The organism is Sphingomonas pituitosa NBRC 102491 (assembly GCF_001598435.1).
Taxonomy (GTDB): Bacteria; Pseudomonadota; Alphaproteobacteria; order Sphingomonadales; family Sphingomonadaceae; genus Sphingomonas; species Sphingomonas pituitosa.
Map to the genome: position 1 here is coordinate 1 of NZ_BCYY01000001.1, position 57,671 is coordinate 57,671.

General features: G+C 66.3%; 47 protein-coding genes, 1 tRNA gene and 1 pseudogene (1 of these 49 running past the window's edge). 20 read left to right on the forward strand and 29 right to left on the reverse strand.

Annotated features, from left to right (window positions below; all coding sequences use genetic code 11):
- Positions 1-474: 474 nt before the first annotated feature.
- From SPI01S_RS00005 to traA, 4 genes are all read right to left on the reverse strand, one after another.
- Positions 475-1,368, reverse strand: a complete 894-nt coding sequence (locus tag SPI01S_RS00005) for a LysR family transcriptional regulator (RefSeq protein ID WP_066716310.1) — start codon at positions 1,366-1,368, stop codon at positions 475-477.
- Positions 1,369-2,133: 765 nt separating this feature from the next.
- A complete protein-coding gene (locus SPI01S_RS00015) occupies positions 2,134-2,682 on the reverse strand; it encodes a YbhB/YbcL family Raf kinase inhibitor-like protein (RefSeq protein ID WP_066716316.1) in 549 nt (182 codons plus the stop codon).
- Between the two features lie 153 nt (positions 2,683-2,835).
- On the reverse strand, positions 2,836-3,954 hold the full coding sequence (locus SPI01S_RS00020) for an alpha/beta hydrolase (RefSeq protein WP_084253183.1): 1,119 nt from the start codon (positions 3,952-3,954) through the stop codon (positions 2,836-2,838).
- A gap of 798 nt (positions 3,955-4,752) precedes the next feature.
- Entirely contained in the window at positions 4,753-7,650 is a 2,898-nt protein-coding gene (gene traA, locus SPI01S_RS00025; protein WP_066716319.1) for a Ti-type conjugative transfer relaxase TraA, read from the reverse strand.
- A gap of 160 nt (positions 7,651-7,810) precedes the next feature.
- Between traA and SPI01S_RS21635 the strand changes: the two genes are divergently transcribed.
- The gene (locus SPI01S_RS21635) at positions 7,811-8,146 is read left to right on the forward strand and encodes a conjugal transfer protein TraD (protein ID WP_306305010.1); all 336 of its coding nucleotides are present in this window, start codon (positions 7,811-7,813) and stop codon (positions 8,144-8,146) included.
- Positions 8,147-8,162: 16 nt separating this feature from the next.
- A complete protein-coding gene (locus SPI01S_RS00030) occupies positions 8,163-8,378 on the forward strand; it encodes a conjugal transfer protein TraD (RefSeq protein ID WP_245653401.1) in 216 nt (71 codons plus the stop codon).
- Here the strand turns inward: SPI01S_RS00030 and SPI01S_RS00035 are convergent.
- The 6 genes and pseudogenes from SPI01S_RS00035 to SPI01S_RS00060 all read right to left on the reverse strand — a co-directional run bounded on the left by SPI01S_RS00035 (position 8,373) and on the right by SPI01S_RS00060 (position 14,424).
- Positions 8,373-8,840: a YbaK/EbsC family protein gene (locus tag SPI01S_RS00035; protein ID WP_066716325.1), complete on the reverse strand. Its 468-nt coding sequence runs from the start codon at positions 8,838-8,840 to the stop codon at positions 8,373-8,375. The two genes, SPI01S_RS00030 and SPI01S_RS00035, sit on opposite strands and share 6 nt — an antisense overlap.
- A complete protein-coding gene (locus SPI01S_RS00040) occupies positions 8,840-9,115 on the reverse strand; it encodes an HU family DNA-binding protein (RefSeq protein WP_044334776.1) in 276 nt (91 codons plus the stop codon). The genes SPI01S_RS00035 and SPI01S_RS00040 overlap by 1 nt, the downstream gene beginning before the upstream one ends.
- A 73-nt stretch (positions 9,116-9,188) precedes the next feature.
- Positions 9,189-10,111, reverse strand: a pseudogene (locus SPI01S_RS00045) (HEPN domain-containing protein).
- Positions 10,112-10,182: 71 nt separating this feature from the next.
- Positions 10,183-10,392, reverse strand: a complete 210-nt coding sequence (locus tag SPI01S_RS00050) for a sigma factor-like helix-turn-helix DNA-binding protein (RefSeq protein WP_084253185.1) — start codon at positions 10,390-10,392, stop codon at positions 10,183-10,185.
- Entirely contained in the window at positions 10,389-11,297 is a 909-nt protein-coding gene (locus tag SPI01S_RS00055; RefSeq protein ID WP_066716331.1) for an ArdC family protein, read from the reverse strand. Before SPI01S_RS00055 ends, SPI01S_RS00050 begins: the two co-directional genes overlap by 4 nt.
- Before the next feature lie 805 nt (positions 11,298-12,102).
- A complete protein-coding gene (locus SPI01S_RS00060) occupies positions 12,103-14,424 on the reverse strand; it encodes a TonB-dependent siderophore receptor (RefSeq protein ID WP_066716334.1) in 2,322 nt (773 codons plus the stop codon).
- Positions 14,425-14,510: 86 nt separating this feature from the next.
- Here SPI01S_RS00060 and SPI01S_RS00065 point away from each other — a divergent pair, with 86 nt between their 5' ends.
- The 3 genes from SPI01S_RS00065 to SPI01S_RS00075 are packed head-to-tail and all read left to right on the forward strand — an operon-like array spanning position 14,511 to position 16,706.
- Complete coding sequence (locus tag SPI01S_RS00065; protein WP_218017566.1) at positions 14,511-14,813, forward strand: iron transporter; 303 nt, start codon at positions 14,511-14,513, stop codon at positions 14,811-14,813.
- Positions 14,810-16,390 carry a PepSY-associated TM helix domain-containing protein gene (locus tag SPI01S_RS00070; RefSeq protein WP_218017567.1) on the forward strand — a complete coding sequence of 527 codons (1,581 nt, stop codon included), beginning with the start codon at positions 14,810-14,812 and terminating at the stop codon, positions 16,388-16,390. The genes SPI01S_RS00065 and SPI01S_RS00070 overlap by 4 nt, the downstream gene beginning before the upstream one ends.
- Complete coding sequence (locus SPI01S_RS00075; protein WP_066716343.1) at positions 16,380-16,706, forward strand: DUF3325 family protein; 327 nt, start codon at positions 16,380-16,382, stop codon at positions 16,704-16,706. The genes SPI01S_RS00070 and SPI01S_RS00075 overlap by 11 nt, the downstream gene beginning before the upstream one ends.
- Positions 16,707-16,839: 133 nt before the next feature.
- Here SPI01S_RS00075 and SPI01S_RS00080 read toward each other — a convergent pair whose 3' ends face one another.
- The 8 genes from SPI01S_RS00080 to SPI01S_RS00115 all read right to left on the reverse strand — a co-directional run bounded on the left by SPI01S_RS00080 (position 16,840) and on the right by SPI01S_RS00115 (position 26,023).
- Complete coding sequence (locus SPI01S_RS00080; protein ID WP_084253187.1) at positions 16,840-17,244, reverse strand: YbaN family protein; 405 nt, start codon at positions 17,242-17,244, stop codon at positions 16,840-16,842.
- The gene (locus SPI01S_RS00085) at positions 17,237-17,836 is read right to left on the reverse strand and encodes a biliverdin-producing heme oxygenase (protein WP_066716348.1); all 600 of its coding nucleotides are present in this window, start codon (positions 17,834-17,836) and stop codon (positions 17,237-17,239) included. The genes SPI01S_RS00080 and SPI01S_RS00085 overlap by 8 nt, the downstream gene beginning before the upstream one ends.
- A 25-nt stretch (positions 17,837-17,861) precedes the next feature.
- A complete protein-coding gene (locus SPI01S_RS00090; RefSeq protein ID WP_084253188.1) occupies positions 17,862-18,692 on the reverse strand; it encodes an energy transducer TonB family protein in 831 nt (276 codons plus the stop codon).
- The gene (locus tag SPI01S_RS00095) at positions 18,682-20,193 is read right to left on the reverse strand and encodes a surface lipoprotein assembly modifier (protein ID WP_245653402.1); all 1,512 of its coding nucleotides are present in this window, start codon (positions 20,191-20,193) and stop codon (positions 18,682-18,684) included. Before SPI01S_RS00095 ends, SPI01S_RS00090 begins: the two co-directional genes overlap by 11 nt.
- A gap of 107 nt (positions 20,194-20,300) precedes the next feature.
- A complete protein-coding gene (locus SPI01S_RS00100) occupies positions 20,301-21,065 on the reverse strand; it encodes a Slam-dependent surface lipoprotein (RefSeq protein WP_066716356.1) in 765 nt (254 codons plus the stop codon).
- Between the two features lie 118 nt (positions 21,066-21,183).
- Complete coding sequence (locus SPI01S_RS00105; protein ID WP_066716359.1) at positions 21,184-24,231, reverse strand: TonB-dependent receptor; 3,048 nt, start codon at positions 24,229-24,231, stop codon at positions 21,184-21,186.
- 166 nt (positions 24,232-24,397) lie between these two features.
- Entirely contained in the window at positions 24,398-25,399 is a 1,002-nt protein-coding gene (locus tag SPI01S_RS00110) for a FecR family protein (protein ID WP_066716362.1), read from the reverse strand.
- A gap of 111 nt (positions 25,400-25,510) precedes the next feature.
- Entirely contained in the window at positions 25,511-26,023 is a 513-nt protein-coding gene (locus tag SPI01S_RS00115; RefSeq protein WP_066716365.1) for a sigma-70 family RNA polymerase sigma factor, read from the reverse strand.
- A gap of 351 nt (positions 26,024-26,374) precedes the next feature.
- Here SPI01S_RS00115 and SPI01S_RS00120 point away from each other — a divergent pair, with 351 nt between their 5' ends.
- The 7 genes from SPI01S_RS00120 to SPI01S_RS00150 all read left to right on the forward strand — a co-directional run bounded on the left by SPI01S_RS00120 (position 26,375) and on the right by SPI01S_RS00150 (position 37,111).
- Positions 26,375-28,315 (forward strand): TonB-dependent receptor, encoded by a 1,941-nt coding sequence (locus tag SPI01S_RS00120; protein WP_245653403.1) that lies wholly within the window; start codon positions 26,375-26,377, stop codon positions 28,313-28,315.
- Between the two features lie 2 nt (positions 28,316-28,317).
- Positions 28,318-28,851, forward strand: coding sequence for a MotA/TolQ/ExbB proton channel family protein (locus SPI01S_RS00125; protein ID WP_066716368.1), 534 nt, complete (start codon positions 28,318-28,320; stop codon positions 28,849-28,851).
- Positions 28,848-29,222, forward strand: coding sequence for a DUF2149 domain-containing protein (locus SPI01S_RS00130; RefSeq protein ID WP_066716371.1), 375 nt, complete (start codon positions 28,848-28,850; stop codon positions 29,220-29,222). Before SPI01S_RS00125 ends, SPI01S_RS00130 begins: the two co-directional genes overlap by 4 nt.
- A complete protein-coding gene (locus SPI01S_RS00135) occupies positions 29,219-32,974 on the forward strand; it encodes a cobaltochelatase subunit CobN (RefSeq protein WP_084253189.1) in 3,756 nt (1,251 codons plus the stop codon). Before SPI01S_RS00130 ends, SPI01S_RS00135 begins: the two co-directional genes overlap by 4 nt.
- Before the next feature lie 424 nt (positions 32,975-33,398).
- Positions 33,399-34,619, forward strand: a complete 1,221-nt coding sequence (locus SPI01S_RS00140) for an NADP-dependent isocitrate dehydrogenase (protein ID WP_066716374.1) — start codon at positions 33,399-33,401, stop codon at positions 34,617-34,619.
- A gap of 183 nt (positions 34,620-34,802) precedes the next feature.
- Positions 34,803-36,596: a cation:proton antiporter domain-containing protein gene (locus SPI01S_RS00145; RefSeq protein ID WP_066716376.1), complete on the forward strand. Its 1,794-nt coding sequence runs from the start codon at positions 34,803-34,805 to the stop codon at positions 36,594-36,596.
- Entirely contained in the window at positions 36,596-37,111 is a 516-nt protein-coding gene (locus tag SPI01S_RS00150; protein WP_066716378.1) for a hypothetical protein, read from the forward strand. Before SPI01S_RS00145 ends, SPI01S_RS00150 begins: the two co-directional genes overlap by 1 nt.
- Before the next feature lie 9 nt (positions 37,112-37,120).
- Here the strand turns inward: SPI01S_RS00150 and alaS are convergent, their stop codons facing one another.
- Both alaS and SPI01S_RS00160 read right to left on the reverse strand, forming a co-directional pair.
- A complete protein-coding gene (gene alaS / locus SPI01S_RS00155) occupies positions 37,121-39,772 on the reverse strand; it encodes an alanine--tRNA ligase (RefSeq protein WP_066716380.1) in 2,652 nt (883 codons plus the stop codon).
- Positions 39,773-39,847: 75 nt separating this feature from the next.
- Positions 39,848-41,104 (reverse strand): M24 family metallopeptidase, encoded by a 1,257-nt coding sequence (locus tag SPI01S_RS00160; protein ID WP_245653404.1) that lies wholly within the window; start codon positions 41,102-41,104, stop codon positions 39,848-39,850.
- 98 nt (positions 41,105-41,202) lie between these two features.
- On the opposite strand from SPI01S_RS00160, the gene SPI01S_RS00165 reads away from it, so the two are divergent.
- A complete protein-coding gene (locus tag SPI01S_RS00165) occupies positions 41,203-42,828 on the forward strand; it encodes a tetratricopeptide repeat protein (RefSeq protein WP_245653405.1) in 1,626 nt (541 codons plus the stop codon).
- 66 nt (positions 42,829-42,894) lie between these two features.
- The gene (locus tag SPI01S_RS00170) at positions 42,895-44,217 is read left to right on the forward strand and encodes a dicarboxylate/amino acid:cation symporter (RefSeq protein WP_066716392.1); all 1,323 of its coding nucleotides are present in this window, start codon (positions 42,895-42,897) and stop codon (positions 44,215-44,217) included.
- 15 nt (positions 44,218-44,232) lie between these two features.
- On the opposite strand, the gene SPI01S_RS00175 is transcribed toward SPI01S_RS00170, so the two are convergent.
- The 4 genes from SPI01S_RS00175 to recA form a co-directional block, all read right to left on the reverse strand.
- Positions 44,233-44,859: a glutathione S-transferase family protein gene (locus tag SPI01S_RS00175; protein ID WP_066716395.1), complete on the reverse strand. Its 627-nt coding sequence runs from the start codon at positions 44,857-44,859 to the stop codon at positions 44,233-44,235.
- 95 nt (positions 44,860-44,954) lie between these two features.
- Positions 44,955-47,042: a catalase gene (locus tag SPI01S_RS00180; RefSeq protein ID WP_066716397.1), complete on the reverse strand. Its 2,088-nt coding sequence runs from the start codon at positions 47,040-47,042 to the stop codon at positions 44,955-44,957.
- A gap of 42 nt (positions 47,043-47,084) precedes the next feature.
- The gene (locus tag SPI01S_RS00185) at positions 47,085-47,378 is read right to left on the reverse strand and encodes a hypothetical protein (RefSeq protein WP_245653406.1); all 294 of its coding nucleotides are present in this window, start codon (positions 47,376-47,378) and stop codon (positions 47,085-47,087) included.
- Between the two features lie 130 nt (positions 47,379-47,508).
- Positions 47,509-48,579, reverse strand: a complete 1,071-nt coding sequence (gene recA, locus SPI01S_RS00190) for a recombinase RecA (protein WP_066716402.1) — start codon at positions 48,577-48,579, stop codon at positions 47,509-47,511.
- Between the two features lie 139 nt (positions 48,580-48,718).
- Between recA and SPI01S_RS00195 the strand changes: the two genes are divergently transcribed.
- Complete coding sequence (locus tag SPI01S_RS00195; protein ID WP_066716404.1) at positions 48,719-49,438, forward strand: MOSC domain-containing protein; 720 nt, start codon at positions 48,719-48,721, stop codon at positions 49,436-49,438.
- 142 nt (positions 49,439-49,580) lie between these two features.
- Here SPI01S_RS00195 and SPI01S_RS00200 read toward each other — a convergent pair whose 3' ends face one another.
- The 4 genes from SPI01S_RS00200 to SPI01S_RS00215 form a co-directional block, all read right to left on the reverse strand.
- Positions 49,581-51,626, reverse strand: coding sequence for an alpha/beta hydrolase family protein (locus SPI01S_RS00200; protein WP_066716407.1), 2,046 nt, complete (start codon positions 51,624-51,626; stop codon positions 49,581-49,583).
- Between the two features lie 52 nt (positions 51,627-51,678).
- Positions 51,679-52,107, reverse strand: coding sequence for a DUF2497 domain-containing protein (locus SPI01S_RS00205; protein WP_066717550.1), 429 nt, complete (start codon positions 52,105-52,107; stop codon positions 51,679-51,681).
- 64 nt (positions 52,108-52,171) lie between these two features.
- Positions 52,172-53,725 (reverse strand): TolC family outer membrane protein, encoded by a 1,554-nt coding sequence (locus tag SPI01S_RS00210; RefSeq protein WP_066716409.1) that lies wholly within the window; start codon positions 53,723-53,725, stop codon positions 52,172-52,174.
- Between the two features lie 17 nt (positions 53,726-53,742).
- Entirely contained in the window at positions 53,743-54,426 is a 684-nt protein-coding gene (locus SPI01S_RS00215; RefSeq protein WP_245653407.1) for a protein-L-isoaspartate O-methyltransferase family protein, read from the reverse strand.
- A 164-nt stretch (positions 54,427-54,590) separates the two neighbouring features.
- Between SPI01S_RS00215 and SPI01S_RS00220 the strand changes: the two genes are divergently transcribed.
- A tRNA-Cys gene (locus SPI01S_RS00220) sits at positions 54,591-54,664 on the forward strand.
- Positions 54,665-54,760: 96 nt separating this feature from the next.
- Here the strand turns inward: SPI01S_RS00220 and SPI01S_RS00225 are convergent.
- Positions 54,761-55,162, reverse strand: coding sequence for a glycine zipper 2TM domain-containing protein (locus tag SPI01S_RS00225; RefSeq protein ID WP_066716411.1), 402 nt, complete (start codon positions 55,160-55,162; stop codon positions 54,761-54,763).
- 202 nt (positions 55,163-55,364) lie between these two features.
- Between SPI01S_RS00225 and SPI01S_RS00230 the strand changes: the two genes are divergently transcribed.
- The 4 genes from SPI01S_RS00230 to SPI01S_RS00245 form a co-directional block, all read left to right on the forward strand.
- Positions 55,365-55,583, forward strand: coding sequence for a hypothetical protein (locus SPI01S_RS00230; RefSeq protein ID WP_066716415.1), 219 nt, complete (start codon positions 55,365-55,367; stop codon positions 55,581-55,583).
- A gap of 3 nt (positions 55,584-55,586) precedes the next feature.
- The gene (locus tag SPI01S_RS00235) at positions 55,587-55,877 is read left to right on the forward strand and encodes a hypothetical protein (RefSeq protein WP_066716417.1); all 291 of its coding nucleotides are present in this window, start codon (positions 55,587-55,589) and stop codon (positions 55,875-55,877) included.
- A gap of 57 nt (positions 55,878-55,934) precedes the next feature.
- The gene (gene cysS / locus SPI01S_RS00240; RefSeq protein WP_245653408.1) at positions 55,935-57,365 is read left to right on the forward strand and encodes a cysteine--tRNA ligase; all 1,431 of its coding nucleotides are present in this window, start codon (positions 55,935-55,937) and stop codon (positions 57,363-57,365) included.
- An 89-nt stretch (positions 57,366-57,454) separates the two neighbouring features.
- Positions 57,455-57,671: the 5' portion of a TM2 domain-containing protein gene (locus SPI01S_RS00245; protein ID WP_066716421.1), read on the forward strand. 215 nt of this gene lie beyond the right edge of the window; only the first 217 of its 432 coding nucleotides appear in the window; its start codon is at positions 57,455-57,457; its stop codon lies beyond the right edge, outside the window.

Below are 57,671 nucleotides of genomic sequence, written 5' to 3' on the forward strand. Positions count from 1 at the left end.
CCCTCAAAAGTTCGATGGAAGCGCATCGGCGAGGCTGGGAATAAGCGCGCACCCTATGACTGCAAGCGCCAATCACTAAGAACGGCCATTCTACACATCGGTCTGAAGCGGTAGAATTTTCCCAAGACGGGTCGATCCCGCCTTAGGCAGCAGTCGACCAAAATACGCCATTTTGATCCAGCGCTTCGTACGGCGGCTCACTCCGAAAGCTGCCGCTTACGCTACGCTACGCTCAACTGGTCGAAGTTCCCGGCATGGCTGTACAACCTCGCGGCCGCCCGTCCCCAGCAGGTCGACCGGCTCATCGGAGCCAGGTTCACGTGGAGCCTCGGGACGGCCGCCATCTCCTCTAAGCCCGCAACCGGCGTGGGGCGGAAAGCGCCAGATAGGGAAGTTGCACTGATATCCTAACCCGATCGCATCGTGTGTGAGCGCTGTGGCGTTCCCCCGGGCGGGACTGTCGCCGGTATAGAACTAAGCGCGATGGCGTAACGCTTCCAAGAGGGCGACGAAAGCCGGCGAGGCCAGACGACGGCTCGGATAATACATGTAGTAACCACCCCAGAGCGGACTGAAGCCCTGGAGCACGCGCACTAACCGCCCCTTCTGAATATGCGGCAAAGCGACATCCTCAGGCACATAGGCAAGACCGAATCCCGCGACCGCCGCTTCGACGGCCTGATACGAGTTGTTGAAGACAAGCTGCCCCGTAACGCGGGTCTTGATCTCGCGACCTTGGTCCTCAAACTCCCACGCCCAAAGGCCCCCGTTAGTGGGAAGGCGCTCGTTGATGCAGGTGTGCCGGATGAGATCCTGCGGGTGCTGCGGCTCTGCCTGGTCCTTGAAGTAGGATTTCGCACCCACCACAGTGAAACGGAAATCTGGGCCAATCCGGGCCGAGATCATGTCCTTCGCGAGTTGCTCTCCCATGCGGACCCCTGCCTCGTAACGCTCTGTGACGATGTCAGTCAGGCCATTCTCGCGCAGTAGTTCAACTTTGATATCGGGGTAGTTTGGCAGAAATTTTTGCAGTTTCGGCCAAAGGACGGAGTTGATCGCGTGGTCTGGGGCCGAGATACGGATGTTACCTGCGGGCTTGTCACGCAGGTCGCTGAGTGCGTCGATCTGAGCATCAATCTCGTCAAAATGGGGGCCGATCCCGTTCAATAGCCGCTCGCCGGCCTCGGTCGGCGACACGGCCCGTGTGGTGCGCGTGAGGAGCCGAACGCCAAGCCTGGTTTCGAGCCCTCGAATGGTGTGACTCAAGGCGGACTGGGAAATCCCGAATCTGGCCGCGGCTTTGGTGAAACTCCGTTCCCGGGCGACCGCCAGGAAGGCAAGCAGGTCATTGACGTTCTCTCGCGGCACTCGTGCGCCCTCTTCATTTCGATGTGCGAATTATAGCGGCGAATCAGGTTGTGGGGCAGCGACTAGATTTAAGCTCGTGCGAGATGGAACCTCACGAACCAGCACCATTGGATGCATTTGGAGGTACGTCTTTCCTTGACGTGATCTGCTCCTCACAAATCGTGCCATTGGCAAGTTAGCTCGTCAGCTGTAGACGAGTGATGCGGCGAAGCCGATTTAGCGATGATCAAGTCATTGCGGTGCGCTACGAGTGCCTGAACGAGCACCTGTTCCCATCGCTGGCCGCAGCAGGACGGATATCGAGACATGGCGGACGGACTACAACACCGTGCGCGTAGCGGCCTTCGCGGACTGACACCTGCCGAGTTTACGAGCCGCCCCCGCCAGGGGACAGGACACCGAACCAGTTTATCGGCGGCCTGAAAACGGGGAGCAGGTCACAGCGCCGCAGATATTGCGGCGGCCGGGCGCCTCGCCGCCAGTGGTCTCTCGACCATCATGCTGGAAGCCCAAGCCGCCTCGGAGGGCGTCGCTGGCCCCGGGGAACTCGCGGGCTTCCCACTGGATCTCGGCTGCGGCTGGCTCCCCTCCGCAGATCGCAACCATAATCATTGTCCGTTGTTTGCCGCCGCCTGCAGTAACGCGCCGGCCGGCGAGATCGCGAGCAAGACCGCAGACTAACTGCGACCGTCATCTTGCCGATCAAGCACATTAGGCTGAGGAAACGAGCGACCCACCCCGTTTTCTCAGCCAATTGCGCTGAATTTACCGGGTGGAGACCGGCACAATTTCTGCGGAAGCCAGGCTATTCGAACGCACCATATACCCTACCTGGGCGGCGCTCATCTCCGTGTTGATTTCCAGCTTTTCGACCGACAGCGCCCAGATCTTGAAGTGGTAATGGTGCGTCTTGTCGCCGGCTGGCGGGCACGCTCCGCCATATCCGGGCCTGGCAAAATCGGTACGGCCTTGCACGGCGCCGGCGGGCAGCTTGCTGCCATCGCGCTGCCCTGCATTCCGATCCAGATGGTTCACGGACGTCGGGATATTCAACACGCTCCAATGCCACCATCCGCTCCCGGTCGGCGCATCCGGATCGTACATGGTCACAGCGAAACTTTTCGTGCCTTGAGGCGCACCGGACCAAGATAGTGCCGGCGATTGATCGCCGCCGGTGCATCCAGATCCATTCTGCAGATATTGGTCGGCCATCTGCTTGTTGTGCTCCACATCGGAACTTGACAAGCGCAGATCAGCGGCATTTGCCGCCGTCGCCAAGAGCGACAAGGAAGCTGCCAGAACTATGTTTTTCATTTTATCACCATCATCTTGGTTGCGCCGCTGAGCGGACTGTTATGTCGATTATTTGAGCCGGCCACGGTCAACCCAATTTAGCCTTACTGACTGTGAATTGCGGGCGGCGTGGCTGAGAGCGCCGCTTTTAAGCACCGCTCTCCCAGGCGCCACTCAAGCAACGAGGTGCTTCTGAAAGAACGTCGTGAGCCGGTCGAACGGGATCAGGTTCACGCGGTCGTAGAGATCGACGTGGCCTGCACCCTTGACCCAGATCAGTTCCTTCGGTTCCGCAGCGCGGGCGTAGGCGTCCTCGCTGAACTCCTTCGAATGCGCCTGGTCACCGGTGATGAACAGCAGCGGCCGCGGCGAGATCGTCTCGATGTCGTTGAACGGATAGAAGTTCATCTGCTTGACTTCCGCCGTGATCGGGCGGTTCGTCGTCGTGTAGAGCGTCGCACCAGCCGGCACGAACTGGCCGCGGGGCGTGCGGTAGAAGTCGAAGAACTCGCGCTCAATGGGATGCGCATTGGGCCGCAGCGTCTCGAGCATGCCATCGCTGTACTTCTTTGGGCCACCTTTGAACTCGACGTAGCGCTGTTCCGCAGCGGCAGCGAGAGCCTGCTTGCGCTGTTCGAGCGTCTGCGACTTGTTGAGGCCGTTACGGTTGACTGCGCCCATGTCATACATGCTGACGGTGGCGATCGCCTTCAAACGCGGATCGAGCTTTGCTGCGCTGATCGCATAGCCGCCGCTGCCGCAAATCCCGACAATGCCGATCCGGTTCCTGTCGACGAAAGGACGGGTGCCAAGGAAGTCCACCGACGCCATGTATGCTTCTGTGTAAAAATCGGAGGCGACGGCGTTGCGAGGGCCTTCGCTCTCGCCCCAGAATGTCAGATCGGGAGCCAGTGTCACAAACCCCTGCTCGGCGAGCTTCTGGGCGTAAAGGCTGGAACTTTGCTCCTTGACTGCCCCGTTCGGATGACCGGCAATGATAGCAGGGTATCTGGTGGACGGGTTTGCGTTCTTGGGGGTGTACAGGTTGGCGACGATGTCCATCCCGTACTGGTTCTTGAAGGTGACCTTCTGGAAATTCAGCTTTTCGCTCTTGTAGAAATTGTCGGCGCCCTCAACAATGCCTTGAGCGTTCGCTTCGAATGGCATGTTGATGATGGACATCGCGCCCAGCGCGGCCACGCCGGCGCCGGTAATTTTCAGGAGATCACGCCGTCCGACGTCATGATCGGATGCTGGGTCGGGCGCGTTCAGGTTTCCATTTTGCTGGTTCATGGCGAACCTCCTTCGATGTTCGATTGCACCCGTCGTATGTAATCGAATGAGGTTCTAGGGATTAGATCGGCCGTTTCGCTTGTAGTCATGAATCTGACTCATGGATGGCAAGCGCTCGATCAGATTAAAGGCAACCTATTCAACGAAGTGAAGCCCGCATGGATCGAACTGCGACGTTCTTAAGCGGCAAGTCCGTCGGGTCGAGGGCTCCACATGGAGCCTCGAGGCGCATCCAATCGACGGTCTTGGCCGGGTTACGTCCGACCCGCAAGGCTGATGCGGAGACAGGAGCGATGGTCGAGGCGGCCTCCGTTTGGACGCGCAAGCCTTCCCGCAGCCGCTCGGGCGCGCCCGTACCCGAGGTACTCTTTTTCGGACCTTGGGATTTGAACACGATCGCCCCCATGAAGACGTGTGCTTCCTTCGTGAGGTTGTTGACGCCTGGCACTGCGGGGGCCGGAAGATAGCGAAGGAGGACCAGCGGTCGCTCGAGCGAGCTGCGCGTCGGTCGGGGGGGGGGCGGCGGGTGTGATCACTCGTGAGCAGGAACAGCGGGAAGCAGGGAGGGCCAAGGCGTTCGTTGCCATTCGCTGGAACGTCATTCGATTGGGCCCCTAGGAGAGCTGGAGCGTCTGTTTCCGCCGAAAGCCGCCATCGAAGTGCCAAACTTGGAACGACCGCTTCGTCCCAAACCCGGGCTTTCATTTGCCGCCCGAGCGGACCAAACGAACGGCAGTTTCGGGGCCTCGCGGAGACCGGCCTGATGGCTAAAGTTGGGGCGCGTAGCTGCGGCCCGGCTCACATCCCGATGTTGAGCCCACGGCTTCGTCCGCGGCCGATGAGGTCTGCCAAGCTTTGACCCACGCTCCTTCCAGGCATCTCGGGCAAGCCGAGCTGGGCTTTTCTGTTGCGCAAAATGGACTCGACCTGCGGATCGCGCTCAAGGCTCTTCGCCATGCCGATCATCCGGTCGCCGACCCTGTTCGCGTCGGTGGTCTCCTGATTTCGCAACAGCAGCCGGCGCTGTCGGTCCAGTGCCTGCCAGCGCTGCACGAAGGCGTCGGCGCGAAGCTGTGGATCGACACGAATATCTTCTTCGAACTGCATGGCGCGGATCGACCTGGCCACCTGGCCTTCTGACGCTTCCTGGATCAGACTTGGATCGTTGGAGAACGCCAGCTCAAGATCGCGCGCGGCATACGGAGCAAGCACATTCAGCGCTGCACGGCTCGCCTGGAGCTCCTCGCGCTGCGCGGGGGTGTGGCGGTCACCAACACGATTCGCGAAGCGCATCGCGCGGATAATCGTCGCATGGCGCTGCACGGCCCGCGTCGGCACGACCACGGGTTCAGGCTGCGGCACCTGCTTAGGTGCCAATGGCTGTGCCGGTGGCGGCACTTCGGGGGATACCCGCAACTTCAGCCCGGCGAACATGTCGCGCTTGGGTGCCGGCTGCCGGGCCGGAACCGGCGGCGGCAGCACGATCTGCCGACGTGCTGCGAATTCGGGCGCATAGTCGGACGCCATATCCTTGCCCCGCTCGCGCGACAGCGCCGCCGCCAGCGTCGCATGGCCCGAAAAGTCGTCGCGGCCGTAATGAAGGTCGACACGCTCGCGGTGTCGGGACAGTGCGACATAGGCGGCGTGCCGATCCAATCCCGGTGTTGCCAGCACATGCACCTCATCGACGGTGACACCCTGCGCCTTATGCACGGTAGCGGCATAGCCATGATCGACGGCGGCATAGTCCTTGAGGTCGAAGGCGACCGAACCGCCATTGTCGAGCAGCACCGCCATACGGGTGGCGGTGACACTTTCGATCCGTCCCAGCGATCCGTTCTTGACGCCCAGGCTGCGCTCGTTGCGCCCAAACATGACCCTATCGCCAGCGGCAAATTGCCGCTCCCCCTTCTCGACCTGCCAGGTGACATCTTCACCCAGCTCGCCGTGCGCACGTAGCCGGTCGCGCGCCGCCCGGTTTAGCGCCGCCACTTCGTCATTGGTATGGGTGAGGATGATCCGGCTGGCGCTGGGTGCTTCCTGCCGCTGCCGATTCCAGCGCTCGATCAGCGCGGCCCGCGCCGCTTCACGCGTTTCGGCAAGGTGAAGCGCATCCTGCTGCCGGTAGGCCTCCAGAGCCTCTGCGGTCCGCCCGGTGGCGAGTTGCCGCGTCGCCAGCCGCTGCCAGTCCTCGCGCTGTCGGCGAATGTCGGTGATCTCGATAGCGCCATGCCGCTCGGCAACCGAACGAAACGCTGCGCCGGCCTCAATCGCCTGCAATTGTTCGGGATCGCCGACCAGCACCACCTTCGCGTGACGCTTCTCGGCTTCGGCGATCACCCGCTCCATCTGTCGCGTGCCGATCATGCCGGCTTCGTCGATCACGAGGATCGATTTGTCAGTCAGCAGTTCTCGCCCCTGCCCCCATTGATGCTCGATGCTGGCGATGGTGCGGGACGCGATGCCCGATCCGCTCTCCAGATTCTCGGCGGCAATGCCGGACAGCGCCAGGCCCTGCACCTGATAGCCGGCGCTCTCCCAAGCTTCTCGTGCAACGCCGAGCATCGCCGATTTGCCGGTGCCGGCATAGCCGACGACAACGCCCAGATCCTTGCCGCTGGTGACCTGATCGAAGGCACTGCGCTGCTCGCTCGAAAGGACCAGCCCGCGCATCTCGGCGCGGGCCAGCGCCACCTTGCGATGCTGCTCGTCCATGCCGTGGCGGCGACTGGCGTCGAGCTTCACGGTCGAGCGCTCCAGCCGCGATTCGGTCTCGATCATGTCACGGCTGGTGAAGCGATCATCGCCGCGCCCGTCCTTGCCGAGCTTCACCAGCTCGGGCACCGCGCGCACCGCTGCCATTACCTGGTCGAACTGCTCCTTCCCTTCGCTGTGGCGATGCACGAACATCGCCAGATCTCGGGTGGTGAAGGTCGCCTGGGTGCGGGTGATAGAGTCGAGCGCAATCGCCGGATTGGCGAGCAGCTTCTCGCCATTGGCGCGCGCAATCTCGTGATGTTCTTCCAAGCGCTCGGATGACAGCCCCTGTTCGGCCATCCGTGCCGCTGCCGGGCCGATTTTGTGCTGCGGTTCGAGGTCGATCCCCTGCGCCTCCAGCGACCGGTGATCGACCCGCGCATCAATATCCAATTCCGCCAGCCGCGCATTGACGTGACCGGCCCAGCGCTCGCGCCATGTCTCGAGAAGGTCGGTGCGGTTCCAGTCGCGGTTCTTCTTGCCGAACCCGTCGGCATCCACCTCGCGCAACGCCAGCATGACATGCGCGTGGGGCTTGGCCTCGCCATCGGCGCCGATATCCCAATGTACATTGAGATCGGCGACCATTCCGCGCGCGACAAACTCCCGTTCAACGAACTCGCGCGCGAGCCGGATACCCTCGGCCTGGTTCAGCTCGCGCGGGATCGCGAACTCGATCTCGCGGGCAAGCTGCGCGTCCTTGCGCAGCTCGACGGCTTCGACCGCATTCCACAGCTTTTCCCGATCGGCGAGATGCTCGGGCGCACCGTCCGGCAGCAGCACTTCGGAATGCACGACGCCGGCCTTGTTGGAGAAGTCGTGGTGCCGGTCGAGCCGCTGGTCGTGCAGCCGCGACGCGGAGCGATAGGCGGCAGCGGCAAGCGCCGACGATCCGCTGGCGCGGCTGATGATCTTGGCCGAGAAGTGGTAGATCGCCATAGCGACACTTCACTTACACCAAAGCAAGCGACGTCGGCACGACGTATAAGCGCGCCCTCAAAAGATTTCATCTTTTTCGCGACGTGATCATCCCAAGATGTTTCACGACATTTGCGCTGATCGATGCAGTACCTAAATCACCGGATCTCAACCATCAACTGTGGGGGTTTCGATGCGAAAACCACGGGATTTTGATTCGGAGCTGAAGGCGCTCGACAGCAAGGCCCGACAGCTAAAGCAAGCCAAGCTCTATCGGTTCGGCGAACTGGTCGTTGCGACTGGTGCCGATGCGCTACCGATCGAGCAATTGGCAGGCGTGCTGCTCGCTGCCGTCGGCACGTCGGACATGACGGTGCGGGAGGGCTGGCGCCAGCGTGGCGCGGCCTTCTTTCAACGGGAGGGCAAAGCTCGCGGCCGCGCTCGTTCGGGTGCGGCATCGGCTGCGGCAGATGACGGCGGCGCGGCACCGGCTCGAAGCGCAGCAGGCGCGAATTGACAGGCGGAACTGGGTCGTGAAGCGTCGCGAGCGGACGAGGAAGCTGATCGAACTCGGCGGGCTGGTCACGAAAGCCGGGCTCGTCGAACTTACCGACGACGATCGCGCCGTATTGTTCGGGCTGATGGTCGAAGCCGCGGCTACCTTGCAGGGCGAACATCGCGACCAGGCGCTGACACTCTGGCGACGGCGCGGGCGGCGTGCATTCGCCGACAGCGATGCAGAATCATGACGGCGGCGAACAGATATCCGCCCAGGTCGCGCCGACCAGTTCCGCGAGCCGCTCGGGCGTGATCCGCACGGACGCGGTGCGCGATCCGGCAGCGGGATAGACGGTCTCGAACTGGCGTAGCGAAATGTCGCAATAGATCGGCAGCGGCGTCGGCAATCCGAACGGGCAGACGCCGCCAACCGGATGGCCGGTCAGCTGCTCGACTTCCTCGGCCGGCAGCATGCGCGGACGACTGCCCAGCGCGTCCTTCACCTTGCGATTGTCGAGCCGGCAATCGCCCGCCGCCACGACCAGCACCACCACATCGCCGATGCGCACCGACAGCGTCTTGGCGATCTGCCCCGGCAGCACGCCAAGCGTGGCGGCAGCTTCGAGCACCGTGGCGGTGCTCGAAGCCTGTTCGATGATCACAATGTCGGGTGCCCGCGCCTCCAGAAAGGCGCGGACGGCCTCGATACCCATCAGCCGTTGAGCTTGTCCTTCACGGCCTTTGCGGGCGTGAAGGCCAGCTTCTTCGACGCTGCAATCTGGATCGCTTCGCCGGTAGAAGGGTTGCGGCCCTCACGCGCGGCGCTTTCCTTTACCTTGAACTTGCCGAAGCCGTTCAGCGATACTTCCTCGCCGGCCGCTGCCGCCTCGGTGATGGCGGCGAAAATGCCGTCGACCAGCTTGCGCGCGTCAGCCTTGGTGAGGCCGTGCGCTTCGGAAACGCGGTCGGCGAGATCGGCATTGTTCATGGACGTATTCTCCGTGTGAAAAGGGGCGTGCCCTCTAGGTGCGGGCCATCAACCTGTCCAGCGACTGGCGCAATCATGCGGCAGCGGCATGCTCCAGTGCGGCAATGCGTTCTTCGCAGATGACCTGCACCGCCTGTCCCAGCACCTCGACGCGCTCGCCGAGCCAAGCCAGTTCTTCGGCGCTGACTCGGTAATGCTTCGAATAGCGCGCCTTCACATAGGCTTCCTTCAGCTTCTCGAACCGCGAACGTTCGCCCCGCTGATCACGCGGCCATGCGTCGATCAGGCGTGGATCGATGCGTTCAGCCTGCGTGCGCAGAAAGCCAAGATTGTGGGTGTGCGGCGTGTAGAAGGTGCAGACCAGTAAAACGCAATGGTAGAGGCGTTCTGCGGCTTGGTGCATGTTGAATGCCGCTTCCCGGAGTCCATCCTCTGCCGCCAGGAAATCGGCCGCTCGCTTGAACTTCTCGGCGCTTGGAAACCACTCGACAAAATACTCCCGCGCCATCGCCAGTGCCTGCGGAGGCGTCTTCGGCTTGGGTTGGTGCAATTCGGTGGGTTCGCTCTCGTACAGCGCGATGCCATCACGGGCGACGTCCATGAAGAAATAGCGGCCATGCGCCAGCCCGTCGTTCACCTCCTGCAGGGTGTGCACGATGAAATTGACCGGGGTGCGCAGCGTCTTGGTGATCCCCAGTTCGCGGTTGAGCCGGTCCTCGGCGGTCGCCCAGAACTCCACCCGATCGGTGAGCTTGTCCTTGTTGACGATCACGAGCAGGTCGAAGTCCGACTGATAGCCCTTGGCGGTATGCGGCTCGTCGACCCAGCCGCCGCGCGCATAGCTGCCGTACAGGATGACCTTGAGGATGCGCGCCTGCTTCTTCCAGTCCGACGTGGCAATGGCGATCGCATCGCCAAACTCCTCGAACAGGATCTGGACGACGCGCTCCAGCTCGCGCTGCTTGGCTGGGGCAAATGATCGAGGCTGGTCCTCATGGATCGATCCTAACGCGCTGATGCTGCGGCGTACACCTCGCCCGGTTTCGCCGGGCGAGGTGTCGCGTCCCTCACGGCTGTTTGCCCCGCGCTGCACGGTCGAGCGCGATGATTACGCGGGCGACGGTCTGTTCCACCTCCGCCACCGTGTAGCCATGCCGCCGGGCCGTTTCGATGTAATCGCAATCGTCGAATCGCACCGATCGGAAGATCGCCCGATCGCCCTCGGGGAGAGCGCGAAAGGCGCGGCGCATCCGCCGCAGACGAAGCCAGCGCATCATTGCTCCGCCTCCCCGTCCGAGACGAACCCAAGCAGGTAATCGGCCGCCTTGCTGGCCGCGCTCGCCGCCCGGAAGATCGCCTTTTCATCCTCGCGCAGCACCGCCAGCCAACTCCCGACATAATCAGCATGCCGCACAGTCGGCCGGATCGCCAGCGACGCGCAGGTGAAGGCGCTTGCCATTTCCGCGACCAGCTCTTCCCGACTATAGACCGCGCTGCCGAATGCGCCCGACTGATCGCGGTCGAGGCGGGAGCGATGCCCGGTCCAGTGCCCCAGTTCGTGCAGCACGGTGCGATACCAGTTGATCGGGTTGTAGAAGGCCAGCTGCGGCGGCACCGCGACATAGTCGCCGCCGGGGCTGTAATAGGCTTCTCCACCCCCGATCCGGATATCAACGCCGCACGCTTCCATCAGCGCATGCGCGGCGGGAATGCGGTCCGCCTGCCCGAGCGGCTCGCCCTGCTCCTCCACCGCCAGCCGCTCGGGCAGGCCCTCGCACTGGTCGACATTGAACACAGTGAAGCGCTTGAGGAAGGCCAGCTGTCGCGCCTCGCGATCCTCGTCGCGCGCCCGCTCGGCCTCGTCCTTCGGGGTGAAGCGATCCGCATAACAGATCGTCGTACCCCGCTCGCCGCGCCGCACGCTTCCACCGGCAGCCTGGGCCTGCCGAAAGGTCAGCCAGCGCTGCGAGGCATACCGCCCCTCGATCACCGCCGCCCAGAGGATCAGCACATTGATACCCGAGTAGCGCCGCCCGGTCACCGCATTGGCCGGCATCGCGCACCCACATGCCGCAGCATCCCAAGGCTGCACCCAGGGCAGCCGTCCCTGCTCCAGCTCGGCAATCACCCGGCCCGTCACCTCGGCATAGAGGCTCGCCCGGTTCTCGTGTCCAACACCCATGGTCCTCTCTCCTTCCAAAACACCGCAACCGGCGCCGGAAGGGGGGAGCGGCAGGAGCGAACCGACAGTCCTGCCGAGGGAGGCAGGCCGCACCCAAAGGGCCGAAACAACGTGGAGGAGCCGGGCACCGCCCGGCTTGCGGCATGCCGCGGCAGGACTACAAGGAAGCGACGCTCCCCCTGCCCTGTCCGCGTGCCGGCGCACCAACGCCGCCGCGCAAACCCGCGGCGACCATCCTGTCAGCGCGACCGCGCTGCCGGGCGCCACCGGCGCCCGGACCAAGAACCGCACCCTTGCAACCGGGTGGGCCGCGCGGGCGGCGTGCGCGCGCCAGCACGTGCGCCAGCCGCCGCCCGCGCCTCCCGCCCGGGCAAGTGTGCCACGCGGGCACCAACAACTCGCGCGCCCTGGTGTCGCCGCAGGCGTGCGCCAGCGCGCGCACCGCACCCGCGTTCCGCTGCCGGCACCTGCCGGCGGCCGACCCGCAGGATCGGCGCTCGCGTCCGCGATCAAAACCCGAAGGGCCGAGACGGCATACCGATTCGGCGCCGCACCAGCGGCGTGCGAGCGCAGTCACGCCGAAGGTGGGAGACGACCTTAACTACCCGACGTTCTGGCCGTGTTCCGCGAATGCAGCTTCCAGCCAGAAGCGGTGCGGCAGGCCCCGCCTTCGCCTCGCTAAGGTCTTCACGTCGTTCCTCATCGCACAACCAATGCGTCGAGAGCGATGATATTCGACGCACGCGCTCAATCCCGATCAGGCCGGCCCCGCCCCCGCCTGCGCAGGTCGGGGAACCGACCACGCTCACCAGCGCAGCCGAACCGATCCGGTGACCGTACGCGACGCCCCGAAATAACAGGAGTTCGTGAAGGGGCAGGCGCTGATGTAGCGCTTGTCCAGCAGGTTGGCGGCGTTGACCGCCAGGCTCCATCCCCGCAGGCGCGATGCGGCAAAGCCCAGGTCGTAGCCGAGCAGCGCGTCGACCAGCGTGAAATCCTCGGTCGTGAACCGCTGGAAGGTGGTGACGCCGTTGCGCACCAGATAGGTCGTCGTGCCGTCGGAGCCGCCGACAAAGCGCACGCCGCCGCCGATCGTGAGCCCGCCCAGCGGCCCCGATCGTCCGCCCTTGCCTAAATCATAGGAAAGGAAGCTCGACGCCTGCCATTCCGGCGTGCCGAGCTGGCGCGTGCCGGTGGTGGTGGGCGTGCCGCTGTTGGTGGCGGTGGCCGCGACGGCCGGCGCGCCCTGGGTGATGATCGCATCGGTATAGCTGGCGGCGAGGATCAGATCGAGCCCACGCGCTAGTTCGCCCCGGCCCTCCACTTCCACACCGCGCACCCGCACCTCGCCGATCTGGATCTGCGCATTGGCGGGAATGCCGGCGGTGCCCGCACGCGGGTCGGTCACCGGCACCTTCTGCCGCCGCAGGTCGTAGACCGACAGCGTCAGCAGCGCGTTGGTGCCGCGCGGCTGCCACTTCACGCCGCCTTCGATCATCTTGCCGGTCACCGGATCGAACGGCACGCCGAGATAGGTCGCCCCGGTCTGCGGCTCGAACGATTCCGAATAGCTGACATAGGGCGAGAGGCCCTCGGCCAGCTCATACAGCGCACCCAGCCGCATCGTGAACGCCGTCTGCGAAAGACGCGTCAGGTTGTTGGCCGCCAGCTTCTTGTTGATCGTCGCCTGCTCGTACCAGTCCCAACGGCCGCTGGCGATCAGTTGCAGACGGGCGATCGCCACCTGGTCCTGCAGATAGACACCCACCTGGTCGCGCTTGCTGTAGCTATTGACGTAGCCGGGCGAGAGCTGGGTAAGGTCCAGCGTCGGCAGGGTGCCGCCATATACCGGATTGTACGGGTTGAGGTTGGGAATGCTGGTCAGCGGATTGCTGGTCTGGCCGGTGTTGAACTGCTGGAAATTCTCGCCGGAAATGAACTGATAGTCGATGCCGGCCAGCACATTGTGCCGCAACGGGCCGGTGGCGAACTTCGCGTTCAGCTGGTTGTCCATCGTCAGCGTGTCGAAATCCTCGTCGGCGCCGCCGCCGCCACGGATCAGGGTGGTGAAATCGGTGTTGCGGCTGGCGCCCGTCCCGGTGGTGGCGAAGCCCGCCACATAGAGCTGGCGATAGCTGAGCGTGTTGTTCTGGTAGCGCAGGTTCGAACGGAACGTCAGGTGCGCGTCGAAATCGTGCCGGAACAGCGCGGTGATGGCCTTCTGCTTGTGATTGTAACGCTCGTAGTTCGGATCGCCGGTATTGACGTGGAGCGGCAATGCGCCTGCTGGGCTCGGCAGCGCCGCGCCGTGCGCCGGTACCCCGGAATAGCCGCCGCCGCTGGGCGCATGCTGATAGGCGGCGATCAGCGTCAGGCTCGTCGCGGCATCGGGCGCGAAGGTCAGCGAGGGGCTGACATGGTAGCGCTCGCTCTCCGTGTAGCGCGTGAACCCGTCGGCTTTCTGCCAGCCGCCGACCAGGCGGAACAGCAGCTTGCCATCCTTGGTCAGGGGCTGGTTCACATCGGCCACGGCGCGCAGCGAGCCATAATTGCCCGCCTGCAGCTCGACGCGCCCGAATGCCGAGGCCTCTGGTGTCTTGCTGGTCAGGTTCACCAGCCCGCCCGGCGTGGAATTGCCATAGAGCACAGATGCCGGCCCCTTGACGATATCGATCCGGTCGATGCGGTTGAAGTCGGTTTGCGGCATCGAATAGGGGCCGGCGAGCAGGCGCATCCCATCGAGGAATACGCCCGGCGTGAAGCCGCGCAGCAGCAGTTGGTCGTACCGGCTGACGGTGCCGCCACGCTGGTTGGCGGCGACGCCTGCGACATAGCCGAGCGCCTGGTTGATCGACAGCGCGTTGCGCAGGGTCAGTTCTTCTTCGGTGATCACCGTGATCGTCTGCGGCGTCTCGATCAGCGGCGTATCGGTCTTGGTGCCGGAAGCCGTGCCCTTCGCTGCCACCCCGGTGACGACGATCGCTTCGCCCGCACGCTGCTGCGGATCCTCGTTGGACTCGTCTTCGGCCGCGTGCGCCAGCGCAACGGCCGGCGCGGCGAGCGCAGCAGCGGTAAGTGCGAGCAGAGAGAGACAGCCGCGAAGGCGGCGGGCAGACGTACGCATCATGTTCCCCGTTTTGCTATTGCTACCTATTCGCATTTGCGGTTAGGGGTGTTTGGCCGCGATGGCAAGCGATAGGGAAGCAAGCGTGGATGCGTGACGAAGATGGCAGGACACGCCCGCCCCCGGGGAGCATGGCGCTGGCCGGCCGGGGCGTCACGGCGACGATCGGCGGCTATGCAGCGGCGGCGGCAGGGTGCGCGCTCGCTGCGCGAATCCTTCCCCTGCCCCGCGTCGAGGCGACCTTGTGGGCGATGCTGGCGTCCTTCCCCGTCTATGCAGCGCTGGCGCTATGGGCGTTTCATACACGCAGCCTGGGTCGGGCGATGGCATTGGTCTGGGGCCTTGCGGCAGCCTGCACCGCCGCGCTCTTCCTGCTGGGCGTGCGGCCATGAGGATGCCATCGCTGCGCCAGTCCATGGCCCGGATCCATGGCTGGATGGGCCTGCTCGCCGGCTGGATCCTGTTCGCGATGTTCCTCACCGGCACTGCCAGCTATTTCCGGCCGGAAATCACGCGCTGGATGCAGCCGGAGGTGCGCGCCACGCCGGCGACACCGTCGGTCGCGGCAGGCAGCGCGTTCGCCTATCTCCAGCGCACCGCCCCGCATGCCGCGCAATGGACCTTGTACCTGCCGGACCAGCGGACGATCGCCACCCGCGTCTTCGTCCGGGACGGCGATGTCGCCAAAGGCACGGCCCGCGCCAAGCGCCCCCCGCGCGGCGAAGTGCGGCTGGATCCGGTAGAGGGTGCGCCGCTCCATGCGCGCGCCACCCGCGGCGGCGAACATTTCTACCGCTTCCATTTCCAGTTGCAACTGCCGCATCCCTGGGGGCGCTGGCTCGCGGGCGCCTGCGCGATGTGCATGCTCGGCGCGATCCTGTCGGGCGTGATCACCCACAAGCGGATCTTCGTCGATTTCTTCACGCTGCGCTGGGGCAAGGGGCAGCGCAGCTGGCTGGATGCGCACAACGTGTCGGCGGTCGTCGCGCTGCCGTTTCACGCCATGGTCACCTATACCGGGCTTGTCACGCTGATGGTTATGTACATGCCCTGGCCGATCGTCGCCAACTACGCAAAGCCGGCCCTGTTCGCGAGCGAGGCGGCCGGCGCGCCGCCCGAGGCGCCCCGCAGCGGCACCCCCGCGCCCCTCACCCCGCTCGCGCCGCTGGTAGCAAGCGCGACCCGGGCCTGGGGCGGCGCGCCACCGGCGCAGATCATCGTGACCAATCCGAACGACGCGAATGCCCGCATCACCCTGTTCCGCACCGCCACCGATCGGCTGCGTGCGCGCGGCGGTGCGATCACCTTCTCCGGCGTCGACGGCCGATGGATCGCGTCCTCCCCGCCCCCCGGCCCGGCAGCGCGAACGGCAGCGGTGCTGCTGGGGCTGCATCTCGGCTGGTTCGCCGATACCGGGCTGCGCTGGATCTATTTCCTGCTGGGCGCGAGCGGCGCGGCAATGGTAGGCACGGGGCTGGTTTTATGGAGCAAAAAGCGCGTCCAAGCGCACAGCGGCGCATGGGAGCAGCGTCTGGTCGAGCGGCTCAACGTGGCGGTGATCGCGTGCCTGCCGGCGGGCATGGCCGCCTATCTCCTCGCCAACCGCCTGATTCCTGCCGAGCTGCCGGGCCGAGCAGAGCTAGAAATGTCCGCGATGTTCTACACCTGGTTTGGGCTCGCGCTGCTCGCGTGCCTGCGGCCAATCCGGCGCGCATGGCGCGAAACCTTCGCCATCGCCGGCGCAGCCTGCGCTGCGCTGCCGGTGGTGAACGCCCTGACGACGGACCGCGGCCTGCCCGCATCGCTGGCGACGGGAGACCGCTTGTTCGCGTCGTTCGACTTCGCATATCTCGCGCTTGCCGCGCTTCTTTTCTTTGCCGCGCACAAGGCGGGAACGCCGGAGCCTGCGGCGCCTGCAACGCGCACGCGACGCATCCGCGCGCAGGAGCCACGCGTTCATGCCGCTTGACCTCGTCGCGATAGCGTATGGCGGCCTTGCCGCGCTTGCCTTCTCCACCCGAAAACACGCCCTGGATGAACCATGGTGCGCCCGTTCGTGGCGCGTGCGGTGGCGCAGGGCGGCTATCCTGCTGCTGGTGCTTGTCTGGACGCGTGCTTCCACGCGCTACGGTTTCGCGATGGGGACGGTCGCCATGCTAGGTATCACGTGCGTCATGGGCATTCTGCTCGTGCTAGCCTTGTCAAAGGGCGCGCGGCCGGCACTCGCTTTGGGTGCAGCCTGCATCGCGGCCGGCATGGCGTTTTCGATCGCGCCCACCCCCTGAGCCGAACAGACCCGCCACCTTGGATTGCGGGGCCCCGGCGAGCCGCGCTCCCCTTCCTCTGCTGAATGGTGACGGAGGACCTCTGGCGCTACGCTTCCAGTCCCGGTTTCACTGCCTCGACTACGGATTGATCCTAGCGCCCACGTGGTGCCGGCCGCGTGATGATGAACGCCGCACACCCCGCCAACACCAGACCGACGACAAGGTCGAGCAGAAGCGTCGGCCGCGCCCCCCACCAGAACAGCGCATAGCCCAGCACCATGCCTGCGCAGGCCATGCCCTTGGCCCGCGAACCGATCGCACCGTCCTCGCGCCACGCCCGCAGCGTCGGCCCGAAGCGCGGATGGTCTAGCAGCCACGCCTCCAGCCTTGGCGACGAGCGCGCAAAGCAGCCTGCCGCCAGGATCAGGAAGATGGTGGTGGGCATCAGCGGAAGCAGCGCGCCGATGAAACCGAGCGCCACGAACACGATGCCGAGCACCGCCCAGGCACCCCGCGAAAGATGCGCGACAGCGCGGCGATGACGCGGCTTAGCCAAGGGTGGCGCCGACAAGCTCGTGGACGCGGGAGAAAGCGGCGCGGGCGCCAGCGATCACCCGCGCGTCTTCGTCTTCCGACAGGTCGAGCGTGTCGAGCGCGGCGGTGAATTCCCGCCAGTGCCGCGCGCGGCCGTCCGGATGGCCGGCTAGGTGGCGGGCGCCGTGGCTGGCGTCCAGCCCCAGTGCCGCTGCCGCCTTGTAGAGGAAGGCCGCGCCGAGGTTTGACCCTTCGGCGACGTAGAGCCAGCCGAACGCGGTCGGCAGGTCGATCGGTCCGGCGCCAAAGGCCGGGGCGCCGCCGTCCTCGGGGATCAACAGCGCCAGGTCGCCAAGGTCGCGCGCGATGGCATCGAGCCGGCGACGGCCCGCGAGATCCGGCAGCACGGCCTCCAGCACCGGATGCCGGTAGAGCGCATCGATGTCGCGGTGGAAGCGATACTGCACTCCCAGGAATCGCCCGTAGCGATCGCGATCCCGAAACGGCTCGGCGGCCATGATCCGCTGGTCCAGCGTTTCATGGACCGCATTCGTCGCCGCCTTCAGCCGCCTGGCGCGGCTCTGCTCGATGGTTGCGGGTCCGTTGGTGGTCATGCGAGGCTCCTTCTTTTCGGGGATGTCAGCGCCGGAGCGAGAACAGGATGGGGATGGTGACGATCACCGGATCTCCGGGGATGTCGGCGCTGGGCGGCGGCACCGGCGATCCGCGCCGCACCATCGCCACGGCCTCGCCATCGAGCAGCGGATAGCCGCTGCCGCGTGCGAGTCGGGCGCCGAGCACCCGGCCCTGGCGGTCGACCGTGATCGTCACCTGCGCGATCCCTTCCTCGCGGGCGCTCTGTGAGGGCCGCGGATAGCGCAGGTACCGCTTGAGATGCCCGAGCAATTCGCTTTGCCAATTGGCCAGCGCGGCCTGCGCGGTCGCCGCGCTGTTGGTGCGCGCGGCGACGCTCGAGGCCTGGTTCGCGATCGCCGGCGGGGCGGTGGTCTGCTCGACCCGCCGCGCCGCGGTCGATGCTTCCTCTGCCTGGACAGCCGCGGCCGCCGCCGGCTGGTTCTGCTCCGGCAACGGCGCGATCTGCGGCGCCGACGGCGGTACCGGCCGGCTCGTGCTCGCGGCATCCTGCTCCTGCTGGAGCGGGCCGGGAGGCACCTCGGCCGGCGGCGCCGGCGGCGCAGCAGGTGTCGGGGCCAGCTCGAACGTCACGGCCATCCGCGACGAGGGCGCGATCCGCACCAGCGGCGATCGCGGCACCCAGACCAGGATCGCGAGCGCGGCGCCAAAGATGAGGATTGTGCCGGACATGCCGAGCCGGCGGCCGGCGGCAGGCGGTTCGTAGCGGGACCGCTCCCACCCCACCCCGACCGTCACCAGCGGTGGGTGCGGGTGCAGCAGGCCGGGCAACAGCGGCGCGGCGCCACGCCGGGACAGACATGGGTCAGAAGGCATATTCAAGCCTCAGTGCGGCGGTGGTGCGCTTGTAGGAGTAGAGCCAGTCGACATTGCTCTCGACCCGGTTGTGCTGGACGAGGATGTTCGGGGTCAGCCCGGCGAAGCGCAGTACCGGCAGCTTGACGATCGCGACGATGTTCTGCTCGCGATCGTGGCGCTTCGCCTCGAGAAGTTCGCTGTACGCGCGGTAGTCGCGCCAGCGGAGCGACGTGAAGACAAGCAGACCGACGGCCTTGCCGAAGGACTTGTTCATGCCGAAACGGAAGCCGAGTTGCCGATAGGCATTGGCAGCATTGCTCGCCGTCTTGTCGACGAAATCGGGTCCGCCGAACAGTGACAGGCCACGCGACACGCCATGCCAGCCGGTTAGATAGACTTCGGTCTGGGCACCGTCGAAATTGCGATATGCCGGCAGCCGATAGTCGAGAATCTTGCGGCTCAGCTCGATGCGGAGCGCCGTATGGTCGTTCGCGTTGACCAACGCCTCGCCCCGCACGCCCCAGGCGGTATACAGCGTCGCCGATCCCAGGCTTCCGATGTCAAAGCTGGGGGCCAGGGCGAAGCTACCGCGCGCCGATTGGTGATCATAGCCGATCTGGGTGGAGAGCGTCGCCTGACTATAGCTGCTGTTCCCTGGATAGATATCGCCATAGAGCAGGGCGCGGCCGGCGATCCCGCCATTGCCGCCGATCGGCACGCGCCGGCTGAGCGTGCCTTCGAAATTGATACCGGCAGCTTGGATCGCGTCGGGCACCTTGCGATCGATCAGGCACGTGCCATCGTCGCCCTTTAGGAGGCAGGCATAGCTCGCCGAACTCTGGTTGAGATTGCTGCTGTAGCCCGGGCCGATCGCGAGAGATCCCTGCCATGCGCTCCGCCGCCGCAGCACCTTTACAAAGGTATCGACCGTATGGCGGATGCCGGCGGCCTTGTCGCCCTGCGATTCCAGCATGGCCTGGGCTTGCCGGAACTCGGCGAATGCTGCCCCATCCTTGCGGTTTTCGAACAGGACACGGGCCAGTTCGAGCAGACCGGGCAGAAAATCGGGCTGAAGTGCCAGCAACGCGCGGTAGTAGCGCTCCGCAGAGGCGAGATCCCGGGCCTGCCGCGCCAGCGCGCCCTCGGCATAGAAGACCAGCATGCGATCGCGCTCGGGCAGAGCCAGATAGGCCTTCAGAAACCGGCGCGCGTCGGCCCATTGCCGCCGTGCCACCGCGATGTAGAGCGCCTCCCCCATTTCGCTGGCATTGCGAGCGACCGTGTAGGTTCGCCCGTCGATGCTGATCGTTGTCGGTCCGGTGCCGAGATCCTCGACACCTTCGAGCAGCTGTAGCTCGACAGCGTCGGAGCGTCGATCAATGCCCTGGTCGAGGCGCAGGCGCGTGTCGTCACCACCGACGGTCTGGGCGCGGGCAGATCCTCCCGCCGCGATGGCCGCACTAGTCACGAGCAGCGCACCGGCAAGGCGCTGTCGAAGAAGCGAAGGTACGCGCTGCACGGCCGAAAGGCTTTCCGTTGGCGGTCGAAGGAACGCTCGTTGCGAGCGAGGGGAAACGAGGGGATCCGAAGATCCCCTCGCCCGAATGGCGGAACCGACGGGGAAGGTCAGTTCTTGGTGCCACCGAAGGCCGTGTCATACTGGCGGCTACCGAACGCGACGACGCCAGCAAGCGCCGCGGCGTTGCTGCCGTAGAAGCGTCCGCTGACCTGGCCGCCCGAGGCAACCTGCACCCCGGACTGGGTTGCGGTCGCGTCGCCGCCACCGATGATGTTGGCGCCATCGATGTCGGCGGTACCGATGTTCACGCCGAAGCCGGTGCTGGCATTGGCGATGCTGCCGGTGAGCGTCGCCGCGCCGAAATTCGCGGTGAAGGTGCCGGTCAGCAGGCCCTTGTTCGCATAATCGCTAATGCCCTTAACCGAGTAGGTCGCCGTACCACTGGTGGGTACGGTCGTACCGGCGCTGTCACCGGCATAATAGACGGTGTGCGTGCCGTCGCCGACGCTCGACGTCTGCGCCCATTCGCCGAAATAGAGGTTGGCGGTGCCGACCTTGGCGAAGTGGAACACGCCCAGGCTGCTGTGGTTCGATGGTGCGTCCGATGGCGCGTTGACGGTCGAGACCGCGTTGGCGTCGACGCCTACCGAGGACTGGAGGCCCTGGAAGTCGACGAGGCGGCCGAGGCCCGTCGACGGGACGGCGATGCCCGGACGGCCCGAGGCGTGCGGACCGCCATTGACCGTGCTGGTGCCGACCACGACCTTGCTCGTGTCGGTCGATACCCCGACGATCTGCGCATTGGCAGCGCTGCACCAGGCAAGCGATGCGACGGCGGCGGCCGCAAGCGCCTTGCGATGTACGATCTTCATGATAGTGCTCCTGCAGTTGGAGCGCCTGAACCTTCAGGCGCCTTCTTCCAGGGCGCGTCGCCATCCCACAGGTCTTGCAGGGTTTGTCGGGATGGGCGGCGGCCCTGAATCTCCGTCATCAGAACCGGCCCGTGAGGCTGAGCCGAAGTGTCCGGCCTGGGGCCGGCATGAGGGACCGCGACAGCGGGTCGAGATAATAGCGGTCGTTGAGGTTGGTCCCGACCAGCTCGGCCGAGTAGCGATCATTGAGCCGGAACTTCACATAGGCGTCGACGGTCAGGATCTCGCCCCAGCTATAGGGGACGTTGAGACCATAGCCGCTGATGCGATCGGCGACCGGGCCGCTGATGAACGCGTCGAGCTGCGGATTATCGTAGCCGCTGTACCAGGTCAGGCGGCTGCCGACCTCCAGCCGCTTCCGGAGGAAGCGTCCGCCCAGGCTCCAGTTGATCTGGTCCTCGGGCGTCGCCTGGGTGAGCAGGTAGCTCGAGACAAAGCCGTATTTGACGCAATTGGGGACGCGGCCCTGCACCGGATCCTGCTCGATGGCGAAGCTTTCGTCGCACACCTTGTTCTTCGTCATGTGCGCCGCGCCCAGTTCGGTGAAGAACCGGCCATTGTCATAGCGGGCCTGCAGCTCGAGACCCTGGATCTCCTGCCGATCGAGATTGAAGAACAGGAGCTGCGTCGAGCGCTCGATCACGTCCCTGGTGAGGTTGTTATACCAGGTGAGCTTGATATCGGCGCGCTGGTCGGCGTCGTTCAGGCCGAAGACCCTCTTCAGATCCTGCACGAACCCCGCCTCGATCGCATACATATGCTCGGGCTTCAGCGCCTGGGTCGGGTTGAGCGACGCCGAGAAGCCGATCGTGCTCTCGAAGATGCTGGGGAATCGATAGGCCTCGGCGTAGCGGAGATAGGCCCTGCTCGCGCCGCTGAAATAGACGGTGGCCGAGGCGTTCGGCGCCCAGCCGTGGGCGCGCTTGTCGGTGGACTGCGTCACGGCGGCGTCTGTCATGACCGGCGTCATCGCGCACGAACCCGCGACATAATTGGACATCGCAGTCAGCGAGCCGTTGATGCAAGGATTGTCGGCGCGCCGGAAATCGCCCTGCGCATCGGGCGACCAGACGGCATTGTGGGTGACGGTGAACGGCACCGGATTGGCGATATAGGCCGCCAGTCGACGCTGGATGATGTTCTGATTGGTGAACTGGGTTCGCAGCCAGGCCTCGTACGCCGCCGCCCCCGTCTCGGTAGTCTGATAGCTCGCATTGTAGCCCGAGATGACCGACTGCCCGATGGAACCGCCGCGGATCTGCAGCAGGTCGTCGAGGAAATCGTCATGGGCCCAATAACCCGAATAGGTAACGCCGGCATTGAGCTTCAGGAAGCTGGTCGGGCGCCAGTCGCCGCGCAGATGGAGGCGATATTCCTCGCGCCGCCCCGCCCGGGGATATTGCCGCCAGCCATTGGCGATCGCGTCGCTATACTGGTCCTCCGAGCTGAGCTTCTCGTGCTGCCAGCTCCCCTCGAGCATCACGTCGAGGCGGCGGCTGAGCTTCACCTGATTGCTGGCGGTAAAGCCGATGCGATCATTGTGGCTGTTGCCCAGCGCCGTGTTGATGAGGATGGGATCGACCGTGGACGCGGCGTTGGGGAAGCCGCCGGCGCTATAGGTGTCGCTGACGGTGTGCGTGCCCCACAGGCTAGCCTTCAGGTCGATCCATTTGCTGTCCGGCTGCCACTTGTACTCGGCATTATAGGCCTGGGCGTGGACCTTGCTCAGCGGCCATTGGATGTTGCCGAAGGTGGCGGTCGAGGTAGAGATGATCCGCGAGGGGATGATCTCGCCATAGGTCGACTTGCTGTCGCGGAAGCCCAGCTGGAGATATTGGTCGGCGGCGATGTGCCAGGTGCCCTTGGCCAGCCAGGACTCCATTTCGCTGGAGGTGTTGGGCACCTCTTCACCGGGCTTGTAGTTCAGCCCCAGCAGCCGGACATAGGTGTCCGGCGCCAGCTCGAGCCCGGATTGCTGATAATAGCCCGCGCCGTTTTCGCCCGAATAATAGTTGCCGCGCTGACGATAGGCATAGGCGGCGATCAGGTCGAAATCGCCGAGGCGCCCGGCCGCCGCGAGCCGCACCGCCTTGTCGCCCATTGAGAAGGCGTCATTGTCGGCCGCCTTGTGGATCGGCACGCGGACGGTGGGATCGTTATAGGGAAAGTTGGGCAGGCCCGGCGTGCCCGGACTGCCGGGGAAACCTGCAATGGTCCGATAGTCCTGCCCGGTGCGCAGGGTCGGCAGCTGCGGCGACACCGCATTGTTGCCGCCCTCAAGGTGCAACTCGACGCCGAATTTCCGCCCCGGCTCGAGGATGTCGGCCACGTCGAGCGTGTTGATCACCACCGCGCCGCCGGTCGAGGCGTTGACGCCGCGCGCCGAGACCGGCCCCTTCAGCACCTCGACGCCGGCGATCAGGCTGGGATCGATATAGTTGCGGTTGCTGGCGCCGTTATAGCCGCGCCACACCGTCAGCGCCTGCTCGGTGCCGTCGATGATGACCGGCACGCGGCCGGGGCCCTGAATGCCGCGAATGCTCGGATCGAGCGCACCGCTGTTGCGGGAGTCGCCGCTGAACACGTTGACCATGCCCTTGAGAATGTCGGCCGGGTTGACGCCCTTGTAGCGCTCGACCTCGTCCTTGCCGGCGAAGGCCGAAGAGAGGTCGCGGTCGAAAACCGCGTCGTGCCGCCGGGCATCGCGCTCCGCGCCCGTATCCTGCGCGCCGGCGGCGCCTTCGATCTTTAGCGCTTCGGTGATGATCGGGGACTGCTGTCCATCGCCGCCGTCGGCGGCCTGAATGCGCTCTAGCGTGACGAGATTGCCCGACAGATGCCAGCTGCACCCACTGCCCGCGAGCAGCCGCTGCAGCGCTTCGGCGATCGAAAGCCGGCCGCGCACGCCGGGCGAGCTTAGGCCGCGCACGATGGCGGCATCGACACTGATCTGGAGACCCGACTGCTGCCCGAAACTTGCTAGCGCGTCGGCCAACGACGTCGCCGGGATGTCGAAGCTGCGCGACGGTGTCTCGACCTGCGCCTGCCCCATGGCGGAAGCCGGCGACAGAATCGTCGCCGCGCCTGCCAGAAGGACGCTCCCCATAATCGACCGGCGCCTTGACCGCGCCCACGAACCCCCGGAAACCACCAAGCTGACCCCTATCCTTCTGCCCATGAGGAATGCAAATGCGAGTCATTTGCATTCCTCTCTTTAGTCAACGGATCGGCTTCAGGTTTTTTCGGAGTTTTTTTCGAGGAGGCTTGGGGGCTCAGTCCGAGGTGACGATGGTGATCCAGGGCGTAACCTGCGTCACGCGCACCATATGGGCGGCAGCAAGCGCGGCGAGGGCCTCCTGGGGGTGGCGGAGATCATAGACCCCGGTGACGCGCCGCGACTCCAGCCCTTCGCCGCGCGCGACGATGATCCCACGGTACCAGGGCCGCAGCGCATCGACGACGTCACGGATCGGACGGTCAGTCGCAACATATTGGCCATCGATCCAGCTCGCGATCCGCTCGGGCGGGGTATCGGCGCGCAGCGCCTTGCCGGCGTCGCACGCCATGTCAACCGATTGGCCGACCGACAGGATCGCGTCGGGTGCCGCAGTAGCGCAGGCGACACGCACCCTCCCCCGCCGTACCGCCACGTCCACGCCATCCTCCCGGGCCTGCACCTCGAAGGCAGTCCCCAGAACGGTGACGGTGGCGCCCGATGCGCCAATCCGGAAAGGCCGGGACCGGTCATGCACGACGTCGAAAAAAGCCGTGCCGCGCAGCAGTCGCACATGGCGCTGCCCGTCCGAATAGTCGACCGCCAGCGCACCGCCCGGCGCCAGCTTGACCAGCGTGCCATCGGCGAGGTGGAGTGTCCGCACCTCGCCGGTCGACGCAACATGGTCGGCGCGCAAATTGGTGAGGAGGCTTGGTCCGGCCCAGAGCAGGATGCACGCGGCGGCGGCCACCGCGCCGCCCGCAAACAGGCCTCGGACGAGACGGTGCCGCTGGCGCCGGCGATCGAGAGCGTGCTCGATCGGTACGACCATGGGAGACGGCGCGAACGCGCGCGAGAGGACATCCGACACGTGCGCGGTATCGCCCCAGGCCTTTACGTTGGCGGGACTGGCTGCGAGCCACGCTGCGAAGGCGATCCGCAACGCGGGCGATTCCGGTTCCTCGTTGAAGCGGATGAGCCAGTCTGTCGCCTCGCGGTCAGCGCGGGCCTGCTCGATGGCGTCGCCCTCCCGTACTTCGCCCTCCTTGCGGCTGTCCATTAGCTCGTCCTCATTGCCCGCGGCCAATCGCCCCGTCGCACGATCGAAGGGTTCTTAGCTGCTCGACGATCCGGATGTCGGTTTTTTCGAGTGGGTGACAGGCGCCACCACCTATTGCCTGTCGCGGAGCGCTGCGCGGCAGCGGGTAACGCCCTCGGCGACCAAGCCATGGGCGCTGGTCACCGATATCCCGAGTTGCTTCGCGATGTCCTTGAGCTTGATGCCCTCGATCCGGTGCATCCGGACCGCGGCCCGCATGCGTTCGGGCATCCGCGCCAGCGCATTCTCCACGGCGCGCAACTCGGATCCGGAGATGACGGCGGCTTCCTGCGATGGCGTTTCGCTCGGCACCTGCAGCGGGTCCGCGTCGCCTTCAGTTTGGAAAAGCCGACTCTCCAGACCGCTGCGGCGTGCGCTGTCGAGCGCTAGGTTGCGCACGATCCGCGAGAGATAGCCGAGCGGTTCGTCCATCTGGCGCTCGGCAAGAGCGGTACGAAATCGCAGCCATGCTTCCTGAAGCACATCCTCGGCCTGCGCGCGATCGCGCGTGACACGATTCGCCTGCCGCAGAAGTTCGGACCGGTGGGACAGAAAGAGTTGCAGGGTCTCGGACTGCTGGGACAAGCCTTACCACCATGTGTCGCTATTGATGCCCCTGGTTGGCTGCCTGGGAGGTAAGCGCCCGCGACTCCTGCGAGCGATTCGCAAATACTGCCGGATAGTCGCAGAGGCAAGCCATTGCACACCGGTGGAGATCCCGGCGGCTGTCGAGGTTTGAGTCGGTCATGGAAGCGCCCCCCAATAGTTGCATATTGTTATGTTATAACGTATCTCAAAACCCGAATCACATATAATCGGGGGAACGCTTTGATCTCGAATTTGCTGAGCTCCCGGCTCGCCGCCGGGGCAATTTTGCTGTTGCCTTTCGCTGCTGACGCACAGACGACTGAAGTTCCGAATGCCGGGGCCGACCTGGTGGTTACGGCCAGCCGCACGGCCGAACGCCGCGCGGATGTGGCTTCCTCGGTGGAGGTGGTCACTGCCGACAGGCTGGCCAACACGGTCGGCCTCAGCTTCCTCGATCAGATCAAGAAGACCGCCAGCGTCGACGTGATCCAATATCCCAACGGCCTTGGCGGCATCGGCCTGCGCGGGCTGCGGCCAAACTTCGAGTTCACGATCAATCCGCAGGTGCTGGTGCTGGTCGATGGCCGCCCGTCGGGGTCGACCAGCTTCACCACCATTTCGCCCGAAAGCATCGCCCGCGTGGAAGTGCTGAAAGGCCCCGCCTCGGCGCTGTACGGCGCATCGGCGGTCGGCGGCGTCGTAAGCATCATCACCCAGCGTTCGTCTGGACCGCTGCACGGACAGTTCACCGTGGGCGGCGGCTCCTTTTCTACCATCCGATCCGGCGTGACCCTCGGCGGCGACCTGGCCCACGGCGTCGATTTCGACCTCGACCTCGGCTATGTAAACCAGGGCAGCAACTTCCGCATCGGCGGCGGCGCCGAACAGGCCAATAGCACGGCCAGCCGCGGCTCCGGGCGCTTTCGCGTCGGCAGCACCCTGTCTTCGATCGTCCGGATCGATGCGAGCGTCGATTTCGCCAGCCTCGACAATGACTCGCCCGGCCCGCAGTCGTATACTCCCAAGACGCCGTCGGCGAACCAGACCGATCGCGTGACCGGCGACCTGCGCCTGAAGCTGACCCCCGCAGACCACGACATCCTGCTCACCGGCTATGCCTCGCGGGAGAACTACGACTATTACACCGTTCCGCTTGCGGCGGCCCGCTATGTGTCGAGCACCACTCTTACCACCTATCGTGGTGGCCAGGTGCAGGATAGCTGGCAGATCGACCCGGCGGTGCGGCTAACCTATGGCGGCGAATGGCAGCGCATCGAAGCCACCCGCACCTCCTTCGCGGCGAGCGGAACCGGCAAGGCGCCCTCTTCGCCGAACGAGAGCCGGGATACCAAGGCCGCCTTTGCCGAAGCCGGGCTGACGCTGCTGGACGGCCGGGTGCTGCTGACGGGAGGCGGGCGGTATGACCGAATTACGGTCAAGACCTACCCGACGCCGTTCAAGACCAACTTCACGCCGGGCACCGCGACATTCGACGTGTTCAACCCGCGCGGCGGCGCGGTCTTCGTCCTCACGCCGGCACTGCGGCTGCACGGTACGATCGGCACGGCGTTCGTGCCGCCCCAAGCCATTCAGCTGGCCGGCGAGAGCGAGGAGTTTGCCGGCAAGCAGCGGCGCGTGACTCGCGGCGCGAGCGGACTTCAGCCCGAACGCAACACCACCTGGGACGCCGGCATCCGGTATGCGAGCGGGCCGGTCTTCGCGGACATCACCTATTTCCATGCTCGCACACGCAACCGGATCACGACGAAGGTCGTGTCGGAGACCGCAACGCTGCGCGAAACCAGCTACTTCAACGCCGATCGATCGCGGATGGAAGGAATCGAGGGCCAGATCGGCCTGGATGCAGGCACCGTGCTGGGCCTCGCGCCGCACCGCGTGATGCTGGACAGCAGCGTGACGCACATGCTGCACGCCGAGGACATCAACGCCGGAGTAAGCACCGCGATCGCGAACGTCGCCGAGTGGAAGGCAACCGGCTCGCTCACTCTGTCCGACGGACGCGCGCTGTCCGCTACCGCAACGGTGCGCTTCAATGGCGACCGGGTGGATAGCGACAACAGCCAGGGGCGGATCTTCACCAACGGGCTGGGCGGCCGGTTCACCCTGCCCCATTTCACCACGGCGGACTTCAGCACGCGCTGGCAGGCGACGCCGAAGAACGGCTTCCGCCTGGAAGTGGCCAATGCCTTCGACGTCAAATATTACGAGAAGGCGGATTACTGGATGCCGGGGCGCACGGTGTATTTCCGCTACGTCCGGACGCTTTGACGATGTGGGCGAAGGAAGCGCTGGGCGCGATCGCCGAGCTGCTGTTTCAGCCGGTGGTGTTCGGCCTAATCGGCATCAGCGGATGGACCGCGATCGCAACCGGCCTGTTCCTGCGCAGCCTGATCGATCGCCTGCGCGGACGCCGCCCGGCGCGCGACCGCTATAGGGCGGCGATCGACCAGGCGCTGACCGGCGACCCGGATGCGGATGAACTGACGATCGAAGAAATCGTCGCACGGGCCGAGGGGGACTCGGCCCGTGCCTTAAACGCCATCCGCTTCGTCATCCGCATCGGTCCGTCGCTGGGCCTGATGGGCACGTTGATCCCGATGGCGACGGCCTTGTCCGGCCTTGCCCGCGGCGACCTCCAGCTGCTCGCCGCCAACATGGTCATCGCCTTTTCCAGCACCGTCGTCGGCCTGGCGGTGGGCGTCGTCGCCTATCTGCTGGCGATGGTGCGGGAAGGCTGGGCACGCGCCGATCTCGACGCCGTCCGCTTCCACGCCGAACGGGTCCTCCGCGCGGAGGAAGCATGAGGCCGTCCCGCCGACCCTTGCGCTTCGCACGCCGGCAGGAGGCGGCAAGCTGGCAGGAAGATCCCCTGTCGGGTGTCGCCAACCTGTTCGACATCAGCCTCGCCTTCATCGTCGCAATGGTGGTGGCGCTGTTTTCGCTCGCCGGCGGTACGTCGTTCCTCGATCCGGCGGCGAACTGGACGATGACCCGCACCGACGCGCAGGGCCACATGGAAATCGTCCAGAAGCAGGGCAAGCAGATCCAGGTGCAGAAGGTCAGCGATCGTCGGCTGAGCGGCAATGGCGACCGGCTGGGTGTCGCCTATCGGCTGCCCGGCGGCAAGATCGTCTACGTGCCGGAAGGGGATAGCGGCCACGGGGCCGCGAAGTGAGCCCGTGGCCCCGGCCGGTACGGCTGCTCCTGGTTCTCACCCTGGCCATCGCCGGCTTCAACGGCACGGCATGGGCACAGGCGCCCAAGCCACGCATCGCCTTCGTTTCCATCCATATCGCCGAGATGCCCACCATCGCCAAGGCCGCTGCGGCGCGACTGCGCGGCGAGGTGCAGGTGGATTTCTTCGGGCTGGGCGGCGGGCTGCTGCCGTCGATCCAGGGGGTCGATCTCGGCAGCTATGACCTGATCCTGCTCGATGCTGCCGGGCCGCGCCTGCTCAACTTCACCGCCCAGATCGAGGCCGCCAAGGCGCGGACGAAAGTGCTGGTGGTCGGCCCCGGCACACCGATCGCCGGCAATATCGATCCCAAGGCCCATCCCGACATTGCCCGCTATTGGAGCAATGCGACGGAGGGCAATTATGCCGGGCTTCTGGCCTATGCGGCGAACCACCTGCTCGCCCATCCGGTCGCGGTGCCGCCCCCGGTGGAATTCCCCCCGCTGGCATTGTGGCACCCCGATGCACCAGCCCCCTTCGCCACCCCCTCCTCCTATCTGGCATGGGAAACGGCGCGCCTACCGGACGCGGCGATCCGCCCCCGGATCGGCATCCTGTTCTACCGCAGCCTGGTGCTGGCCGACAACGCATCGCTGGTCGCAGCGCTCATCCATGAAGTGGAGCGACAGGGCGGGATGCCGGTGCCGGTGTGGCGCGAGGGCGGCGGCGACCGGGCGTCTTCGCTGCTCGGCGATGCCTCCCTCGACGCGCTGATCCTGTGCGCGACCCGGTTCGACTATGCCTCCGCCGAAGCGGGCGTTGCCGAGGCGCAGCGCCTGGGCGTGCCGCCGCTGATGTGCGCGACCGATTATCGCCGCGATGCCGATGCCTGGACCAAAAGCCTGGGGGGCTTCGCGCCCGAAACCACCGGCGAACTCGCGATGAGCGAGCGCGACGGCATCGTCGAGCCGATGGTGGTGGCAGCACGCGCTACGACGGCCGACGGCACCGCAAGCTATCGCCCCATCCCCGGCCAGATCCGCTGGCGGGTTGCCCGCGCGCTCCGCTGGGCCCGACTCCACCGCCTGCCCAATGCGGACAAGCGGATCGTCATAAGCTACCATAACGAAGCGCCAGGTACGGCGGATGTCGGGAGCGATCCTGATTCCTATCTGGACGCGCAGGGCAGCATGGTCGCACTGCTCGAACGGCTGCGGGAGGAAGGCTATGACACCGGCACCGCCCCGCTGCCCGACCGCGCGACGCTCGCCCGCCGCCTCGCCCAGACGGCAACCAATGTCGCGCCGGGCGATCCTGCCACTTTGCGTCAGCGCATCGCGGACGGGGCCATCACCGTGCCGCTGCCCGCCTATCTCTCCTGGTATGCGCGCCTGCCTGCGCCGCTCCGCGCCGATGTCGAGCGCGTCTGGGGGCCGCCGCCGGGTGCGGTGATGGCGGTCCACGGAAAGCTGGTGATCCCGGCGCTGCGCTTCGGCAAGATCGTGCTGGCGGCGCATCCGCTGTGGGGACCGCAGACCGGCGGCAAGGCGCTGGCGCAGATCGGCGCCCTGCCCCCGCACCACCAGTATCTCGCTTTCTATTTCTGGATGCAGGCGATCGAGCGCGCCGACGCCTTCGTGCCGATGTTCACGCAATTGTCGCTGATGCCGGGCAAGCAGGAAGGGCCGGCGGCGGAGGACGCGGTCGGACTGCTGATCGGCGACGTGCCGCATATCCAGCCCCAGCCGCTCCAGGCCAATGGCGGCATCGGCAACAAGCGGCGCACCGAAGCGGTGACGATCGGCTTCATGCCCGAATTCGTCCGCGCCGGACTTTCCCCCGATCTCGCGGCGCTGCGCGCGCTGCTGCATGTCCCGGCTCCGGACGAAGCCGCGATCCGAACGGCGGCGACACGGGCAGGCCTCGCCGGTGCGCTGGGCCTCGATCCGATGCGCGCACCGTTCGCCGCGCTGCGGTCAGCGCTTGCCGCCTATCTACCGGAGACCGAGGCTGCCCCCATTCCGCTGGGCGGGCACATCCTGGGTCAGGCTCCGCCGAGCGACGTGCGGGTAAAGATGGTGCGGGCGATGATCGCGATCGATGGCCCGTTACTCGATATAGACGTGATCGAACGCATCCTGCGCGGCGAGCAGGCGCCGCTGGAAGCGGCGATCCGCGCGCGGGTGGTCGATTTCGGCGCCCGCATCGCCGCAGCACCGCGCGAGATCGACGCGATCATGGGCGCGCTGGTCGGCCGCTACGTCCCGCCCGGCCCGATGCGCGACGCAATCCGCAATCCCGATGCCCTGCCCGCCGGCCGCAATCCCTATACGCTCGACATTCGCGGCGTGCCGACGCCCCAGGCCTGGACGAATGGCCAGCGCCTCGCCGACGCCATGCTGGCCGACTATCGCGCAAAACACGGGCAGCCGCCGCGCAAGGTGGCGTTCGTCCTGTGGTCGAACGAGACCGCCCAGAATGGCGGCACCAACGAAGCGCAGATCCTGCACCTGCTGGGGACGGCACCGATCCGCGACGCACGCGGCACGGTGGTGGACGTGGCGCTGATCGACCGGGCGACGCTCGGCCGCCCGCGCGTGGATGTTCTCGTCACCACATCGGGCACCTATCGCGACCATTTCGGCGAGAAGCTGGCGCTGATCGCCAAGGCCGTGGCGCTGGCGTCCGCAGCCGACGAGCCCGACAATCCCGTCCGCGCCGAAACCATGGCGCGGGCCGCTGCACTGAAAGCCCAGGGCGTGGGCGCGGCGGAAGCCGAAAAGCGAGCACTGCGCCGGATCTTCTCGACGGCGCCCGGCGCCTATTCCCCCTCCACCCAATTCGCCAATCGCGAGGGCTGGAGCAAGGCTCGGCTGAACCAGCTATATCGTGACCGCCTCAGCCATGCCTATGGCGACGATGGCGAAGGCGAGCCCGATGGCGATGCCTTCGTCGCCAACCTCAAACGGGTGGACGCCACCGTGTTCAGCCGCTCGTCCATCGCCTATGGCCTGCTCGATACAACGATGCCGGCCGCCTATCTTGGCGGCCTGTCGATGGCGGTCCGCGCGGAAAGCGGACGCTCCGTCGATGCCTATATCGCCAATGAGCAGGACCCCGGCCATCCCCGCATTGAGACGCTCGATCGCTTCTATGCGCGTGAACGCGACAGCCGCTACCTCAACCCGGAATGGATCCGGGGGATGCAGGCCAGCGGTTATAACGGCGCGCGCTACATGGCCGATCTGGGGGAATCGCTGTCGCTGTGGGAACAGACGCGGCCGGAACTCGTAACCGACCGGGACTGGGAGGCGGTACGCGATGTCTATCTGCGGGATCGCTTCAAGCTGGGCATGGACCGGTTCTTCGCGCGCAACAATCCGGCGGCGCGAATCGCCCTGATCCGGACGATGCTGGACGCAATCGATCGCGGCGACTGGCACGCGGACGCCCCGACCCGCGAGGAACTGGAACGCCTGGACCGTCCAGCGGTGCTGCAACGGGGATCAAAGGGTTCCCAAACCTCAAACGCGCGGAGCCTGCGGAACGGCTCGCCAGGCAGGGGACCGGGCCGAGGCATGACTGCCATGGAGCGCCGTTCCGCCGGAAACCGGATCTCCGGTTATGAGCTGACGACCGCAAATTCGATGCGCACACTATCCGCCACCGATTCACACCAAACCTCCGCTTGGCATCTCGTCGGCATCCTGCTGCTGGCCATCGCAGGATGCGCACTGCGCCCAAGATGGTAGACCTTCTGCCCTCGGAGTAGCCTGCGATAGGGGCCGACCTGGGCAGCCGGGGCAAGTAGGTCAAGCGTGCAGGCCTGTGTCCCGCCCAACCTTTGGGCTCCCTCCCTGCCCATCGGATGGAAAAACATGGTTTGAAAGATGATGGTACTTTTGATGGTATCAAGCACCTCCATAAGAATATTATACTTTTTCTACAGATATATAGATACGTTCCTCGGCATCCGTAGGGGTCACCACGGCTTGCCGGCTCACAGAGCCGCAGCGCGGGTGCTTTAGCGACATCGACGGACCTTTCCACAGCGACGCCCATTGCGCGCACGCCGGCGTTGCTGGGTGCAGACTTTGCCCTTCGCAACCGCTTGATCCCCCCTGCCCTTGCCCCTAGACGCTGCCGGGAACCAACCTGTCTCAGGAAAGCGAGCTTATGGCGAAGATCAAGGTAGCAACGCCCGTCGTGGAGATCGACGGCGACGAAATGACGCGGATCATCTGGGAATGGATCCGCGAGCGCCTGATCCTTCCGTACCTCGACATCGATCTGAAGTATTACGATCTCTCGGTGCAGAAGCGCGACGAGACCAACGACCAGATCACGATCGATTCGGCCAATGCGATCAAGCAGTACGGCGTCGGCGTGAAGTGCGCCACGATCACTCCGGACGAGCAGCGCGTCGAGGAATTCAGCCTCAAGAAGATGTGGAAGTCGCCCAACGGCACGATCCGCAACATCCTGGGCGGCGTGATCTTCCGCGAGCCGATCGTGATCTCGAACGTGCCGCGCCTGATCCCGGGCTGGACCAAGCCGATCGTTGTCGGCCGCCACGCCTTCGGTGACCAGTACAAGGCGACCGATTTCAAGGTGCCCGGCAAGGGCAAGCTGACCATGAAGTGGGAAGGCGAGAACGGCGACACGATCGAGCACGAGGTGTTCGACTTCCCGGCCTCGGGCGTCGCGATGGGCATGTACAATCTCGACGAGTCGATCCGCGACTTCGCACGCGCCTCGATGAACTATGCGCTCGGCCGCAACTGGCCGCTGTACCTGTCGACCAAGAACACGATCCTCAAGGCCTATGACGGCCGCTTCAAGGACATCTTCGCCGAGGTGTTCGAGACCGAGTTCAAGGACCATTACAAGAACGCCGGCATCGTCTACGAGCACCGCCTGATCGACGACATGGTCGCCTCGGCGCTCAAGTGGCACGGCGAGTTCGTCTGGGCCTGCAAGAACTATGACGGCGACGTCCAGTCGGACCAGGTGGCGCAGGGCTTCGGCTCGCTGGGCCTGATGACCTCCGTGCTGATGACCCCGGACGGCAAGACGATCGAGGCGGAAGCGGCGCACGGCACCGTCACCCGCCACTATCGCCAGCACCAGCAGGGCAAGGCGACCTCGACCAACCCGATCGCGTCGATCTTCGCCTGGACCGGCGGCCTGAAGTATCGCGGCAAGTTCGACGGCACCCCCGAGGTGACCCGCTTCGCCGAGACGCTGGAGCGCGTCTGCGTCGAGACCGTCGAGAGCGGCAAGATGACCAAGGATCTGGCGCTGCTGATCGGGCCGGACCAGGCCTGGATGACCACCGAGCAGTTCTTCGAGGCGATCCGCGTCAACCTCGAAACCGCGATGGGCAGCTGGCAGTAAGCCGCCCTCCCCTCAGGAAAGCTACGGAAAAGCCCGCCTCTGGCGGGCTTTTCTACTTGCAAAGCCGGGCCTCGCATCGTCTCTAGGGGACATGACCGAGCGAGCTAAACCCGCCACCGGCCATCGGCCCTTCTTTTCCTTCCAGCCTCTCTGCCCGCATCTCGCCCACCGTCAGGAAACCGCATGCTGAGCCTGTCGAATCACGGCTTCAGCGATACGCTGGTGATCCTGGGCGCGGCGGGCCTCGTCATCCCCGCCTTTGCGCGCTTTCGCATCAGCCCGGTGATCGGGTTCATCCTTGCCGGCCTGGTGGTCGGGCCCTTCGGCCTCGGCAGCCTCGTGGGCCAAGCGCCCTGGCTCTACTACCTCACCATTTCCGACGCGCATTCGATCGAGCCGTTCGCCGAGTTCGGCATCATCCTGCTGCTGTTCTCCATCGGGCTCGAGCTTTCGTTCAAGCGGCTCTGGGCGATGCGCGCGCTGGTGTTCGGCACGGGCGCCGCCGAATTGTTCGGCTCGGGGCTGATCCTCGCGGCGCTCCTGTATCTCACCGGGCTCAGCACCGGCGGCGCGATCGGGCTCGGCCTGGCGCTCGCCCTCTCTTCGACGGCGCTGGTGATCCCGATCGCGGGCACCACCAGCCCGGTCGGCCGCGCCGCCTTCGCGATGCTGCTGTTCGAAGATCTCGCGCTGGTGCCGATCATCTTCGGCCTCGGCGCGATGGCACCCAATCCGGATGGCACCGGCGTCACCAAATTGCTCATGACGCTCGGCATCGGTGCGGCCACCGTGGCTGCGCTGTTCCTCGGGGGCCGCATCGTATTGCCGCGCATGTTCGCGCAGGCTGCACGCACCAAGAGCCCCGAGCTGTTCCTCGCCGCCAGCCTGCTCGTCGTGATCGTCGCCAGCCTCGCCACTACCGCCGCCGGCCTCTCGCCGATCGTCGGCGCGCTGATCGCGGGCCTGCTGATCGCCGAGACCGAATATCACGGCGAGGTCGAAGCCATCACCGCGCCGTTCAAGGGGCTGGCACTCGGCGTGTTCCTGCTCACCGTCGGCATGCAGCTCGACCTCGGCTTCGTCGCCGCGAACTGGGCGGCGTTGCTCGGTGCCAGCCTGATGGTCATGATCGTGAAGGTCGCGGTGACGACCGTGCTGCTGCGCTGGTCCGGTGCCCGCATGGGCACTGCGGCGGAAACCGGCGTGCTGATGGCAAGTCCTTCCGAAACCACGCTGATCGTGCTCGGCGTCGCCGGCGCCGCGGGGCTGATCGCGCCGGGTACGGCGGCCTTCTGGAGTGCGGTCACCGCGATCGGCCTCACCGCCACGCCGCTGCTGGCCAAGGCCGGTCGCGGGGCCGCGCGCAAGATCGAAGGCAAGAACGGTGCGCAGATCGCCGACGAGGATCTCGCGCAGGTGGAGGGCGGCACGGTGGTGATCGGCTTCGGCCGCGTCGGCCGCACCGTCGCCGAGATGCTGCGGCGGCACGACAAGCCCTATGTCGCGGTCGATGCCGATATCGATACCGTGGTGCGCGCGCGCCGCGCCGGCTTCCACGTGTTGTTCGGTGACGTCACCCGCAGCGAGTTGGTCGACCAGCTCCAGCTCGGCCGCGCCCGCGCGCTGGTGCTGACGATGGACGATCCGGTGCTCACCGTGCGGCTGACCAAGCGGGTGCGCGGCTGGGTGCCCGGCCTGCCGATCATCGCCCGCGCCCGCGACGCCGGCCATGCCGCCGAGCTCTATCGCGCTGGCGCGACCGACGCGGTACCCGAGACGCTGGAAAGCTCGCTGCAACTGTCCGAGGCGCTGCTGGTCGATCTCGGCCTCGGCGTCGGTCCGGTGATTGCATCCATCCACGAAAAGCGCGACGAGATGCGTCGCTCGATCAAGGAAGCCGCCGGGCTGCAGCGCGAACCGCGCCTCACCCGCTCCCGCCTGAACGCGAGCCCCGAATCAACCGAGGCCCTATCCTGATGCTGCTTACCCTCGCCCTTGCCCTTCTCGCCCCCGTCCAGGCCGACGCCGCCCCCGATCCGCTGGCACCGGCCAAGGCGGGACGGATCCGCTGCATCGATCCCGATCGTGCTGCCCGGACGTGTGGCACCATTGTTCACTATACCTTGCGCGGTGATGGCGCTTTCGACGCGCAGGTGACCGGCATCGTCAACCGCGAGCCGTTGATCGTGCTGGAATATGCGACGTTCGGGCAAGTGCGCGACGGTGCGGTGTGCAGTCGTATCCGCCCCGCGGACTTCAATGCCGGCAAGCTGACCAGCAACGGCACTGCCTTGAGCCCTGCGCTGGAGACCAACACGCGCGCCAAGCTGCTAGAGGCGCTCCAGCCGCTTGCCGGCCATGAGCGCTGCTACCGTGATTCGGGCGCAGGCGAGCTGACGGTCAACGTGACGATCGACGGCCTGCTCCGCCCGGAGATGAGCCAGTCGGCCATCTGGGTGCTGCCCGAGGACGGCTACGCCCCCGGGCGCTGACCCGCTGGATCAGGCGGCGACGGGCGCTTCCGCCAGCGCCGCCTTCACGGCCGCGAGTGCCTCGGCACCCTTGGTTCCGTCCGGACCGCCGCCCTGCGCCATGTCCGGGCGGCCGCCGCCGCCCTGGCCACCGAGCACGGCCACCGCGACCTTCACCAGATCCACCGCGCTGACGCCGAGTCCCTCGCTCACGCCGACCGCGACCGATGCGCGGCCTTCGTTCACCGCGACCAGGGCAACCACGCCGCTGCCGATCCGCGCCTTGGCCTCGTCGACCGCGCCGCGCAGGGCCTTCGCCTCGAGCCCGTCGAGCACCTGGCCGACGAAGGCGATGCCGTTGACCTGCTCCGGACCCGCCGGGGCAGCCCCTGCCCCGCCGCCGAGCGCCAGCGCCTTCTTGGCCTCGGCCAGCTCACGCTCAAGCTTGCGACGTTCCTCCACCAGCGCCGCGACGCGCGCGGGCACGTCGTCCGGCGCGGTCTTGAGCGCGGCCGCCGCCTCGCGCAGGCGCTCGTCGCGGGCATTGAGCCACAGCCGCGCACCCTCGCCGGTCAGCGCCTCGATCCGGCGGACGCCCGAGGAGACCGCGCTTTCGGAGACGATCTTGAAGATCGCGATATCCCCGGTCGCGTTGACATGGGTGCCGCCGCACAGCTCGACCGAGTAGGACGCGTCCTCGCCCAACCCCATCGAGAGCACGCGGACTTCGTCACCGTATTTCTCGCCGAACAGCGCCATCGCGCCGGCGGCGATCGCGTCATCGGGGGTCATCAGCCGCGTCTCGACCGTGCCGTTGTGGCGGATCTGCGCGTTCACGTCCGCCTCGACCCGTGCGATCTGCTCGGGCGTCAGCGCCGAGGGGTGCGAGAAGTCGAAGCGCAGCCGCTCGGGCGCGACCAGGCTGCCCTTCTGGCTGACATGCCCGCCCAGCCGCTTGCGCAGCGCCGCGTGCAGCAGGTGGGTCGCGGAGTGGTTGGCGCGGACCTGGTCGCGATGCTCGACATCGACCGAAAGGTGGACGGCGTCGCCGACCGCGACTTCGCCGCTCTCGATCTTGGCGTGATGCGCGTGCAACCGGCCGAGCGGCTTGGACGTATCGTCGACCAGCGCCCGCAGCTTGTCGCTGGAGATCACGCCGACGTCGCCCATCTGACCGCCGCTCTCGCCGTAGAACGGCGTCTGGTTGGTGAGGATGGTCACCGTGTCGCCGGCGACCGCCTTCTCCACCCGCGCGCCGTCCTTGACCAGCGCCACCACCTGGCCTTCGCCCTCGGTGCTGACATAGCCGGTGAATTCGGTGCTGCCGAGCTCGTCGGCGAGATCATACCACAGCTCTTCCGACGCCTTCTCGCCCGAGCCCTTCCAGGCGGCGCGGGCGGCGCGCTTCTGCTCGGCCATCGCCGCGTCGAAGCCGGCGCGATCGATGCCGATCTCGTTGGCGCGGAGCGCGTCCTCGGTCAGGTCATAGGGGAAGCCGAAGGTGTCGTAGAGCTTGAACGCAGTGGCGCCCGGCAGCGTGTCGCCGGCCTTCAGCCCCACCGTCGCCTCGTCGAGCAGGCGCAGGCCGTTGGCCAGCGTCTGGCGGAAGCGGGTTTCCTCCTGGAGCAGCGTCGCCTCGATCAGCGGCTGCGCGCGGACGAGTTCCGGGTACGCGGCGCCCATCTCGGCGACCAGCGACGGCACCAGCCGGTGCATCAGCGGATCCTTGGCGCCCAGCAGATGCGCATGGCGCATCGCGCGGCGCATGATGCGGCGGAGCACATAGCCGCGGCCCTCGTTCGCCGGCAGCACGCCGTCCGCGACGAGGAAGCCCGACGAGCGCAGGTGATCGGCGATCACGCGGTGGCTGGCGACCTGGTCGCCGCTGGCCGTGGTGCCGGTCAGCGCCGCCGACTGGTCGATCAAGGCCTTGAACGTGTCGATATCGTAGTTGTTATGGACGCCCTGGAGCACGGCGGCGATGCGCTCCAGCCCCATGCCGGTATCGATGCTCGGCCGCGGCAGATCGCCGACGATCTGGTCGTTTTCCTGCACGAACTGCATGAAGACGAGATTCCAGATCTCGACGAAGCGGTCGCCATCCTCCTCGGGCGAGCCCGGGGGGCCGCCATAGATGTGCTCGCCGTGATCGTAGAAGATTTCCGAGCAGGGGCCGCAGGGACCGTCCGCGCCCATCGCCCAGAAATTGTCCTTGGTCGGGATGCGGATGATCTTGTGATCGGGCAGGCCCGCGATCTTCTTCCAAAGGTCGAACGCCTGGTCGTCGGTGTGGTACACCGTCACGGTCAGCTTCTCGGCCGGAATGCCCCATACCCTGGTGAGGAGCGTCCAGGCGTGGGTGATCGCCTGCTCCTTGAAATAGTCGCCGAACGAGAAATTGCCGAGCATCTCGAAGAAGGTGTGGTGCCGGGCGGTATAGCCGACATTGTCGAGATCGTTATGCTTGCCGCCCGCGCGCACGCACTTCTGGCTGCTCGTCGCGGTGCTGTAGGCGCGCGATTCCAGGCCGGTGAACACGTTCTTGAACGGCACCATGCCCGCATTCACGAACATCAGCGTGGGATCGTTGTGCGGCACCAGCGGCGCGCTGGGGACGCGGGCGTGGCCCTGGCCCTCGAAATAGTCGAGAAACGAGCGGCGGATATCATTGGTCGACGTCATGACGCCGACTTAGGGGCGTGCGGGCGTTCGCTCAAGCGAAACACGTCGATCCGCGTGATCGTTCCGCATTCGCCATCACCCCATCGGCTGGTCGATCGATACCGGCGGGGTCGAGAACCATTTGGGCCCCGCTCCAGTCATGTGGAAGCAATCCTCCAGCCGCACGCCGAAGCTGCCGGGGATGTAGATGCCGGGCTCGTTCGAGAAGCACATGCCGGGCGCGAGCGGCGTCTTCTCGCCGCGGACCAGGTTGACCGGCTCGTGCCCGTCCAGGCCGATGCCGTGGCCGGTGCGGTGCGACAGGCCCGGCAGCTTGTAGTCCGGACCGTAGCCGAGCGACGCGTAATAGCCGCGCACCGCATCGTCGACGCTGCCGGCCGGCGCGCCGAGCTTCGCGGCGGCGAACGCGACCTGCTGGCCCTTCGCCACCGCGTCCCACACCTTGCGCTGCCGCGCGGTCGCGCTGCCATGGACGAAGGTGCGCGATACGTCGGACTGGTAGCCCATCACGTTGCAGCCGCAGTCCATCAGCACGATCGCGCCGTCGCTCACCGGCGAGGGCGTCTTAGTCCCGTGCGGATAGGCCGCGCCCTCGCCCACCAGCACCATGCTGAATTCGGGATCGCCGCCCAGCTTGCGCGTCGCCGCATCCATCAGCGCCGAGACGTCGCGCTGGCGCATGCCCTTTCCTACGCGTTCATAAACAAAGCGATAGGCGGCAATGGTGATATCGGTTGCGAGCTGCATCAGCGCGAGCTCGGCTGGGCTCTTGATCATCCGGCAACCGCGCACGATCCTGTTGGCCGAAGTTACCCGCAGCCCGTTCTTCTGCAGCCCGTCAACCGCGAAGAAGCGCACCGTCTCCTCGATCCCGACCGGCAACGCCGCCAGCTTGCGATCCTTGAGGAAGCCGGCGACCAGCTTCAGCGGATCCTCGTCCTCCTGCCACACCCGCACCTCGGCGGGGATCGCCAGCGTCTCACGGGTGCGCGGCTCCTCGAAGAACGGCGTGACGATGCACTGCTCGCCCTCCGCCGGCAGGATCGCCGCGGTCAGCCGCTCGCTGCGACCCCAGCGGATGCCGGTGAAGTAGACAAGGCTCGCCCCCGGCTCGATCAGTACCGCGCCGATACCGTGCGCCTGCATCAGCGCCTGTGCCCTGGCCAGCCGCGCGCGACGCTCCTCCTGGCCGATCGGGCGGGCAGCGCCAGTCATGTCCTGCAACTGTGCAAGGTCGGGCTCCGCCGCGCGGACGATGGCCGGAGCGCTCAGCAGCGGCAGCGCTGCCATCGTCCCCAGCAGGTTACGCCGCGTCATTCCCAAAGCCGTCATCCTGCGCCCCTCGCCTTTCGTCCTCACAGCCGATCGGGTAGGATGAAGCAGGGGCAGACGGCAAGGGTTTCGCGTCCGCCGCTACGGGGGCCTACATCATGCGCGTTCTTGCCATCGCACCTGCATTGCTATTGCTCGGCGCCGCGCTGCCGCCGCCGGGGGGTGCAGCGCGTCTTCCCTTCAGCCCGCACTGGTGCGGCGATGCGGCGGAAACCGGCGATCGGCCGGCGATCCTCAGCGGCTATGGCCAGGGCGGTTTCCAGATCCGCACCGGCAATGCGGAGGCGCAGGCCTTTTTCAACAACGGCATGCAGCTTGCCCACGCCTTCGCCCACAAGCCGGCGATCGCGGCGATGCAGGAATCGCGGCGGCTGGATCCCCATTGCGCGATGTGCAGCTGGGGCGAGGCCTATGCGGCGGGCCCCACCATCAACTATCCGATCGACGAGGCCGAACGGAAGCGACTGGCCGAAGTGACCGCCAACGCCGAGCGCCTCGCCGCCGATGGCCCGGAAAAGGAACGCCGGCTGATTGCGGCGATGAAGCTGCGCTATGCCGGAGACGCCAAGCAGGGGAACAAGGCCTTCGCCGATGCGATGGACGCGCTCGCCCGCCGCTACGCCGACGATGATGTGATCGCGGTGGTCGCCTCGGATGCGCTGCTGATCGCGTCGGACGCCAGGCCAGACCAGATGGCGCGCCCCGTGGCGCTGCTGGAGACGGTGCTCCGGCGCAATCCCGACTATGCACCCGCGATCCATTTCTACATCCACGCGACGGAGATCGCCGGCTTCCCCGCGCGTGCCGAGCCCTATGCCAACCGATTGGCCAGCATCGCGCCGGCCGCCAGCCATCTCGTCCACATGCCCTCGCACACCTATTACTGGGTCGGCCGGTACGAGGATGCGGCGGCCGCGAACCTGAAGGCAGTAGAACTGGGCTTCGCCAATGCCCGCCGGCTGAAGCTGGCAGAACCGGACGGGGTGTGGACGCTCGCCTATCACGGCCACAACGTGCAGTTCGGCATCGGCGGTGCGCTGATGGCAGGCCATGCGGTACGCGGGCTGGCGATCGCCCGGCCGCTGGTGGCGATGGGCGGTCGCGCGCGCAAGCTCGATTCGTTCCAGCAGGTGGTGCTTAGCCAAGGCTATATCGCTGTCGCGCGCTTCGCCCCGCTTGCCGAGGCGCTTGCAATCGCCGCGCCGCCGAAGGACGCGACCATCGCCCAGGCCTTCTGGCATTATGCGCGCGGCGAGGCCTATGCGCTTGCAGGCGATCGTGCCGCAGTGGCGGCGGAAGCACGGGCACTGCCCGGCAGGGTCAAGCACGATCCGCTGGGCGGCAGCGCCACGGCGGCGATACGGCTTGCGCGTCTGGTGCTGGAGGGCCGCGCCGCGATGCTCGACAACCGCCCGGATCGCGCCGCCAAGGCCTTTGCCCGCGCCGCCGCGATCGAGGAAGCCAAGCCGCTCGCCGAATGGACCGATCCGCCGCTCTGGTGGTATCCGGTGCGCCGCGACCTCGCCGCGGCATTGCTGGCCCAGGGCAAGGCCAAAGAGGCGCTTGCCGAAATCGAGGCGTCGCTGCGCCATCGCCCGCTGGATCCGGTGGCGCTGGCGACGCGCAGCCAGATCCATGCGAAGCTCGGCAATGCGAGCGCAGCCAGGGACGACCGCGTGGTGGCTTTGGCGCGCTGGCGGGGGACAGCCGCCAGGCTCGGCTGATCCACCGGGCTTGACCCGGGGCCAACAATCCCCTTCCCTCCCGCGACGATTCTTCGGGGAGCAAAAGTGGGTAAACGACTAACCTGGTTCATCCTGGCGGCGCTGCTGCTGGGCGGACTGATCGGCTGGGGCCTCAACCTCGGCTATGGGGGCACGGACGACGGCAAGGCGACGCTGGAGCGGATCGCCTATGGTCTCGACATCCCCACCCAGATGTTCCTCCATCTGATCAAGATGATCATTGCGCCGCTGGTCGTCTCCACGCTGGTCGTCGGCATCGCCCATATGGGCGGCGGCGGCGCGATCGGGCGCGTCGGTCTGAAGGCGTTCCTGTGGTTCGTCTGCGCCAGCCTGGTGTCCCTGACCCTCGGCCTGCTGCTCGTCAACCTGCTCCATCCGGGCACCGGGCTGCACCTGCCGCTGCCGCCGGCCAACGCCTCGAGCGGCGTCGACCGCACGGCCTTCGATGCTGCCAAGTTCTTCACCCATATCGTGCCGACCAGCGCGATTGATGCGATGGCGAGCAACGACATCCTCCAGCTGGTGATCTTCTCGCTGTTCTTCGGCGTCGGCATGGCGGCGGTGGGCGACAAGGCCAAGCCGCTGCTGCGCGGGCTGGAAGCGCTCGTCTCGGTGATGCTGACCGTCACCGGCTATGTGATGCTGTTCGCACCCGTCGCGGTGTTCTGCGCCGTCGCGCGGACGCTGGCGACCAAGGGGCTGGGCGTGGTCGGCGACCTCGCCTTCTTCATGGGCAGCTTCTATCTCGGCCTCGCCGCTTTGTGGACGGTATTGCTCGGCGCCTGCTTCCTGGTGATCGGCCCGCGCACCGGCCTGCTGTTCCGCTATCTCCGCGACCCGATCCTGCTCGGCTTCTCGACCGCCTCGTCCGAGGCCGCCTATCCGCGCACGCTCGACGCGCTCGATCGGTTCGGGGTGCCGCCGCGCATCGCCAGCTTCGTGCTGCCGCTCGGCTATTCGTTCAATCTCGACGGCTCGATGATGTACATGACGTTCGCGTCGATCTTCATCGCGCAGGCCTATGGCATCCATCTCGACTGGGCGACGATGATCCAGATGCTGCTGATCCTGATGGTCACCAGCAAGGGCATCGCCGGGGTGCCGCGCGCCAGCCTGGTGGTGATCACCGGCACGCTCGCGCACTTCAACATCCCCGAGGCGGGGGTGCTGCTGATCCTCGCGGTCGACCATTTCCTCGACATGGGGCGCACGGCGACCAACGTCGTCGGCAATGCCGTGGCGGCGGCGGTGGTCGCGCGCTGGGAAGGCAAGCTCGACGCGCCCGACGAAGCAGAGCCGGACGTGCGGCCGCTCCCCGCTGGGGGGCCGCACGATGCCAGCAAGTTCGAGGATTATGCCGGGAGCTGAGCGCTCCCGGCGGCATCACGCATAGGCATAGGGCCCGCCTGCCTTCAGCGCGCGCTGATAGGCCGGGCGGGCGTGGATCTTCTCCAGGAACGCGGCGATGTGCGGGCGGCCTTCCAGGATCCCCGCGCGCTTGACGGCGGCTTCGATCGGGAAGCTCATCATCACGTCCGCGGCGGTGAAGTGTTCGCCGGCGAACCAGGGCCGGCTGGCGAGCTCGGCCTCGACATAGTCGAAATGCACCTCCGCCATCGGGCGGAACTTCTTGAGGCCCAGCTTGCCGAAGAACGGCACGCGGGCCAGCACCAGCATCACCAGCAGCGGCGGCATCAGCGAGCCCTCGGCATAATGCAGGAAGTGGCGGTAGCGCAGCGCATCTTCCCGGTTCGCGGGCGCGCCCAGCTTCCCCTCCGCCTTGTCGACCAGATATTGCAGGATCGCGCCGGTTTCGGCGACCACGGTCCCGCCGTCCTCGATGACCGGCGACTTGCCGAGGGGGTGGACTTGGCGGAGCTCGGGCGGGGCGAGCATGGTCGCCTTGTTCCGCTCGTAGCGCTTCACCTCGTAGGGAAGCCCGAGTTCTTCGAGCAGCCAGAGCACGCGCTGCGAGCGCGAATTTTCGAGATGATGGACGATGATGGTCAAGAGCCCCTCCGATCGGCGCGGCGGTCTCGCCGCTGTCTGCACAGGCCTGCAGCTTGCGCGACGGCGGACCGCCGCGCAAGCTGGGCGGGTGCCGTTCAGGCGAGCGTGCGCACGTTCGGCTCGCGGTCCCAATAGCGGCGCTTTGCGGCTTCGACGAAGCCCTCGAGGTCGGTGACGCCCTCGTCGGGCTCCACGCCCGCCTTGTCGAGTAGCGGCTGCGCGGCGGCATTGGCGCCGATCGCCTTGAGGTGCCCGAACGCGTCCATCACCCACTGTACCGCGGCGCCTTCCTTGACGAGCTTGGCCGCGGCCTCATCCGAGAGGATCACCGCGCAGGCATCCACCGTCACCGAGGGCTGGCCAAAGAGCTGGGCATCGGCGGCGACCTTCGATCCGTCCGACAAGGGCACGTTGCCCACCTTCGGCGCGATCGTCAGCACGTTGCCGCCGGCCGCCTTCACCGCGCCCTTCAGCGCGGCGAGTTCGCCGGCATCGGTGCCGTCGGCGAACAGGATGCCGACGGTGCGGCCCTCCAGCGTGTGGATTTCGCGCGAGCCGCGGATGATCCGCAGCGCCGGCGATGGCTCCATGTCGAGCACGGGCGCGGCCGTGGGGGACGCGTCCGGCAGGTCCATCGCCAGCCCGTCGGCGACGCGCTGGGCCAGCGTCTCGTCGACGTTGCGCAGGTTCGCCATCATCTGGATGCGAATATGGTCGAGGCTGACCTTCGACAGCTCGAACACCAGCGCCGAGGCGATATGCGCCTGCTCGGCCGGGTCCATCGAGCGGAAGAACAGACGCGCCTGGCTATAGTGATCGGCGAAGCTTTCCGGCCGGATCCGGAGCTTCTCGCCCTGCTCCTCGGAGGGGAAGGTCTTGTAGCCCTTCTCCGGGTCCTCGCGCGCGCCGCCCTCCTCGCCGGCCCTGGCGAGGCTGTTCGGCTCGTAATTGGCGCGGCCCTTCGGCACCGCCATCTGCATATGGCCGTCGCGCTGCTGGTTCAGGAACGGGCAGCCCGCCGCCTCGGTACGGCCCTTGGCGGCGTTGATCGGCAACTGGTGGAAATTGACCGAGCCGAGCCGCGACAGCTGCGTGTCGGTATAGCTGAACAGCCGACCCTGAAGCAGCGGATCGTTGCTGAAGCCGATGCCGGGCACGACATGGCTCGGCACGAACGCCGCCTGTTCGGTCTCGGCGAAGAAATTGTCGGGATAGCGATCGAGCACCATCCGGCCGACGATCCGCACCGGCAGCACTTCCTCCGGGATCAGCTTGGTCGCGTCGAGCACGTCATAGGGCTGCGCGTTGGCGAAATCCTCGTCGAACAGCTGCACGCCGAGCTCCCAGGTCGGATAATCGCCGCGGTCGATCCGTTCGAAGAGGTCGCGGCGCTGGAAATCGGGGTCGGCGCCGGCGATCTTGACCGTCTCGTCCCAGATCGTCGAGGCGAGGCCCGCCTTGGGTTTCCAGTGGAACTTGACGAAGGTGCTCTTGCCCTCGGCGTCGATCAGCCGGAAGGTGTGGACGCCGAAGCCCTCCATCGTCGCGAAGCTGCGCGGCAGCGTGCGGTCCGACATTGCCCACATGATCATGTGGGTCGATTCGGGCATCAGGCTGATGAAATCCCAGAAGGTGTCGTGCGCGGTCGCCGCCTGCGGGTAGCCGCGATCGGCCTCCATCTTGGCGGCGTGGATAAGGTCCGGGAACTTGATCGCGTCCTGGATGAAGAAGACGGGAATGTTGTTGCCGACGAGATCCCAATTGCCCTCGCGGGTATAGAATTTCACCGCGAAGCCGCGCACGTCGCGCGGCGTGTCGACCGATCCGGCACCGCCCGCGACGGTGGAGAAGCGGACGAACACCTCGGTGCGCTGGCCCTTCTTCTGGAACAGATCGGCAATGGTGACGTCAGCGAGGCTGTCGGTGACCTCGAAATAGCCGTGCGCGGCCGAGCCGCGGGCATGGACGATCCGTTCGGGAATGCGCTCGTGATCGAAGTGGTTCATCTTCTCGCGGAAGACTTCGTCCTCGATCAGCACCGGGCCGCGGGCGCCGGCCTTCAGCTGGTTCTGGTTGTCGCTGATCGGCGTCCCGTGGTTCGTGGTGAGCACCGGATGCTTGGCATCGGTCACCTGATGCGTCTCGCCACCGGCGGAGGCGTTACGGTCGTTCTGATCTGTCATGGGGCATCCTCGCAAGCGTACGAGGAGTGAACGACCCGCGGATCAGGCAGTTGCGCTAGGTTTGTGACCCAAGTCAATTTCTCGCGCGGTGTCGCTGCTTCCCGTAGCAGCGGCGATCAGTGCCAGGAGCGGGGCATAATCCGCGGCAGTCAGCGCACCGAAACAGACATACCGACCGCGTCGACCTTCGCCCCGCAGAAGCCCCGAGGGATCGGGCAATCCCGCTCCCTCGGCGAAATGAAGCAGGAGGTTGGGCGGATCGACGACCAGTCGCAGCACCACCGGCCCGCCGGAGCGTGGCGCGTACATAAGGGTCCGCCCCACCGCGCGCATCATGTCCCGCTCCACCGCCGCGGGCCATGCCGATCGCAGCAAGGTCCGAGCGACGACCAGGCGGTTGGCGAGGTCCGCACCAAACGTGACCTCGCACGTCCCGGCGGACCTCGCCGTATCCAAGGTCCGCCGATCAGATATCGTCGTCGGGCTCCGGACCGGCCATCAGCCCTTCGGCGACCTGCTCGGTGCGGCCGCGGATCGCGGCTTCCAGCCGGTTGCAGACCTCCGCATTCTCGCGCAGGAAATTCTTCGAATTCTCGCGCCCCTGGCCGATGCGGATGCTGTCATAGCTGAACCACGCACCTGCCTTCTCGACCAGCCCGGCCTTCACGCCGAGATCGAGGATCTCGCCGATCTTGGAGATGCCCTCGCCGTACATGATGTCGAATTCGACCTGCTTGAACGGCGGCGCGACCTTGTTCTTCACCACCTTGACGCGGGTCGCGTTGCCGATGATCTCGTCGCGGTCCTTGATCTGGCCGGTGCGGCGGATGTCGAGGCGGACCGAGGCGTAGAACTTGAGCGCGTTGCCACCCGTCGTCGTCTCCGGATTGCCGTACATCACGCCGATCTTCATGCGCAGCTGGTTGATGAAGATCACCATGCAGCGCGAGCGGCTGATCGAACCGGTCAGCTTGCGCAGGCTCTGCGACATCAGGCGCGCCTGAAGCCCGACATGGCTGTCACCCATCTCGCCTTCGATTTCGGCGCGCGGCACCAGGGCCGCGACCGAATCGACCACCAGCACGTCGATCGCGTTCGAGCGGACCAGCGTGTCGACGATCTCCAGCGCCTGCTCGCCAGTATCGGGCTGCGAGACGATCAGTTCGTCGATGTTGACGCCCAGCTTCTTGGCATAGACCGGATCGAGCGCATGCTCGGCGTCGACGAACGCAGCCACGCCGCCATTCTTCTGCGCCTCGGCGATCACGTGCAGCGCCAGCGTCGTCTTGCCCGAGCTTTCCGGACCATAGACTTCGATCACGCGGCCGCGCGGCAGCCCGCCGACGCCGAGCGCGATGTCGAGCCCCAGCGAGCCGGTGGAGATCGCCTCGACCTGCATCGTCTCCTTCGAGCCCAGCCGCATGGCCGACCCCTTGCCGAAGGCGCGGTCGATCTGCGCGAGGGCGGCGTCGAGCGCCTTCTGCTTGTCCGTGGGATTGGCCATATTGCCGTCGATCACCTTGAGAGATGCTGCCATTGGGAAGCCTCGTCGCTAGAGGGTTTGCACGCCGCGTTCAACTGTGTTGACCGCCATGTATTCCATTTGTTCCGTGAGAACAAGAGCGGAACGCCGCAGAAGATTTGCGAGTACGCGTCAGGCTGGCTAGCGATGGGCAATGACCATGATCGTCGGCCACGTCTCCGCCCTCTCCCGTTTCCCGGTGAAATCCATGGCCGGCGAGGCGCTGGCGGTGGCCGAAATGGACTGGCAGGGCATCGAGGGCGACCGCCAATATGCCTTTGTCCGCACGGCGAACGGCACGCGCTTTCCGTGGCTTACCGCGCGCGAAGTGCCGGGCATGGTGTTGCACCGGGCACGCTTCGCCGACGCCGCCGCGCCGAAGACGAGCGCGATCGAGGTAGAGGCACCCGATGGCGGCGTGCGCTCGCTCCACGATGCCGGCTTGCTGGCACATCTGACGGAGGCGGCGCGCGAACCCGTGTCGCTGATCCAGGTGGCGCGCGGCGTCTACGATTCGATGCCGGTCTCGCTCCAGACCAGCGCCGGCCATCGCGCGCTCGAGGCGGCACATGGCGGCCGGATCGACCCGCGCCGCTTCCGCATCAACGTCACGATCGAAAGCGAACTCCTGCCCGAGCAGTGGCAGGGCCTGCGCCTGGCGTTCGGCGACCCGGCCGAGGACGGCGCGATCGTCCAATGCGCCGATCCGATCCAGCGCTGCGTGCTGGTCACCATCGACCCGGATACGGGGGCCAAGGACCCGATGATCCTGCGCACGGTCGCGCAGCGGTTTGCGGCCTGTTACGGCCTCTATTCGGCACCGGCGCGGCCGGGGCTGATCCGGGTAGGCGATCCGGTGCGGGTGTTGGGGTAACCGCTCAAATCGTCATCCCGGCGGAAGCCGGGATCCAGACGCCACTCCGCCCCAGAAATAGCCGCGCCGGCGGCCCCAATGGATTCCGGCTTTCGCCGGAATGACAGATGGTTGGGAGGGAGACATAGCCCCTCCCCCGGCTTCACTTCGCCGCCTTGCCCGTCCACTGGTCCATCCAGCCGAGTACCTCGCCATACCATTGCAGCGAGTTCTTGGGCTTGAGCACCCAGTGGTTCTCGTCCGGGAAGACGAGCAGCTTGGACGGGATCTCGCGGCGCTGAAGCGCGGTGAACGCGGCCAGACCCTGGGTATAGGGGATGCGGAAATCCTTTTCGCTGGTGATCACCAGCTGCGGGGTTTTCCAGGCGGCGACATGGTTGACCGGGTTCCAGCGCTCGAACGCGGCTGGATCCTCGAAATAGGCCTTGCCGCCATGTTCCCACTCGTCGAACCAGAGCTCCTCGGTTTCGTAGGCCATGGCGCGGGCGTCGAACACGCCGTCATGCTGGACGATGCACTGGAAGCGATCGGGCCACTGGCCCTCGATCCAGTTCATCATATAACCGCCATAGGAGGCGCCCAGCGCGCAGGCCCTGCTTCCATCAAGGAAATCAAAGCGATCGGTGGCAGCCTTCAGGCCTTTTTTGAGGTCTTCGAGCGGCCAGCCGCCCCAGTTGTTGCGGATCGCATCGGTGAAGGACTGGCCATAACCGGTCGAGCCATGGAAATCGACCGCGACCACCGCATAGCCGGCGCCGGCGAATACGGCCGGGTTCCAGCGATACGACCAGCTGTTGCCCATGCTGCCCTGCGGCCCGCCATGGACGATGAAGGCAATCGGCGCCTTGGCGTCTGCCGCCAGCTCCGCCGGCTTGGCGACATAGCCCCAGACGGTGTCGCCATTGGCGCCGTTGAAGCTGTAGCGGGTGACTTCGGGCATCGAAATGCCGGCGAGTTTCTCCGCGTTCACCGCCGTAAGGCGCGTGCTCTTCTTGCCCTTCAGCCAGTAGAAATCATCCGGCGCGGTAAGGCTGTTCATCGTATAGACGAGCCCGCCCTTGGTCGGCACCACGGCCGAGACGCTGCCCTGCTCGGTGAGCCGTTCGATCTTGCCGTCGAGCGAGACCGCGAAGACGGGCTCTTCCTGCACGTCCTGCGCAGTGACGTAGATGGTTTTCGAATCCGGCCCCCATGCGATCGAGGCGACCGAGCGGTCCCACTTTTCCGTCAGCGCGCGGACCTCGCCGGTCGAAAGGTTGCGGAGCATCAGCACCTGGCGATCCGCCTCATAGCCGGGACGCGCCATCGCAAACCAGGCGAGCCACTTCCCGTCCGGCGACGGCGTCGGCAGATTGTCCATGCCGCCATTGCCCCTGGTGAGGTTCACCGGGGCCGAGGAGCCATCGGCAGGCGCTGCAAAGATGTCCAGATTGGTCGAGAGCGACTCGATGCGCCCCGCCTCCCGCAGCGCGAAATAGATCGTCTTGCCGTCGGCGCTCCAGGCGACTTCCTCGCCGCCGCCCGAGGGCTTGGAAGGCGTGTCGCCGACCAGCCCGCCTTCGATCGCGACGCCGTCGCCGGTTGCGCCCTGCGGGCCGAACGGCAGGACGAAGAGCTGCGAGCGGGTGCCGTCGGCCCATGTATCCCAGTGGCGCACGAACAACTGCTGGTAGACACGACCGGAACCTGCGTTCGGATCCTTCTTCTCCATCGCCGGGGTGACGGTTGGTGCGCCGGGCTTGCGGTCCGCCCAGACGAGCAGCTTCGAGCCGTCCGGCGAGACCTTGAAGCCGCTGAACCCGCCCTGGATATGGGTCCGCTGGGTGGGCGTGCCGCCGGTGATCGCAACCGACCACACCGCGTCCTCGCCGCCCTTGTCGGCCTGGAACCACACGGTCTTGCCATCGGCGGAGAATTGCGGCGCGGTTTCGTTGACCAGGGGCTCGGCGACGAGCTTCTCGGGCTTGGCGCCCTTGGCGGTCAGGTCGAGACGCCACAGGTCATACCGGCCCTTGTTGGCCGCAAGGTCGGTCTCGCGCTGCTGCCAGACGAGCCAATGGCCATCGGGAGACACGGCGGGCGCCCCCACGCGGGAGAGGCCGACGACGTCCTGAATGGTGAGGTCTCGCGCCGAAGCCGGCGCTGCGATGGCGGCGAGCGCGACGCCCGCGACGAGGAACTGCTTCATGGCGGCCACGATAGCCGGAAGGTATCGCCCGATACAATCGGGCGATTGCCGATCAGCGGCTGCCGGTGATCCGCGCGATCTCACGGGAGACGATCTGCTCGACGAGCTGCGGCAGGTTCTCGTCTAGCCAGTCGCGCAGCATCGGCTTCAGCATTTCTCGCACCAGCCCTTCGAGCGTATCCGAGCCCGGCACCTGCGGCTTCACCACCAGCCGCGACAAGGCCTCCAGCTTTTCGCGGCTTGCCTCGGCGACACGATCGGAAAGGATGGGGTCTGCCGCCGCAACAGCCGCCGCCGGTCCCGAAACCACCGCCTCTGCAATCGGCTCGCTCAGCTCGAGAACGTCTTCGGGCGGCAGCGTTGCCGATGGTCTGTCCTCGGGCTCAGGCTCGGGCACCGCGCGCAAAGGACGCCCGCGGGCGAACGCGCCGGGCTCGTCATCGGCGATGATCCGTTTGATCGATGCGAGGATCTCCTCCATCGACGGCTCGCTGCTGGCATTCCCCATCGCGTCCATCCTGGCGTTCGAGTGCGAGCTCCCTCAATCAGGGATTCGGCCGGTCGCTGTCAACCGGACGCCGCAGCGTGGGATCGAGCGGCACCCCGATTACCTCGGCGCCCTGAGCCGCCGTGGTGCGCGTGGTAGTGCCTACCGGCCGCGGCGTCTTGTCGTCGCGCCAGTCATTGATGCGGTTGCGCACCCGAGCGTAGTTGACGCTCGGATCGTAGAGAAGGCGGCTGTCGAAGCTGAGATCCTTGGCCTGCGCGCGACCCATCGACGCAAGCAGACTGAAGCCAGCGACATACGCATCCCGCTCGGCGGTGACATACTGGACCTGCGAGTTGAGCAGTTCCTGCTCGGCGTTCAGGATGTCGAGGATGGTGCGGGTGCCGACGCTGTTCTCGGCACGCACGCCTTCCAGGCTGAGCTGGTTGGCCTGTACTGCGGTGCGCGACGATTCGATCACGCGCAGCGCCGCCTGGTAGCTGGCATAGGCCGAGCGCGCCTGTGCGATCACCCCGCGCTCGGTCAGCGTCACCTGCTCGATCGCCGCGCCCTCGCGGGCCTGGGCCTGGCGGACCTGCGCGGCGGGGCGCCCCGCCTGGAACAGCGGCAGCGTTACCTGCACGCCCACCGTGGCGTTGGTCCCGTTCGGGTTGAGGCCCGCACGCTGACCGATCGAGCCGACCGAGCCGAGATAGTTGTAATAATTCCCGCCTAGTCCCAGGCTCACCTGCGGCAGGCGGCCAGATTGCGCGACTCGCGTATCGTAGCGCGTGGCGTCACGAGCGAGCTGGGCGGCTTCGAGGAACGGGTTGTTGGCGAGCGCCACCTGCTCTGCCGTCTGCACGTCCTCCGGCAGGTTCGGCAGCGGCGGGGGCGGTGCGAGCACGCCCGGCGGGGTGCCTACCACGCGGATATAGGTTTCGCGGCTGCCGATCAGTTGCGCCTCGGCGCTGCGCAGCTGGGACTGGGCGAGCGCGAGGCGCGCCTCGGACTGGGCGACATCGGTACGGGTCAGGTCGCCCACCTGAAACCGGTCGCGTGTCGCCTGAAGGTTCACCTCGAGGACGTGCACGTTTTCCTGGTTGAGGCGAACGATCGACTCGTCACGGATGACATTGAGATACGCGGTGACCGTCTGGGTAAAGATGTCCGCTTCGGTGCCGCGCAGGTTGGCCCGGCCGGCGTTCACCCGCACCTCTGCCGCCCGCACCGAATTCCGAATCCGACCGCCATTGTAGATCGGCTGCGACAGGTTGAGCCCCAGCTGCGCCTGGCGCGATGGCGTCAGCGCGGTCGCATCGGTATTATACAGGCTGTCATTGGCGCCGCCGGTGGCGTTCAGGCCGGGCAGCCCCTGCGAACGCGCGATCGGAACATTCTCGTCATTGGCGCGCTGGTTGGCGCGTTCCGACTGGAGATCGGGATTGGTTGCATAGGCCTGCGCAAGCGCGTCCTGCAGCGTCGTGGTCGGCGCCGCAGTCTTCGCGCCCGGGGAGGGCACATCCTGACGACCGCTGGGCGCGGTCTGGGCGAACGCCGGTGCCCCGAGGGAAACGAGGCTCACACCAATGAGCAAAAAGTTCAGTCGCATGAGCCCCGCTTTTAAGGTTAAAAGGTAAATTTTCTCGGTTTTTCAAAGCCCGGCAGCGTCGCGACCTCGATATCGAGGAAATCGACAAGACCGAAGCCCCCTTCGGTTCGACGGCCGAGCGCAAGGCGCGTCACGCCGCGGTCGATCACGCCCGAAACCACGCGGCCACCGATCTTGACCTGGCCGATGATCGCCTGCGGCAGTTCCTCGACGGCGCCGTCGATGACCACCAGATCATAGGGCCCATGCGCAGCCCATCCAGCGTTGAGCGGGCCCTGGACCAGCTCGACATTCGCCGCCCCGGCAAGGCCGCCCCGCGCGATCGCGAGCAGCGCCGGTTCTTCCTCGAGCGCGACGACCGAGGCAACCAGCGTCGACAGCAGCGCCGCAGCATAGCCGCCGGCCGCGCCGATCAGCAGTACATGGTCGCTCGGCTGCAATTCCGCTTCGGTAAGCAGCCGGCCGGTCGCCAGTGGCGAATCGTGGCGACGGCCGTTGCCGAGCGGCAGCAGCGTGTCGCGATAGGCGAGCGCGCGCTGCTCGGGCGGCAGGAACACTTCACGTGGTACTTGCGACATTGCCGTCACCACACGAGGATCGTTCACCGCGTTGGTACGCAGCTGGCTCGCCACCATGGCGTGGCGCATCGCTTCGAAACGGGGCGCTTCGAGGGGCGCAGGGTCGACCATAAGGGCCATCATCACTCCGCTTGTCGCACAACCGTATTAGTTGTGCAATACACTTGTTGCTATCCCGAGGCTTCTATCGTGCCGTTGGGGACTCGCCAAGCGAGAGCGACGTTATTTTGAAACTCTGTTGACATTGCCCCGTCCCCAAGGGCATTGGCCCCGCCTCACCTCCGGATGGCCCGATGGCGGAGTGGTGACGCAGCGGACTGCAAATCCGTATACGCCGGTTCGATTCCGGCTCGGGCCTCCACATGGCGCAAGCGGGCGCCCTTCTTCCTCTTGCAGACATGCGAAGGACGCCCGCTGCCCCGTGCAGCGAACGCCCTTTCCCCGTTGTCAGCCGTGCTTAGCGGCGGCCGCGGCAATCGCCGCCGTCGATCGCGCGGCCAGCCAGCGCGCCTGCGCCCGCACCGATGATCGTGCCCGTGCCGCTGCGGCGATAGGAGCTGCCGCGGCCGATCTCGCCGCCCAGCAGACCGCCCGCGATCGCGCCCAGGATGGTGCCCGTGGTACCGTCGCTGCAGCGCTGACGGTAGTTGCGGTTGCGATAGGCGTAGCGCGGACGCTCGTCGCGATAATCGCGATACTCCCGCGCATCCCGATAGTCCCGGTAATCGCCGCGATACTCGCGGTCGTAGTGGCTATAGCCGTCGCGATAGCCCCAGTCCTGAGCGGCCGCCGGGGTCGCGGCGATCGAACCGGTCATCAGCGTAGCAGCCATCGTGGCGCCGATCAGAAACTTCTTCATGTCTTCATCTCCTCGCGGTGGCAGCTGGTGCCGCCGTCTGAAGGCTGATTCGCACAAAGCGACTGTTGGAAGCCTGAATGCGCTCGTTAGCTCATGTTCAGCTAATCGATTGGCCCGGATCGGGACGCACCTCCCGCAACGTCCGCGCGGAACCATGACACCTGGGAAACGTTCTTTCGGCCTACTGGAGGGAACCGCCCGCATGTACGATTTCGGCATCCGCCGCGCGCTGACCGGCACTCGCATGGCCTATCGCCCGCACGAGACCAATGCCTGCCCCGGCTGCGGCCAGTCGCACTGGATGGTCGGCCGGATGACGGCCGAGTGCGCCTTTTGCGGAACGGCCTTGCCACTGCATCACGGTGCCGTCGGCGGCAGCGCGCTCCACGCCCGCCCCACCCATCCGCCCCTGGCGGCCTGAACCATGACCAGCATCGCCTCCACCTCGCCGATCGAGCGAATCGCCCGGGTGATCGCCGCTGAGATGCTGAGCCCCAACGCCGAAGGCGCGGGCGAGCTCAGCCGGCCGGTGAGCGAGATCGTCGACACGATCTGGTCGCGCGAGACCGACCGCGCCCTTGCCGTCCTGCGCACGCTGCGCGAGCCCACCATGACGATGATCGAGGCAGGCCGCACCGCCGGGGACGATCCCGCGCGTATCTGGAGCGCGATGGTCAACGCGGCGATCGCCGAGGCGCCCGCCCTCGCCGACTGACGCCGCGCCGACCGTGCCGGGTTTGTCGCGCGCATTTTGTTCGCTATGCGCAGTCCCATGCATGACGCCCCGCTGACGCTCTACAATTCGTTTTCCCGTTCGCTCGAGCCGTTCCAGCCGCTCGATCCAGACAAGGGCGTGCGCGTCTATTCGTGTGGGCCGACGGTCTACAACTACGCCCATCTCGGCAATCTGCGCGCCTATGTGTTCACCGACACGCTGAGCCGGGTGCTGCGCTGGAAGGGCTATCCGCTCACCCACATCATCAACATCACCGATGTCGGACACCTTACCTCGGACGCCGATGCCGGCGACGACAAGATGGAAGCCGCCGCCCGCGCCCAGGCCAAGAGCATCTGGGACATCGCCGCGCACTATACCGCCGCGTTCAAGCAGAACATCGCCGACCTCAACATCGTCGAACCGAGCAAATGGTCGGTCGCGACCGATCATATCCAGCAGATGATCGCCTTCGCCGAGAAGATCGCGCCGGAACATTGCTACGAGCTCGAGTCGGGCCTGTATTTCGACGTGTCGACCGTGCCCGACTATGGCCGGCTGGCCGGTGCCGCCGATGACGCGGCGGAGGGCCGGATCGACCCGGTCGACGGCAAGCGCCACCCGCAGGACTTCGCGATCTGGCGCAAGTCGCCGCCCGGCGAGCAGCGCCAGATGGAATGGGATTCGCCCTGGGGCAAGGGCGCGCCGGGCTGGCATCTCGAATGCTCGGTGATGAGCATCCAGTATCTCGGCGCCCCGTTTGACATCCACACCGGCGGCATCGACCATCGCGAGATCCACCACCCGAACGAGATCGCGCAGAACCAGGCCTTTTGCGGCTGCGGCGATACCGGCGCGAAGTTCTGGATGCACAACAACTTCCTGGTCGATCGCCAGGGAAAGATGTCCAAGTCCAAGGGCGGGTTCACCACGCTGCAGTCGCTGATCGACGCGGGCGTCCACCCCCTCGCCTATCGCCTGTTGTGCATCCAGGCGCAGTATCGCAGCGAATTGGAGTTTTCGGCCGAGAACCTCGCGGCGGCGCTTACCCGCCTGAAGCGGCTGGTGATGACGGTCACCGCGCTAAAGGCACGCGCCGAGGGCGAAGGCACCGCCCCGGCCGCATGGCTGGACAAGCTCGATGCGGCGGTATCGGACGACCTCAACACGCCCAAGGCACTGCCGGTCCTCGATGAACTGCTCGCGGACAAGCGCACGTCGCCCGCCGACCGGCTGGCAGCGCTCGCCGAGTTCGACAAGGTGCTGGGGCTGCGGCTTTCCGAGCTGACCCGGGAGGAACTGCGCATGCAGCCCAAGGGCGCGGCGATCACGCCCGAGCAAATCTCCGACCTGCTGGTCGAGCGCAAGGAAGCCCGGGTGGTGAAGGACTTCCAGCGCTCCGACCGAATCCGCGACGATCTCGCGGCCGCTGGGATCGAGGTGATGGACGGCGATCCGCTCGGATGGGACTGGAAGCCGGCGCTGTAATCGCGGAGCTCTTAACCGGCAGGCAAGGGATTTCGCTTGCGTTGCAGCCGCAACCTCCGCCACAAACGCGACGTTTTTCGGGGGAAGCAATGCGCGGGCAAGTGTTGGGCGTCGATCGGTCGAGCGGTGAGGGCCAGATTTCGGGCGAGGACGGCAGCCGCTATGTCTTCACCCAGGAAGACTGGAGCGACAGCCGCCAGCCCGCGGTCGGTGCCACGGTCGATTTCGACGTCGACGGCAAGCGAGCCCGCCGCATCTTCCGCCTGCTCGAAGGCGGCGCGACGCCGGCGCCGGTGGGCGAGCCGC

Excerpts from the sequence above, each read along its gene's own strand:
- recA (WP_066716402.1), bottom strand. The coding sequence starts at position 48,579 with ATGGCAGCATCTCTCAAGGTGATCGACGGCAATATGGCCAATCCCACG.
- SPI01S_RS00195 (WP_066716404.1), top strand. The coding sequence starts at position 48,719 with ATGACCATGATCGTCGGCCACGTCTCCGCCCTCTCCCGTTTCCCGGTG.
- SPI01S_RS00020 (WP_084253183.1), bottom strand. The coding sequence starts at position 3,954 with ATGAACCAGCAAAATGGAAACCTGAACGCGCCCGACCCAGCATCCGAT.
- SPI01S_RS00140 (WP_066716374.1), top strand. The coding sequence starts at position 33,399 with ATGGCGAAGATCAAGGTAGCAACGCCCGTCGTGGAGATCGACGGCGAC.
- SPI01S_RS00090 (WP_084253188.1), bottom strand. The coding sequence starts at position 18,692 with ATGCCTTCTGACCCATGTCTGTCCCGGCGTGGCGCCGCGCCGCTGTTG.
- SPI01S_RS00210 (WP_066716409.1), bottom strand. The coding sequence starts at position 53,725 with ATGCGACTGAACTTTTTGCTCATTGGTGTGAGCCTCGTTTCCCTCGGG.
- SPI01S_RS00185 (WP_245653406.1), bottom strand. The coding sequence starts at position 47,378 with ATGATGCGCGCGGTGGGGCGGACCCTTATGTACGCGCCACGCTCCGGC.
- SPI01S_RS00060 (WP_066716334.1), bottom strand. The coding sequence starts at position 14,424 with ATGATGCGTACGTCTGCCCGCCGCCTTCGCGGCTGTCTCTCTCTGCTC.
- SPI01S_RS00160 (WP_245653404.1), bottom strand. The coding sequence starts at position 41,104 with ATGACGGCTTTGGGAATGACGCGGCGTAACCTGCTGGGGACGATGGCA.
- SPI01S_RS00200 (WP_066716407.1), bottom strand. The coding sequence starts at position 51,626 with ATGAAGCAGTTCCTCGTCGCGGGCGTCGCGCTCGCCGCCATCGCAGCG.
- traA (WP_066716319.1), bottom strand. The coding sequence starts at position 7,650 with ATGGCGATCTACCACTTCTCGGCCAAGATCATCAGCCGCGCCAGCGGA.
- SPI01S_RS00150 (WP_066716378.1), top strand. The coding sequence starts at position 36,596 with ATGCTGCTTACCCTCGCCCTTGCCCTTCTCGCCCCCGTCCAGGCCGAC.
- SPI01S_RS00130 (WP_066716371.1), top strand. The coding sequence starts at position 28,848 with ATGAGGCCGTCCCGCCGACCCTTGCGCTTCGCACGCCGGCAGGAGGCG.
- SPI01S_RS00225 (WP_066716411.1), bottom strand. The coding sequence starts at position 55,162 with ATGAAGAAGTTTCTGATCGGCGCCACGATGGCTGCTACGCTGATGACC.
- SPI01S_RS00205 (WP_066717550.1), bottom strand. The coding sequence starts at position 52,107 with ATGGAGGAGATCCTCGCATCGATCAAACGGATCATCGCCGATGACGAG.
- SPI01S_RS00125 (WP_066716368.1), top strand. The coding sequence starts at position 28,318 with ATGTGGGCGAAGGAAGCGCTGGGCGCGATCGCCGAGCTGCTGTTTCAG.
- SPI01S_RS00165 (WP_245653405.1), top strand. The coding sequence starts at position 41,203 with ATGCGCGTTCTTGCCATCGCACCTGCATTGCTATTGCTCGGCGCCGCG.
- cysS (WP_245653408.1), top strand. The coding sequence starts at position 55,935 with ATGCATGACGCCCCGCTGACGCTCTACAATTCGTTTTCCCGTTCGCTC.
- SPI01S_RS00035 (WP_066716325.1), bottom strand. The coding sequence starts at position 8,840 with ATGGGTATCGAGGCCGTCCGCGCCTTTCTGGAGGCGCGGGCACCCGAC.
- SPI01S_RS00015 (WP_066716316.1), bottom strand. The coding sequence starts at position 2,682 with ATGAAAAACATAGTTCTGGCAGCTTCCTTGTCGCTCTTGGCGACGGCG.
- SPI01S_RS00040 (WP_044334776.1), bottom strand. The coding sequence starts at position 9,115 with ATGAACAATGCCGATCTCGCCGACCGCGTTTCCGAAGCGCACGGCCTC.
- SPI01S_RS00230 (WP_066716415.1), top strand. The coding sequence starts at position 55,365 with ATGTACGATTTCGGCATCCGCCGCGCGCTGACCGGCACTCGCATGGCC.
- SPI01S_RS00085 (WP_066716348.1), bottom strand. The coding sequence starts at position 17,836 with ATGACCACCAACGGACCCGCAACCATCGAGCAGAGCCGCGCCAGGCGG.
- SPI01S_RS00215 (WP_245653407.1), bottom strand. The coding sequence starts at position 54,426 with ATGATGGCCCTTATGGTCGACCCTGCGCCCCTCGAAGCGCCCCGTTTC.
- SPI01S_RS00070 (WP_218017567.1), top strand. The coding sequence starts at position 14,810 with ATGAGGATGCCATCGCTGCGCCAGTCCATGGCCCGGATCCATGGCTGG.
- SPI01S_RS00180 (WP_066716397.1), bottom strand. The coding sequence starts at position 47,042 with ATGACAGATCAGAACGACCGTAACGCCTCCGCCGGTGGCGAGACGCAT.
- SPI01S_RS00050 (WP_084253185.1), bottom strand. The coding sequence starts at position 10,392 with ATGATGCGCTGGCTTCGTCTGCGGCGGATGCGCCGCGCCTTTCGCGCT.
- alaS (WP_066716380.1), bottom strand. The coding sequence starts at position 39,772 with ATGACGTCGACCAATGATATCCGCCGCTCGTTTCTCGACTATTTCGAG.
- SPI01S_RS00105 (WP_066716359.1), bottom strand. The coding sequence starts at position 24,231 with ATGGGGAGCGTCCTTCTGGCAGGCGCGGCGACGATTCTGTCGCCGGCT.
- SPI01S_RS00145 (WP_066716376.1), top strand. The coding sequence starts at position 34,803 with ATGCTGAGCCTGTCGAATCACGGCTTCAGCGATACGCTGGTGATCCTG.
- SPI01S_RS00065 (WP_218017566.1), top strand. The coding sequence starts at position 14,511 with ATGCGTGACGAAGATGGCAGGACACGCCCGCCCCCGGGGAGCATGGCG.
- SPI01S_RS00110 (WP_066716362.1), bottom strand. The coding sequence starts at position 25,399 with ATGGACAGCCGCAAGGAGGGCGAAGTACGGGAGGGCGACGCCATCGAG.
- SPI01S_RS00055 (WP_066716331.1), bottom strand. The coding sequence starts at position 11,297 with ATGGGTGTTGGACACGAGAACCGGGCGAGCCTCTATGCCGAGGTGACG.
- SPI01S_RS00100 (WP_066716356.1), bottom strand. The coding sequence starts at position 21,065 with ATGAAGATCGTACATCGCAAGGCGCTTGCGGCCGCCGCCGTCGCATCG.
- SPI01S_RS00235 (WP_066716417.1), top strand. The coding sequence starts at position 55,587 with ATGACCAGCATCGCCTCCACCTCGCCGATCGAGCGAATCGCCCGGGTG.
- SPI01S_RS00075 (WP_066716343.1), top strand. The coding sequence starts at position 16,380 with ATGCCGCTTGACCTCGTCGCGATAGCGTATGGCGGCCTTGCCGCGCTT.